At 61.3% G+C, this 57,671-nt stretch carries 47 protein-coding genes and 3 pseudogenes (1 of these 50 running past the window's edge); 29 read left to right on the forward strand and 21 right to left on the reverse strand.

The features are described from left to right. Positions 1 to 707, reverse strand: a 707-nt coding sequence (locus AC1D35_RS14210) for an SDR family NAD(P)-dependent oxidoreductase (protein ID WP_477938754.1), incomplete at its 3' end; no start/stop codon positions are given. A gap of 519 nt (positions 708 to 1,226) precedes the next feature. Continuing rightward, entirely contained in the window at positions 1,227 to 1,844 is a 618-nt protein-coding gene (locus tag AC1D35_RS14215; RefSeq protein WP_113307806.1) for a TetR/AcrR family transcriptional regulator, read from the reverse strand. A gap of 103 nt (positions 1,845 to 1,947) precedes the next feature. Between AC1D35_RS14215 and AC1D35_RS14220 the strand changes: the two genes are divergently transcribed. Genes AC1D35_RS14220 through AC1D35_RS14230 form a run of 3 tightly spaced genes read left to right on the forward strand, consistent with a single transcriptional unit; the run spans position 1,948 to position 7,145 of the window. Beyond that, positions 1,948 to 3,024 (forward strand): efflux RND transporter periplasmic adaptor subunit, encoded by a 1,077-nt coding sequence (locus tag AC1D35_RS14220; RefSeq protein WP_113307807.1) that lies wholly within the window; start codon positions 1,948 to 1,950, stop codon positions 3,022 to 3,024. Then, on the forward strand, positions 3,021 to 4,091 hold the full coding sequence (locus AC1D35_RS14225; protein WP_113307808.1) for an efflux RND transporter periplasmic adaptor subunit: 1,071 nt from the start codon (positions 3,021 to 3,023) through the stop codon (positions 4,089 to 4,091). The genes AC1D35_RS14220 and AC1D35_RS14225 overlap by 4 nt, the downstream gene beginning before the upstream one ends. 12 nt (positions 4,092 to 4,103) lie before the next feature. Beyond that, a complete protein-coding gene (locus tag AC1D35_RS14230; protein WP_113307809.1) occupies positions 4,104 to 7,145 on the forward strand; it encodes an efflux RND transporter permease subunit in 3,042 nt (1,013 codons plus the stop codon). An 84-nt stretch (positions 7,146 to 7,229) separates the two neighbouring features. On the opposite strand, the gene AC1D35_RS14235 is transcribed toward AC1D35_RS14230, so the two are convergent. Further along, the gene (locus tag AC1D35_RS14235) at positions 7,230 to 8,000 is read right to left on the reverse strand and encodes an alpha/beta hydrolase (protein WP_113307810.1); all 771 of its coding nucleotides are present in this window, start codon (positions 7,998 to 8,000) and stop codon (positions 7,230 to 7,232) included. Positions 8,001 to 8,168: 168 nt separating this feature from the next. Between AC1D35_RS14235 and AC1D35_RS14240 the strand changes: the two genes are divergently transcribed. Then, positions 8,169 to 9,194 carry an AraC family transcriptional regulator gene (locus tag AC1D35_RS14240; protein ID WP_113307811.1) on the forward strand — a complete coding sequence of 342 codons (1,026 nt, stop codon included), beginning with the start codon at positions 8,169 to 8,171 and terminating at the stop codon, positions 9,192 to 9,194. Between the two features lie 42 nt (positions 9,195 to 9,236). Here AC1D35_RS14240 and AC1D35_RS14245 read toward each other — a convergent pair whose 3' ends face one another. Both AC1D35_RS14245 and AC1D35_RS14250 read right to left on the reverse strand, forming a co-directional pair. Continuing rightward, positions 9,237 to 10,139, reverse strand: a complete 903-nt coding sequence (locus AC1D35_RS14245; RefSeq protein WP_113307812.1) for a dihydrodipicolinate synthase family protein — start codon at positions 10,137 to 10,139, stop codon at positions 9,237 to 9,239. Positions 10,140 to 10,153: 14 nt separating this feature from the next. Next, a complete protein-coding gene (locus tag AC1D35_RS14250) occupies positions 10,154 to 10,789 on the reverse strand; it encodes a LysE family translocator (RefSeq protein WP_113307821.1) in 636 nt (211 codons plus the stop codon). A 506-nt stretch (positions 10,790 to 11,295) separates the two neighbouring features. On the opposite strand from AC1D35_RS14250, the gene AC1D35_RS14255 reads away from it, so the two are divergent. Together AC1D35_RS14255 and AC1D35_RS14260 are read left to right on the forward strand one after the other, a co-directional pair. Continuing rightward, a complete protein-coding gene (locus tag AC1D35_RS14255; RefSeq protein ID WP_477938758.1) occupies positions 11,296 to 14,577 on the forward strand; it encodes an autotransporter domain-containing protein in 3,282 nt (1,093 codons plus the stop codon). 123 nt (positions 14,578 to 14,700) lie between these two features. Then, the gene (locus AC1D35_RS14260) at positions 14,701 to 15,531 is read left to right on the forward strand and encodes a DeoR/GlpR family DNA-binding transcription regulator (protein WP_113302024.1); all 831 of its coding nucleotides are present in this window, start codon (positions 14,701 to 14,703) and stop codon (positions 15,529 to 15,531) included. A 97-nt stretch (positions 15,532 to 15,628) separates the two neighbouring features. Here AC1D35_RS14260 and AC1D35_RS14265 read toward each other — a convergent pair whose 3' ends face one another. Then, the gene (locus tag AC1D35_RS14265; RefSeq protein ID WP_477852213.1) at positions 15,629 to 16,237 is read right to left on the reverse strand and encodes a LysE/ArgO family amino acid transporter; all 609 of its coding nucleotides are present in this window, start codon (positions 16,235 to 16,237) and stop codon (positions 15,629 to 15,631) included. 100 nt (positions 16,238 to 16,337) lie between these two features. On the opposite strand from AC1D35_RS14265, the gene AC1D35_RS14270 reads away from it, so the two are divergent. After that, complete coding sequence (locus tag AC1D35_RS14270) at positions 16,338 to 17,234, forward strand: LysR family transcriptional regulator ArgP (RefSeq protein WP_113307813.1); 897 nt, start codon at positions 16,338 to 16,340, stop codon at positions 17,232 to 17,234. Between the two features lie 278 nt (positions 17,235 to 17,512). Here the strand turns inward: AC1D35_RS14270 and AC1D35_RS14275 are convergent. Beyond that, a pseudogene (locus AC1D35_RS14275) lies at positions 17,513 to 17,581 on the reverse strand (GFA family protein); the annotation flags it as partial. Between the two features lie 356 nt (positions 17,582 to 17,937). On the opposite strand from AC1D35_RS14275, the gene AC1D35_RS14280 reads away from it, so the two are divergent. The 4 genes from AC1D35_RS14280 to AC1D35_RS14295 all read left to right on the forward strand — a co-directional run bounded on the left by AC1D35_RS14280 (position 17,938) and on the right by AC1D35_RS14295 (position 21,926). Further along, on the forward strand, positions 17,938 to 19,065 hold the full coding sequence (locus AC1D35_RS14280) for an alpha/beta hydrolase (protein ID WP_113307814.1): 1,128 nt from the start codon (positions 17,938 to 17,940) through the stop codon (positions 19,063 to 19,065). A gap of 100 nt (positions 19,066 to 19,165) precedes the next feature. Next, complete coding sequence (locus tag AC1D35_RS14285) at positions 19,166 to 20,041, forward strand: hypothetical protein (RefSeq protein WP_113307815.1); 876 nt, start codon at positions 19,166 to 19,168, stop codon at positions 20,039 to 20,041. A gap of 11 nt (positions 20,042 to 20,052) precedes the next feature. Next, positions 20,053 to 20,670 (forward strand): DUF2272 domain-containing protein, encoded by a 618-nt coding sequence (locus AC1D35_RS14290; RefSeq protein ID WP_113302018.1) that lies wholly within the window; start codon positions 20,053 to 20,055, stop codon positions 20,668 to 20,670. Between the two features lie 461 nt (positions 20,671 to 21,131). Next, on the forward strand, positions 21,132 to 21,926 hold the full coding sequence (locus tag AC1D35_RS14295; protein WP_113311395.1) for a metallophosphoesterase: 795 nt from the start codon (positions 21,132 to 21,134) through the stop codon (positions 21,924 to 21,926). Between the two features lie 31 nt (positions 21,927 to 21,957). Here AC1D35_RS14295 and AC1D35_RS14300 read toward each other — a convergent pair whose 3' ends face one another. The 7 genes and pseudogenes from AC1D35_RS14300 to AC1D35_RS14330 all read right to left on the reverse strand — a co-directional run bounded on the left by AC1D35_RS14300 (position 21,958) and on the right by AC1D35_RS14330 (position 28,388). After that, on the reverse strand, positions 21,958 to 22,866 hold the full coding sequence (locus AC1D35_RS14300; protein ID WP_113311324.1) for an AraC family transcriptional regulator: 909 nt from the start codon (positions 22,864 to 22,866) through the stop codon (positions 21,958 to 21,960). Positions 22,867 to 22,926: 60 nt separating this feature from the next. Then, positions 22,927 to 23,322 carry a hypothetical protein gene (locus AC1D35_RS14305; protein ID WP_113311325.1) on the reverse strand — a complete coding sequence of 132 codons (396 nt, stop codon included), beginning with the start codon at positions 23,320 to 23,322 and terminating at the stop codon, positions 22,927 to 22,929. 137 nt (positions 23,323 to 23,459) lie between these two features. Then, positions 23,460 to 24,191, reverse strand: a complete 732-nt coding sequence (locus tag AC1D35_RS14310) for a molybdate ABC transporter substrate-binding protein (protein WP_113311326.1) — start codon at positions 24,189 to 24,191, stop codon at positions 23,460 to 23,462. Further along, complete coding sequence (locus AC1D35_RS14315; RefSeq protein WP_477852173.1) at positions 24,191 to 24,976, reverse strand: ABC transporter ATP-binding protein; 786 nt, start codon at positions 24,974 to 24,976, stop codon at positions 24,191 to 24,193. Before AC1D35_RS14315 ends, AC1D35_RS14310 begins: the two co-directional genes overlap by 1 nt. Next, positions 24,966 to 26,000 (reverse strand): annotated as a pseudogene (locus AC1D35_RS14320) (FecCD family ABC transporter permease). Before AC1D35_RS14320 ends, AC1D35_RS14315 begins: the two are co-directional and overlap by 11 nt. Continuing rightward, positions 25,997 to 27,061, reverse strand: coding sequence for an ABC transporter substrate-binding protein (locus AC1D35_RS14325; RefSeq protein ID WP_477938762.1), 1,065 nt, complete (start codon positions 27,059 to 27,061; stop codon positions 25,997 to 25,999). The pseudogene AC1D35_RS14320 and the gene AC1D35_RS14325 overlap by 4 nt, the downstream one beginning before the upstream one ends. Positions 27,062 to 27,488: 427 nt before the next feature. Next, positions 27,489 to 28,388 (reverse strand): LysR family transcriptional regulator, encoded by a 900-nt coding sequence (locus tag AC1D35_RS14330; RefSeq protein ID WP_113311327.1) that lies wholly within the window; start codon positions 28,386 to 28,388, stop codon positions 27,489 to 27,491. A gap of 179 nt (positions 28,389 to 28,567) precedes the next feature. On the opposite strand from AC1D35_RS14330, the gene AC1D35_RS14335 reads away from it, so the two are divergent. Then, positions 28,568 to 29,902: an MFS transporter gene (locus AC1D35_RS14335; RefSeq protein ID WP_477938764.1), complete on the forward strand. Its 1,335-nt coding sequence runs from the start codon at positions 28,568 to 28,570 to the stop codon at positions 29,900 to 29,902. 145 nt (positions 29,903 to 30,047) lie between these two features. On the opposite strand, the gene AC1D35_RS14340 is transcribed toward AC1D35_RS14335, so the two are convergent. Further along, on the reverse strand, positions 30,048 to 31,007 hold the full coding sequence (locus AC1D35_RS14340) for a LysR family transcriptional regulator (protein ID WP_113311329.1): 960 nt from the start codon (positions 31,005 to 31,007) through the stop codon (positions 30,048 to 30,050). A gap of 104 nt (positions 31,008 to 31,111) precedes the next feature. On the opposite strand from AC1D35_RS14340, the gene AC1D35_RS14345 reads away from it, so the two are divergent. Continuing rightward, positions 31,112 to 31,636 (forward strand): nuclear transport factor 2 family protein, encoded by a 525-nt coding sequence (locus AC1D35_RS14345; RefSeq protein WP_113311330.1) that lies wholly within the window; start codon positions 31,112 to 31,114, stop codon positions 31,634 to 31,636. A gap of 72 nt (positions 31,637 to 31,708) precedes the next feature. Here the strand turns inward: AC1D35_RS14345 and AC1D35_RS14350 are convergent, their stop codons facing one another. Beyond that, positions 31,709 to 32,590, reverse strand: a complete 882-nt coding sequence (locus AC1D35_RS14350; RefSeq protein WP_477852176.1) for an alpha/beta fold hydrolase — start codon at positions 32,588 to 32,590, stop codon at positions 31,709 to 31,711. 89 nt (positions 32,591 to 32,679) lie between these two features. Between AC1D35_RS14350 and AC1D35_RS14355 the strand changes: the two genes are divergently transcribed. Then, positions 32,680 to 33,282, forward strand: coding sequence for a TetR/AcrR family transcriptional regulator (locus tag AC1D35_RS14355; RefSeq protein ID WP_113311332.1), 603 nt, complete (start codon positions 32,680 to 32,682; stop codon positions 33,280 to 33,282). Positions 33,283 to 33,533: 251 nt separating this feature from the next. Here AC1D35_RS14355 and AC1D35_RS14360 read toward each other — a convergent pair whose 3' ends face one another. Continuing rightward, positions 33,534 to 33,797 (reverse strand): hypothetical protein, encoded by a 264-nt coding sequence (locus tag AC1D35_RS14360; protein WP_113311333.1) that lies wholly within the window; start codon positions 33,795 to 33,797, stop codon positions 33,534 to 33,536. Further along, complete coding sequence (locus tag AC1D35_RS14365) at positions 33,760 to 34,998, reverse strand: alpha-D-ribose 1-methylphosphonate 5-triphosphate diphosphatase (RefSeq protein WP_477938767.1); 1,239 nt, start codon at positions 34,996 to 34,998, stop codon at positions 33,760 to 33,762. The genes AC1D35_RS14360 and AC1D35_RS14365 overlap by 38 nt, the downstream gene beginning before the upstream one ends. A gap of 317 nt (positions 34,999 to 35,315) precedes the next feature. On the opposite strand from AC1D35_RS14365, the gene AC1D35_RS14370 reads away from it, so the two are divergent. The 4 genes from AC1D35_RS14370 (at position 35,316) to AC1D35_RS14385 (ending at position 41,586) form a co-directional block, all read left to right on the forward strand. Further along, on the forward strand, positions 35,316 to 38,120 hold the full coding sequence (locus AC1D35_RS14370; protein ID WP_113311335.1) for a helix-turn-helix transcriptional regulator: 2,805 nt from the start codon (positions 35,316 to 35,318) through the stop codon (positions 38,118 to 38,120). 146 nt (positions 38,121 to 38,266) lie between these two features. Continuing rightward, positions 38,267 to 39,262 (forward strand): alpha/beta hydrolase, encoded by a 996-nt coding sequence (locus AC1D35_RS14375; protein ID WP_113311336.1) that lies wholly within the window; start codon positions 38,267 to 38,269, stop codon positions 39,260 to 39,262. Positions 39,263 to 39,478: 216 nt separating this feature from the next. Next, a complete protein-coding gene (locus AC1D35_RS14380; RefSeq protein ID WP_113311337.1) occupies positions 39,479 to 40,645 on the forward strand; it encodes an MFS transporter in 1,167 nt (388 codons plus the stop codon). 314 nt (positions 40,646 to 40,959) lie between these two features. Continuing rightward, positions 40,960 to 41,586: a LysE family translocator gene (locus AC1D35_RS14385; protein WP_113311338.1), complete on the forward strand. Its 627-nt coding sequence runs from the start codon at positions 40,960 to 40,962 to the stop codon at positions 41,584 to 41,586. Between the two features lie 130 nt (positions 41,587 to 41,716). Here the strand turns inward: AC1D35_RS14385 and AC1D35_RS14390 are convergent, their stop codons facing one another. Then, entirely contained in the window at positions 41,717 to 42,367 is a 651-nt protein-coding gene (locus AC1D35_RS14390) for a pyridoxamine 5'-phosphate oxidase family protein (protein WP_113311398.1), read from the reverse strand. A 276-nt stretch (positions 42,368 to 42,643) separates the two neighbouring features. Between AC1D35_RS14390 and AC1D35_RS14395 the strand changes: the two genes are divergently transcribed. The 6 genes and pseudogenes from AC1D35_RS14395 (at position 42,644) to AC1D35_RS14420 (ending at position 49,645) form a co-directional block, all read left to right on the forward strand. Continuing rightward, entirely contained in the window at positions 42,644 to 43,195 is a 552-nt protein-coding gene (locus AC1D35_RS14395) for a carboxymuconolactone decarboxylase family protein (protein ID WP_113311339.1), read from the forward strand. Positions 43,196 to 43,252: 57 nt separating this feature from the next. Beyond that, positions 43,253 to 44,089, forward strand: coding sequence for a helix-turn-helix transcriptional regulator (locus tag AC1D35_RS14400; protein ID WP_113311399.1), 837 nt, complete (start codon positions 43,253 to 43,255; stop codon positions 44,087 to 44,089). Positions 44,090 to 44,261: 172 nt separating this feature from the next. After that, entirely contained in the window at positions 44,262 to 45,152 is an 891-nt protein-coding gene (locus AC1D35_RS14405) for an alpha/beta fold hydrolase (protein ID WP_113311340.1), read from the forward strand. Between the two features lie 63 nt (positions 45,153 to 45,215). Then, positions 45,216 to 45,573: pseudogene (locus AC1D35_RS14410) on the forward strand (antibiotic biosynthesis monooxygenase). Between the two features lie 471 nt (positions 45,574 to 46,044). Beyond that, a complete protein-coding gene (locus AC1D35_RS14415) occupies positions 46,045 to 48,426 on the forward strand; it encodes an autotransporter outer membrane beta-barrel domain-containing protein (protein ID WP_162748614.1) in 2,382 nt (793 codons plus the stop codon). A 259-nt stretch (positions 48,427 to 48,685) separates the two neighbouring features. Beyond that, positions 48,686 to 49,645, forward strand: a complete 960-nt coding sequence (locus AC1D35_RS14420; protein WP_162748615.1) for a hypothetical protein — start codon at positions 48,686 to 48,688, stop codon at positions 49,643 to 49,645. An 80-nt stretch (positions 49,646 to 49,725) separates the two neighbouring features. Here AC1D35_RS14420 and pdxR read toward each other — a convergent pair whose 3' ends face one another. Then, positions 49,726 to 51,225 carry a MocR-like pyridoxine biosynthesis transcription factor PdxR gene (gene pdxR, locus AC1D35_RS14425; RefSeq protein WP_113311343.1) on the reverse strand — a complete coding sequence of 500 codons (1,500 nt, stop codon included), beginning with the start codon at positions 51,223 to 51,225 and terminating at the stop codon, positions 49,726 to 49,728. A 134-nt stretch (positions 51,226 to 51,359) separates the two neighbouring features. Between pdxR and AC1D35_RS14430 the strand changes: the two genes are divergently transcribed. The 5 genes from AC1D35_RS14430 (at position 51,360) to AC1D35_RS14450 (ending at position 57,081) form a co-directional block, all read left to right on the forward strand. Then, positions 51,360 to 51,980: a C39 family peptidase gene (locus AC1D35_RS14430; protein WP_113311344.1), complete on the forward strand. Its 621-nt coding sequence runs from the start codon at positions 51,360 to 51,362 to the stop codon at positions 51,978 to 51,980. A 25-nt stretch (positions 51,981 to 52,005) separates the two neighbouring features. Next, positions 52,006 to 53,073, forward strand: coding sequence for a D-alanine--D-alanine ligase family protein (locus AC1D35_RS14435; protein ID WP_113311345.1), 1,068 nt, complete (start codon positions 52,006 to 52,008; stop codon positions 53,071 to 53,073). 137 nt (positions 53,074 to 53,210) lie between these two features. Then, positions 53,211 to 54,617 carry a DUF1254 domain-containing protein gene (locus AC1D35_RS14440; protein WP_113311346.1) on the forward strand — a complete coding sequence of 469 codons (1,407 nt, stop codon included), beginning with the start codon at positions 53,211 to 53,213 and terminating at the stop codon, positions 54,615 to 54,617. 13 nt (positions 54,618 to 54,630) lie between these two features. Next, positions 54,631 to 55,662, forward strand: coding sequence for a DUF1254 domain-containing protein (locus AC1D35_RS14445; protein WP_113311347.1), 1,032 nt, complete (start codon positions 54,631 to 54,633; stop codon positions 55,660 to 55,662). Positions 55,663 to 55,815: 153 nt separating this feature from the next. After that, the gene (locus AC1D35_RS14450; protein WP_113311348.1) at positions 55,816 to 57,081 is read left to right on the forward strand and encodes a hypothetical protein; all 1,266 of its coding nucleotides are present in this window, start codon (positions 55,816 to 55,818) and stop codon (positions 57,079 to 57,081) included. A gap of 71 nt (positions 57,082 to 57,152) precedes the next feature. On the opposite strand, the gene AC1D35_RS14455 is transcribed toward AC1D35_RS14450, so the two are convergent. Further along, positions 57,153 to 57,671: the 3' portion of a TPR end-of-group domain-containing protein gene (locus AC1D35_RS14455; RefSeq protein ID WP_477938773.1), read on the reverse strand. It continues 1,305 nt past the right edge of the window; 519 of the gene's 1,824 nt are visible here — the last part of the coding sequence; its start codon lies off the right edge, out of view; the stop codon is at positions 57,153 to 57,155.

The following is a 57,671-nucleotide window of genomic DNA, read 5'->3' on the forward strand; positions in this document are numbered from 1 at the left end:
GCGTAGACCATGGCCTCGGCGAGAGCAGTCCTGCCGATCAGGTCGGCGACCATATCGCCAAAAGCCCACGGCGTCATGTCCGGCCAGGTGGCGGCCTGTTCGGCAAATGTCCGACCCGCCGCCGCAGCATAGGCACCGATGCCGGTATCGCCCACACCGGTTCCGGCAAACATCTGCCGGGGAACGATGACCCGGAAGCGCAGACCCAGACTGAGTTGCGCCGACAGGCCCTCGGCATATTTTGCAATGAACCACTGCGCGCGCTTGGCACCCGCATAACCGCCCGATAGCGGCGACCCTTGCACGGCGGCTCCGCTGGAGACCAGGACGACAAGCCCGCCCGGCGCCATCGGCAGGGTCAGAGCAGCCTGCACCCAATGCAGCGCTGCCTTGACGTCCACATTCCAGTTGGCCGTGAATGCCTCCCAGCCAATCCTGTCGATCCGTTCCATGGGCGGTTCCGCACCGGCATTCATGATGACGACATCAGGTCGCGTCTGCTCCATGATCCGCCACGCCGCGTCGACATCGGTTGCATCAGCCGATATGGCGGTGACGGTCGATTGCTCGCCTGACCCCTGCGCGGCATCAGCGTTTCGGGCGACGACGGTGACTTCGGCCGCGCGAGCCACGAATGCCTCGGCGAGCCCCCTCCCCAGGCCGCGGCTCCCGCCGACGACCACAATTCGCTTTCCTTCCAGATCCATCTCTCAGTCCTCATTCGGGTCGGGTTCCGACCGCTCGACGACGGTCGCAACAACGACGTTCCAACGAGGCGAAAAGAGTCATAGCCATTTGCGATTTGTGGGGGCCAGTGTCCAAAAGTCTGGCTCGACCGAAATTCGAGGGTGATCGATTGCGAATGGATTTCCGCGCCGGTCATGACGGCGGATTACAAATCGAAAGGTTTCACGATGGGAAGAGACGGGTGGCTGTGCGCTCGGCAAAGGCTTTTAGCCACCGTCAGCGTCGTGCGCGGTAAATGATATTTTGAAGCCGGTTCATTCTGTCAGAGATCAGCCCGGTCTCTACTGAACCAAAGACCCCTCCCCAACCCCTCCCCACAAGGGGGAGGGACTAAACCGGAGCACCGCCCCGCTTCTTCCGAAACATCAGAATTCTGGAAAGCCAGGGCGGCAGGTCAGCCCCTCCCCCTTGTGGGGAGGGGTTGGGGAGGGGTTTTTCACCCTGAAGATGCCGCATTGGCCCACCAGCCACGGTGCCGATCAGGCCAACAACCCGTGGAGGACGAGATCGATATGCGCTTTCACATAGGCGGTCTTGTCGAGAACTCGCCGCTCGTCGAAGAGCAGCTTGAAGAACAGGAAGGTGATGGCCGGCGCCACGACGGCATCGGAGAACGCAGCCGGTCCCGATCGGAACTCGCCGAGCCTTACGCCGTCATCGATAATGGACTGCAATTGCCCGTCGAGAGGATCGATGAATGTCTCGTGGTGCCTGTCGACGATCTGGGGGAAGCGCAAGCCTTCGGCGATGACGAACCGCATCATCTCGCGCAATCGGCGATCGCTGATCATGAGATCGTAGATCTGCTCGATCGTCTTCTGGAGCCGCTCCACGGCGGTGCCCTTCTGTTGATTTACCCTCGCCAGAAGACCTTCCAGGGGCACTGAAATGTGCCGGATCATCGCTTCGAAAAGCTGCTCCTTGGTCTCGAAGTAAACATAGACGGTTCCCTTCGTGACCCCGACCCTGCTGGCAATGTCTTCGACACGCGTCGCGACATAGCCGCGCTCGACGAACTCTTCGAACGCCGCATCCAGGATCTCTATGGGCCGGCGGGCCTTCTGCTCGGCACGCGTCAGTTTCTTCGTATCTAGCATGGCTCACCTTGAGCGTTTTTCGTGGTCAAGCGTCAAGAAATTTTCATTGACTGATGGGTTAGTCAATATTATTCGTCTGCCGAACCGATGCAAGAGGTAAATCATGAAAACTGTCCTTGTTGCCGCCTGGCTGGGCGTCAGCGCAGTCGCGCTCGCCTCATGCGATGAGCAAAGCGCGAGTGAGGCAAAGCCCAGAAATGTGGAGACTGTCGTGGCCAAGGTCACGCCAACAGTCGAAAGCAACGCCATCACCGGCGAGGTCAGCGCCCGCGTCGAAAGCGACCTTTCCTTCAGGGTCAGCGGGCGCATCGTCGAGCGTTTCGTCGATGTCGGATCGTCGGTGAAGGCGGGACAGGTGCTGGCGCGCATGGACGCCGAAGAGCAGAAGGCCGATCTCGGCGTCGCCACCGCGAACCTGCAGTCGGCAGTGGCTCAGCAGACGCAAGCCCAGCTGGCATTCGACCGGCAGCAGAACCTCTTCAGGACGCAGGTTGCGACCCGGGCGGCACTCGATCAGGCGCAGGAAGCGCTGCTGACCGCCCAGGGCAGCGTGAAACTCGCGCAGGCTCAGCTCGATACGGCACAGGACGCGCTCTCCTACACGGAACTGCGCGCCGATGCCGATGGCGTCATCACCGCCAGAAACGCCGAGGTTGGCCAGGTCGCGCAAGCGGCGCAACTCATCTTCACGCTTGCGCATGATGGACCGCGCGACGCCGTCTTCAACGTCTTCGAGTCCCTTTATCTCGGCCGAAACCTTGAAAACACGGTCGCCGTCAGCTCCCTCTCGGCGCCATCGCACAAGATAGAAGCTTCCGTGCGCGAAATCTCACCCACGATCGACCCGTCGACCGGAACGATCAGGGTCAAGGTGGGCCTCGAAGCGACGCCCGACATGCAGCTTGGCGCGCCTGTCGTCGGCTCCTTCCGCTCCAAGGCGCAGAACGCGATCGAATTGCCGTGGTCGGCAATGGCCTCCAAGAGCGGCCAGCCGGCCGTCTGGATCGTCGACCCCGCCTCCTCGAGCGTGTCGCTGCATCCGGTCGATGTCTCCGATTATGAGACCGGCCGTTTCGCGGTGCGCGCGGGTGTCTCCCCGGGAGACATCGTCGTCGTCGACGGCACGAAATTCCTGCGATCGGGCGAAGTCGTCGCATACGGCAAGGGAGCCGCAGAATGAAGATCCGTATTACAGCCGGCCTTGCGATCCTCGGGTCACTGCTGCTGGCTTCCTGCCAGAAGCAGGAGGAAGCGCATGAGCAGCCGCCGCGTCCCGTCCTTTCCGTCGTCGTCAAGCCGACCGCGGCCTCCGCACTGACCCTGCCGGGCACGGTCCAGGCCAGGATCGAGACCCAGCTTGCATTCCGCGTCCTCGGACGGGTCATAGCGCGCAAGGTCAGCGTCGGCGATGTCGTCAGGAAGGGCGATGTCATTGCTGCCATCGATCCGCTGGCGCTGGAGCTTGCGGTCAAGAGCTCGCAGTCCGAGCTTTCGAATGCCCAGGCGCAGTTGGCGAATGCCGCATCGTCAGAAGAACGCCAGCGCTCCCTGCTCGCGAGCCGATCGGGCAGTGAAGCAGCCTATGAAGAGGCCGAACTCGGGCGCAAGAGCGCCATAGCTGCGGTCGCCAAGGCGCAGGCCAATCTGGACAAGGCCGAAGAGCAGCTTGGATACACGCAGCTCAGGGCGGAATTCGACGGCGTCGTGACGGCGACTTCGGCCGAAGTGGGTCAGGTCGTGGCCGCCGGCCAGAGCATCGCCACCATCGCCCGCCCCGAACAGAGCGATGCAGTGATCGACATACCGGTCGCAAGCTTCGATGGTCTCAAGGTGGGATCGCCCTTCGAGGTCGCCCTCCAGCTGGACCCGACCATCCGCACGAGCGGCACGGTCAGGGAGATCGCGCCGGAAGCCGAGGCGACGACGCGCACGCGGCGCACGAAGATAACGCTCGTCGATCCGCCGCCAGCCTTTCGCCTGGGCTCGGTCGTCACGGCAACCGCAACCGTCCATGCTGAGCCGATGATCCTGCTCCCCTCCTCCTCCATCCTGACGAAGGATGGAAAGCCGAACGTTTGGGTGGTCGATACCGCCGCCGCCAAAGTTTCCATACGCCCGATCAGGATCGTTGGAGACATCGTCGAGGGAGGCTCCGTCCGCATCGCCGAGGGCGTCAGCCCGGGCGATCGCGTCGTCGTCGCCGGTGTTCACAAGCTTGTCGATGGCCAGGCCGTCAGAGTAGACTGAGGAATAATCCCCGTGAAAAAATTCAACCTGTCCGACTGGGCGCTCGAACATCGTTCGCTCGTCTGGTACTTCATGATCGTCTTCATTCTGGCCGGCGCCTTTTCCTATATCGGTCTCGGCCGCGAAGAAGATCCCAATTTCACCATCAAGACCATGATCATCCAGGTGCAATGGCCTGGCGCGTCTGCCGAGGAAGTGACGAAACAGGTCACCGACCGCGTCGAAAAGAAGCTCGAGGAACTGGAATCGCTCGATTTCACCCGCAGCGAGACGGTTGCCGGGCAGACGACGATCTTCGTGGAACTCCTGCCGACGACCAAGGCCAAAGATGTGAATGCCATCTGGGTGCGCGTGCGCAACATGATCGGCGACATCAAGGGAGATTTCCCGAGCGGCGTTATCGGGCCGTTCTTCAACGATCGCTTCGGCGATGTCTTCGGCAATATCTACGCCTTCACCAGCGACGGGCTGACACAGCGCCAGCTTCGCGATCTCGTCGAGGACGCGCGCGCAAAAGTGCTGACGGTTCAAAATGTCGGCAAGGTGGATGTTATCGGCGCGCAGGACGAGGCGATCTATCTCGAATTCTCCACGCGCAAGATCGCAGCACTCGGGCTTAACCAGCAATCGGTGATCGAGACACTGCAGGCGCAGAATGCCGTCACACAGTCGGGCTTCGTCGACGCCGGTCCCGAGCGCATCGCCTTGCGGGTGAGCGGCCAGTTCACCTCGGAGGAAAGCCTGAAATCGATCAATCTTCGTGTCAACGATCGCTTCTTTCCGCTGACCGATGTCGCGACGATCAAGCGCGGCTATGTCGATCCGCCCTCCTCGCTGTTCCGGTATAACGGCCAGCCGGCCATCGGGCTCGCCATCGGCATGAAATCAGGCGCAAACCTGCTTGAATTCGGCGAAGCGCTCGACAAGGAGATCGAGCAGGTCACGGCAGACCTTCCGATCGGCGTAGACGTCGAGCGCGTCTCCGATCAGCCTGCCGTCGTGGATGAGGCCGTGTCGGGCTTCACGCGTGCGCTGTTCGAGGCGATCGTCATCGTGCTTGCGATCAGCTTCATCAGCCTCGGTGTTCGCGCGGGGCTCGTGGTTGCCATCTCCATTCCGCTCGTGCTGGCGATCACCTTCCTCGTCATGGCCTACTCGGGTATTTCGATGCAGCGTATTTCGCTGGGCGCGCTGATCATCGCCCTCGGTCTTCTGGTCGATGACGCGATGATTGCCGTGGARATGATGGTGGCCCGCCTGGAGGTCGGCGATGACCTCCGAAAAGCGGCGACATATGTCTATACCTCGACCGCCTTCCCGATGCTGACAGGTACGCTGGTGACGGTCGCGGGCTTCATCCCCGTCGGCCTCAACTCTAGCGCCGCCGGCGAATTTACCTTCACCCTTTTCGTGGTCATCGCCGTCTCGCTGCTGGTGTCATGGGTCGTCGCGGTCCTGTTCACGCCGCTGCTCGGCGTGACCATCCTTCCGAAGACCATGAAATCGCATCATGACCAGAAAGGCCGTTTTGCACGGGCCTTTGCGTGGCTGCTCAGCGTGGCCATGCGCTGGCGCTGGATAACCATCGGCGCGACCGTGGCAACCTTCGCTCTTTCCATCGGCGGCATGAGCCTGGTGCAACAACAGTTCTTCCCCTCCTCCGACCGGCCCGAACTGATCGTCGACTGGAACCTGCCGCAGAACAGCTCGATTTCGGAAACGAACAAGCAGATGGCCAGGTTCGAAAGCGAGATGCTGGCCAACAACGGGGATATCGACCACTGGACGAGCTATGTCGGCCAGGGCGCTCCCCGCTTCATCCTGTCCTTCGATGTGCAGACGCCCGATGTCTCGTTCGGCCAGACCGTGATCGTCACCAAGGGGCTCGACGTCCGCGACAAGGTCAAGGAAGAGCTGCAGGCCTATCTGACGAAGACCTTCCCCGGCACCGACGCCTTCGTAAAGCTGCTCGACATCGGCCCGCCGGTCGGCAAGCCCGTGCAATATCGCGTCAGCGGGCCTGACATTCAGAAGGTCCGTGATCTCTCTCACCAGCTTGCCGGCATCGTCGGGCAGAATCCGCTGCTGTCCAACATGACCTTCGACTGGAACGAACCATCGCGCGTGGTCAAGGTCGATGTACTCCAGGACAAGGCACGTCAGCTGGGCGTCTCGTCGCAGGATATCGCAACGGCGCTCAACAGCATCGTCGAGGGATCGGCGGCCACGCAGATCCGCGACGACATCTACCTCGTCGATGTCATCGGCCGCGCCCAGACCTCGGAGCGAGGGTCGATCGAGACGCTGCAGAACCTTCAGCTTGCCGGCTCCAACGGCAACTCCGTGCCCTTGTCCGCGGTTGCGAAATTCCACTACGAGCTCGAGCAGCCGACGATATGGCGGCGCACGCGCACGCCGACCATCACCCTCAAGGCTGCGGTCATAGGACCGACGCAACCGGCGACGATCGTCACCGAACTGCAGCCGAAGGTCGACGAGTTCCGCAACGGCCTTCCGAGCGGCTACCGCGTCGTCGATGGCGGCTCGGTCGAGGAAAGCGCGAAAGCGCAGGGGCCGATCGTGGCGGTAGCGCCGCTGATGCTGTTCGTCATGGCGACGATCCTGATGATCCAGCTGCAGAGTTTCAGCAGGCTGTTTCTGGTGTTCGCCGTTGCCCCCACCGCGCTGATCGGCGTTGTTGCAGCGCTGCTCTTCAGTAATTCGCCCATGGGGTTCGTCGCCATCCTCGGTGTCCTGGCGCTGATCGGCATCCTGATCCGCAACTCGGTGATCCTCATCGTCCAGATCGAACACCTTCGAAGCGAGGGCATGCCACCCTGGCAAGCCGTCATCGAAGCGACGGAGCATCGAATGCGCCCGATCATGCTGACGGCGGCCGCAGCGACGCTCGCGCTGATCCCGATCTCCAGGGAGATATTCTGGGGGCCGATGGCCTACGCGATGATGGGCGGCATTGTCGTCGGCACGGTCCTGACGCTGCTCTTCCTGCCTGCTCTGTATGTTGCCTGGTTCCGAATACCCCGCGAAGCCTGACAACATCAGGCCCGTCCGGATCACTCCGGGCGGGCCACCTATCGGTTACCACGCGGAAACCGATAGCGTCGCATTGCGGTGGGCCTATTTCGCGCCCGCAGCGGATTCGATGACCGCCGCCACCTCTTCGGCGTGCGACGCCAGCGAGGCATGGCTGCCGTCGACGGTCGTGACCTTGGCCTTCATCCGTTCGGCAAAGAAGGTCTGAGCGTGCGGATCGAGGAGTTGATCCTGTGCACTGAGAACGTACCAGCTCGGCTTGACATGCCATGCGGCGATCTTGGTGACCTCGTCGAAGGCGGTGTGATTGAGCGGCATCTGATGGGTGGCCAGATACTCGCCGATATTCTTGGGCAAGTCGCCTGCCACGGCGCTTGGGAATACTGCCGGATCGATGGTCAGATAGCCCCTGCCGTCGGCCCGGATGGCCTTGACGCCGGCGGTCGCCGGTCCGCTTGCCGCCAGCGCCGAAACCGTTTCACCCTTGTCAGGCGCGAAGGCCGAGACATAGACCAGGGACGACACCTTGGCATTGATGCCGGCTTCGCCGATCACCACGCCAGCCCAGGAATGACCGACGAGAACGGTCGGTCCATCCTGCGCATCGAGTGCCGCATTCGTGGCGGCGACATCGTCGGCAAGCGAGGTCAGCGGATTCCTGACGGCGGTCACCTTGTAGCCTTTGGCCGTCAGAATGGCGGCGACGCCATTCCAGCTCGTCTCGTCGACGAAGGCGCCGTGAACCAGCACGATATTCTTGACGACGCCGGCGGGAAGCGTCGGCTGGGCGGAAGCCGGCGCAGCACCGAAAACAGCGGTGGACAGCATCAGGGCGGAGAAAATGAGGTTTTTCATTGGGGGCTCATTTGGTTGCATTTACTGCGGGGTTGATTTCAGTCCGGATAATCTGCAATATCCTGGCCATCGGCAGGCCTGTCAGAACCATCCGCTCATTTTTTCATAAGCATCTGTATGTTCAGGATTTTATTCGCTGAACACACCCAAAACATAGGATCTGAAGCGATGAGGCGCCATGACCCGAACCCCGCAAGTCATGCTCCATCGTCCGGAAATGCGAGCATGCTTGCGGCCCGGGTCGATCTCCTGTCGCAGATACTGACGCTGATCAGGCTTGAGGGAGAGCTGGTGTTCGCGGCGGAGCTGACACAACCTTGGGCGTTGCGCTTCGAGCCCGGATCGGCCTATTTTTTCGTCGTTCTCGAGGGCGAGCTGACAGTTCTGGCTGCCGACGGACCACCGATCCGCGCCGTGACCGGTGATCTGGTCATGCTGCTGCGCGGCGTGGGGCATATCCTGAGCGACGGCGGCGGTTCAGCCGCGGCGCCGGTGAGCCAACTGATGGGCGAGCAGTTCACGACCGAGCGGCTGAGCGTGCGCCACGGTGGCGATGGCGCCCGAACCAAACTTATCGCGGGCGCTTTTCATTTCGAGAACGAGTCCATGCCCTGGGTCGTCTCGTCGCTGCCGGCCGTGATCCACATCCCGAAGGCGGGAGGCCAGACGGCAAGCTGGGCGGAGGGTCTCGCTCATTTCATGATGGTCGAGGCGCAGGAGGTCCATCCCGGCTCGTCGATCATGATCTCGCGGCTCATCGACGTGCTGGTCATCCGGATCCTGCGCACCTGGGTGCAGACGGAAAAGGCCGGCGATACCGGCTGGCTGGGCGCGCTGGCCGATCCGCGCATCAGCCGCGCCCTGAAAGCCATCCACGACGAGCCATTCCGGCGCTGGAGCGTGGTCGAGCTTGCGCATGTGGCGGGCATGTCGCGCTCGAGCTTTGCCGAACGCTTCTCCGCGCTGGTCAAGGAAGCGCCGCTTTCCTATCAGAGCCGGTGGCGGCTGACCCTTGCGCTCAACCTGCTGCGCCAGGCCGATTCAAGGGTCAGCGACGTGGCGCGACAGGTCGGTTACGATTCCGACGCGGCATTCAGCAGGGCCTTCAAAGCACAGTTCGGCATTGCTCCAGTGCATGCCAGGCTGGCCACTCCGCCGGAGTTGCAACCGAGCCAGGTTCAGTCTGACAGCTAGGTTGAGGGCTCATCTTCCGGCTCCGTTACCGAGGTCCTGGCCCTAGCGGCCGACTGCGGCGCCGAGGTTTGCAAGCGCTTCACGCACCCGCTCACGCGCCTGCTCCGGAAGGCCGAGCACCGGGCGCGGCGGCGTAAACCGGCCGAGGCCGATGAGATCGGCAATCGTAAACATGACGCGGAAACTGCCGAATTCCTTGAACAGCGCCCAGAGCGGCGCGAAGGCATCGTCGATGCGTCTTGCCTCGCTCGCGTCGCCTACCTGAGCGGCCCTCGTCAGCTTCAGTGCCTCGGCGGGCAACAGTCCGCCGGCAACGCTATACCAGCCATCGGCGCCTGCAAGAAGCGCATCCGCTGCACCCCAGTCGCCACTATAACCGACCGCGAAATCATCGGGCGTCACCGAACGGAGACTTGCGATCTCGGCTGCGATATCGCCATTGGCAGGCAGCGGCATCTTCACCGCTTTGACGGTGCCGAGCTTGGCGAGCCGGGCGATCAGCTCGGTGCTGAAGGTGAATTTCGTCGTGCCCGGATTGTTGTAGATGCAGAGCGGCAGCTGCCCGACATCGGCCACGGCAGCGAAATGCTCGTAGACCTCATTGTCCGTCAGCGGCGTATAGGAGACCGGCGCCAGCAGCAGGCCATCCGCCCCGAGCGCCCGCGCATCATCGGCCAGCGCCTGCGCTTCATCCGTCCTGAGCGCCCCGACGCCGACGATGACGGGGATCTTGCCGCCGACGGCAGACATGGCCGTATCCACCGCGCGGCGTCGCTGGTCGCGCGACAGGAAGGCATAAGCGCCGGTGCTGCCGAGCAGCCCGATGGAATCGGCGCCGGCGGCCTGAATCCGGGTCAGCAGCGCGGCGAGCGCGCCGGTATCGGGGATGCCGGAGGCATCAGTCGGCGTGATCGGAAAGGCGGAAAGACCGTGGAAAAGCGGCATCGACAACGTCCCTTCTATGCGCGTGACAGCAGGAGTTTCATGCCCGCCGCACCGAAGACGAGCGCCAGCGTGCCCTCGATCCAGCGCCGCGCGTGGCGATACATGCGGATCATCGGCGCAGTGGAAAAGACCAGCGCATAGCCGCAGAAGATCGTGACGCTGAGAATGGCGCAGCCCGCAAGGATGATGGCGACGGTCGTCGGCGTCGCGCCGGGGCCGAGGCCGAGCGTCATGGTCGCGATCCAGCCGAGCAGGGCTTTCGGGTTGGTCAGATGCATGAGCAGGCCGCGGCGATAGAGGCTGAACCCAGAGGCCGGCCTGATGGCATCGATCGCCCTGCCCTGCTTCTCATCGGAGGTCATGGCCGATTTGCCGGCCTTGTAGGCAAGGAACAGCAGGTAGAGACCGCCGAAGACCTTCAGGATGATGAGCGCCTGGACATATTGGGCAAGAATGGCAGAAACCCCGGTCGCCGCCATCGAGCCCCAGAAGAGCGAGCCGCTGACGACACCTGCGGCGATCATCAGCGCCGACTGGCGACCCTGATGCATGGCCACGCCCATGATGCGCATGTTGCTGGGGCCTGGGCTGGCTGCGGCGATGATATAGGCGGTGAAGACAAGCGCGAGATGATGCGGATCGAATGACATTCTGATTTCCCTGAGAGGTATGCAGCCGCACATGCCGTTCAGGAGCTTGAACGCGATCAGCCACATCACGCAAGCGATGACGGCTTCGAGAATGCGCCGGGAAACCGGCCGTGAAAAGATGGTGCGAAGCCAGGTCGCACCATATCCCAACGAAAACTTGTCTCCGTGACATTACCCGGCATCGACAGGCGCGATCAGCGCCGGCCCGAAACCGCAATTGATTTTCGGAAAGATTGATGTGGAGATTCAAATCATTATGTCGATTTTTATGCGTCCGGATGGACGCGCAAATGGTGCTCCAGGCTCACACGATGGAATGGCGCCTTCCACCGGCCAACTCCAATTTTGCACCAAGCCACTAGCCTGCAAAATGATTGTCCGGCCCAAAATGTAAAAAAACTGACATTGAAGTATGAAAGATGACGTCCCGTTAATCGCCGCACGGTGTTGGGAGATTTTTCGGCTTCTCGCACTCGTGTGGAATTCTTATTTCAGCGGGGTGTGACGTGTTTATCCAAAATGCAATTTCGAGGCCTGTTACCAAGAGGCGTGAACTGACAGTTCGCCTGCTATCGGGTGCAGCCCTATCCATATTGGTTGCCGGTTCGGCTCATGCAGGCGATGGCACCCTTCGGCTGCTGTCGCTGAATATCTGGAACCAGTTCAAGCAGACGCCTGCACTGACCAGGGATTTCATGGTCGCGGGTAACTGGGACGTGCTGATGTTTCAGGAAGCCAACGGCAGCAGATACGTCTCCGACATTCCCGGCATGCTGCAGAATGCGGGGCTTGGAACCTATAGTGGCCAATTGATCGGTGACGTCGGCGTGATCTCGCGACTTCCCGGCACCTATGGCACCTATACCGCTCCGGGTCTCAGCTCCCAGGGACGCTACGTGAACTATCAGGTTCTCGACGGCGAGGCCGGACGGCCGGTGACGACAGTCGGAACGGTTCACTTCGATTACGCCGACAAGGCAGACCAGCGCGTCAAGGAAGCCAAGGCCCTGAACGCCTGGGCGAAGTCTTCAGCCAATCCGGTGATCGTGAGCGGCGATTTCAATGCCGGCGACGTATCGGAGCGCGGCCTGCATTCGAAGAGCCAGCAGGAATTGCTGCTGCGCATCTATACGAAAAACGCCAACTCCTTCTATTACAGCCTGCTCCAGCAATATGCCAAGGACAAGACGGCGCTGGACAAATTCATCGCCGACTGGAGCCCGAAGAACGACGCGGCGATCGATGCGGCGACCATTCCCTCCGGCCTTTTCGAGGACGAGACCTATCCCGTCGCCGGCAACACGCCGCAGACGATGAATGTCCTCAAGAAGCAGTTCATGCTTCTCCAGACCGACCGCGAAAGGGAGCAGTTCAAGCCCCACGAACTCAATGACGGCAGCGTAACCTGGCCGTCGGCGGGCGAGGACGATACGAACACCTGGGGCAGCTGGCACCGGGTGAAGATCGATCACTTCCTGGCCTCACGGCCGTTCGGCAAGTGGTACACGATCGCAGATGACCCCAACGATCCCTATCTGGGTGTCATCCGTGACGTCTATGTGACCAAGCCTGATGGCACCAAGGCGCCCCTGTCCGACCATGATCCGGTCGCCCATGAATTCAAATGGATCGGACCGAGCCTGCAGACCTATCAGCAGACGGTCAACGGTGCACAGGTCGACAAGACACGTCTCGTATGGGGCAAGGACGCCACGACCTTTGCCGGTAACGGCAAGGAATTCTACCTGTCGCGCAACAACATGCGCCGCGACGTCTATCTCGGCCAGGTTTCCGATGYGGACGGCAAGCCGATCCTGACCGGCCTCACCGAGGCCGAGAAGAAGACCTTGCTCGACTGCAAAAGCAAGGATCCGCGCTTTGCCCAGGCCATTATCGACTACTGCATCGACGATCACAGTTTCATCGGCGAGACATTGGTTACTGATGGCGGCACCGTTATCGTCGACGAGGACCTGGCTCTCGGCGGCACCGAGGCGAACCTGCGTCTCGATAATGGCGCGCTGCGCATCGCCGGCACGGGAATGAAGAAACTTGACAGGTCTGTGGTCCTGGAATCCGGCGGCGGCACGCTCGATGTCGCCAATACGGCCAATGCCGTTGTCGTGGACCGGGCAATCTCGGGCGCAGGCAGTCTGACCAAGACGGGCCAGGGCACGCTCAATCTGACGGCGACCAATACCTATACCGGTGACACCAGCGTCAAGGGCGGACGCCTTGCGGTCAACGGCTCCATCGCAACATCGGGCATGACCACCGTCTATGACGGCGGCGTACTCGGCGGCAACGGCACTGTCGGCAACCTTGCCGTCGCGAATGGCGGCAGGATTGCGCCTGGCAATTCGGTCGGGACGCTGCACGTCGCCGGCAATCTCAACCTTGCGTCGGGCTCCGTCTACGACGTCGAAATTGACGAAACCGGCAGGACCGATCAGATCATCGTCACCGGCCAGACGGTGATTGCCGCGGGTGCGGCCGTCAATATCGTGGCGGGCGCCACCTACAAGCCGCTCACGAACTACTCCATTCTCACTTCGAACGCCGGCATCACCGGCTCCTTCGATGCGATCACCTCGAACTTCGCCTTCCTGGACCCCGGTCTGACCTATGGAGGCAACAGCCTGACGATGCGGCTGGAACGCAACGCTACGGCCTTCGCCGACGTCGCGACGACGTCAAACCAGCGCGGTGCGGCCTACGGTATCGACAGCCTCGGCTTCGGCTCCACCGTCTACGATGCGATCATATCGCTCGATGCGGAAAGCGCCCGTACGTCTTTCGCCCAGCTGGGCGGGGAAATCCATGCATCGACCTACAGTGCGCTGCTCGACAACAGCGACATCGTCCGCGACGGTGCATTCGATCGCCTGCGGTCGAGAATGGGCGTCACCGATCGGGCCGTGACCGAAGCCGAAATCGGCGCGGACACCCCTGCCGGCCGTGAGCAGGCGCTCGGTATCTGGAACAAGAGCTACGGAGCCTGGACGAAAAAGGACAGCGACGGCAATGCCTATGGCGTGGACCATTCCGCGGGCGGAATCATCGTCGGCGCGGACGGAACGCTCGGCAACGATTGGCGGGTCGGCGTGTTCGGCGGATATGGCCGCACGGCCGTTTCCATCGATACGCTGGCGTCGAAAAGCGACACCGATCAGATCGATCTCGGCGTCTATGCCGGCACCAATCTCGGTCCGGTCGGCATTCGGTTCGGTGCTGCCCATACATGGAACAGTATCGATAGCGCCCGTTCGGTCTTCCTCCCGACCTTCAGCGAGCGGCTGACCGCCGACTACAACGCCTCGACATCGCAGGTCTTCGGCGAAATCAGCTACCAGCAGTCGATCGGAACCGTCATGCTGGAACCCTTCGCCAATCTCGCCTATGTGAATTTCCGCAACGACGCTTTCTCCGAACACGGAGGCGCAACGGCGCTTTCCGTCGAAGGCACGACCCAGCAGGCGATCTTCACGGAAATCGGTCTCAGAGCCGCAACGGAGTTCAACCTGCAGGAAACGGTTGGAAGACTGCAGGGCTCGGTCAGCCTGCGTCATGCCAATGGCGATACCAAGCCAGAGACGAAGATGGCCTTTTCGGGCGGCAGCTCGTTTGACGTAAACGGTGCGCCGCTTGCGGAAAATGTTGCCGTGGTCAACGCCGGCGTGAATTTCGATCTCGGCTCGAACGCCGCCCTGGCCGTCTCCTATACCGGCCAGTTTGGTTCCGGCGCCAGCCAGAACGGCATCAATGGCTATCTCGGCGTCAGGTTCTGACGCCTTGCCGCATTATTCTTCCTGAATTAGTTTTCATCAAATGAGTTTTCACCCCGCACGCCGCTTGATAAGCGTTGTGCGGGGTTTTGATATGCTGAACACCCCGGAAAGGCCGGCACCACGATGCATTTTGCAGACAATCACGATGATGGCGGCAAGAAGGAGCGCCGGCAGGATTTTCTCATCCGTTATCTTGAGCAATATCAGTATATCTCGCTCGACGACATCGTCTCGCTCTGTTCCGTGACGGCGCAGACCGCGCGTCGCGATATCATGGCGCTGGAACGGCAGGGCAAGCTGCGCCGAACACATGGCGGGGCTGTCATTTCGCTTCCGATCGAAACCGGCATCTATCATCAGCGTCGCGTCAACAATGCCGAGGCCAAGCGCCAGATTGCCAACAAGATAGCCGAGCTTCTCCCGGACAACTGCTCGGTTTTCATCGACACCGGAACGACTTGCGAAGCAATTGCCCGGGCGCTCACGGTGCGCCGGAACCTTCGTGTCGTGACCTATAGCCTGAGAGTGGCGACGACCCTCAGCGAAAACACGGATTTCACGATAGCCGTTCCCGGCGGCTTCATCCGCAATGTCGATGCGGCGGTCTTCAGCGAAAATGCGCAGAATTTCATCCGGGCATTCAAGTTCGATTATGTCATCATCTCCGTCAGTGGCGTCGATAATGACGGCGACATAGGCGACGACGACTACGCCGAAGTGTCGGCTGTTCGCGCCGCCATGGGTCAGGCGGCCCGCGTCATCCTGGCGGTAGACAGCACCAAATTCGAACGCCGTGCACTCGTTCGTCTCGGGTCGATCTCCGAGATGGACATTGTCGTCTCCGAAGCGAGGCCAACCGAAAGGTTGCTGTCACTGCTGGACGGCAGCAAGACTGTCTATCAGGTGGCGAATATGGACAGCAATTCTTCAGGCCTCGTCGCAAAATCGGCGTGACATCCTGACGACAGCTCCGTTGCAAAGCCCCCTGGATCGGGAGCGGGCCGGCTCTCCTCTGATCGGCCCATTTCCGCACCGGAGCGCCCCTGCCCCCTCACATGCCGTTCAGGAGCCTGAACGCGATCAGCCACATCACGCAGGCGATGATGGTTTCGAGAATGCGCCAGGAAACCGGCCGCGAAAAGATGGGGCGAAGCCAGGCAGCACCATATCCAAGCGAAAAAAAGAACAGGAAGGAGCCGGTCACGGCGCCTGCGGCGAACGCCGCCTGATGCCCGGCAAAACGCGTCGAGATCGTGCCGAGCAGGATCACCGTATCGAGATAGACATGCGGATTGAGCCAGGTGAGCGCAAGGCACATGGCCATGGTCTTGCCGAAGCTCGCCCCCGCCCCGTTCGAAACCTGCAGCACGCCCGGTGACCGCACCGCCGAATACAGGCTTTTTGCCCCATACCAGATGAGAAATGCCGCCCCGCCATACCGCATGACCGGATCGAGCCAGGGCATGAGATCCACCACCTGTTTCAGGCTGGTAACGCCGATGACGATGAGGATCGCATCGGAGAGAGCACAGGCGAGGCAGACGGCAAACACATATTCGTTTCGCAGCCCCTGCCGCAGGACGAAGGCATTCTGTGCGCCGATCGCCACGATCAGGCTGAGGCCGGCGGCCAAGCCGGTGAAATAGGTCGTAAGGTCCATGATATCAGAGGTTTCCGTCCCGTTGCTGAGACGCTTCATAGACGGATCACCCGGATTAGGCTAATTAATCATCCTTACGTCAATTAAGCGCAACTTACCCATGATCGATTATCCCGCCCTTCGCGTGCTGCTCGCCGTCGTCCAGACCGGCAGCTTCGAAAAGGCCGCCGCCGTGCTGAACGTCACGCCATCGGCCGTCTCCCAGCGCATCAAGCAGCTTGAAGAGCGCCTGGGTGCCGCCCTCGTCGTGCGCGGAACGCCGTGCACGGCAACGGAAAAGGGCGACTGGCTCTGCCGCCACATGGAAAATGTCGGCATGCTGGAAAGCGAATTGCTCGAACACCTGCCGGCACTCAGCGACCGAGACAGTCCCGAGCAACGCGTCACGCTGCAGATCGCCACCAGCGCCGACAGCCTCGGCACCTGGTTTCTGGAGGCGATGGCGGATTTCTCGAAAAGCTCGAACTACCTCCTGAACATTTCCATCGACGATCAGGACCACACGGCCGAATGGCTCGAACGCGGCCGTGTCATCGCCGCCGTCACAAGCATGGAAAAGCCGGTCTCCGGCTGCCGCCGCTACTCGCTCGGCGCGCTACGCTACCACGCGACCGCCAGCCCCGAATTCGTCCGCCGCTATTTCCCTGACGGCGTCACCCCGCAAGCGCTTGCCCGCGCCCCGTCCATCACCTTCAACCAGAAGGACCGCCTGCAGGCGGAATGGATCCGCCGCACGTTYGCGACAGATATCAACGCACCGACGCACTGGCTGCCGACCGCACAGGGCTTCCTCGATGCCAGCCTGCTCGACATGGGCTGGGGCATGATCCCGACCCACCTGACTGAGGACCACATCAAGGCCGGTCAGCTCGTCGAACTGATATCAGGCACGCCTCTCGATGTCGTGCTCTACTGGCAGATCAGCCGTCTTGCCGCAGACCGGCTTACGGCCCTGACGCAGAAAGTGATCGAGGTGGCGAGACGGTCGCTGGTGTGAGGGTGACGTGCGGGTGCAAACAGCTGCTGCTTTGCGCCAAAAGCGGAGGTGGATGACATATCCACCAACCAGTGCCGGGAACTCTGGGCGGTCGTGCTAATCCCCACGCTATCACTACCTCGAAGGGCCAGATCCCAAATTTACCGAGAAACTGTCGTCTTTACTTCGGGCCGGTGCAGCTGACTAAATCCATTGAATATCCGCATTTGTTACCGCCGTACGTACTGTAGCGAGATACGGTAGAGGTGGTACAATTTGCCGCTGCCCAGACCTTCAGGCGCGCTTGCGCGGTAGCGCACGGCACCGCACTGGCAGCCGCCGCTCACTTCCATCTCGATGCGTTTCATCTTTTCTCCTTCAAGAGGCGGGTTGGGCTTCATCTCTTCCAGGTTTTCGTCTTCTGATCGTACCGGCTGAGGAATACTCTCTCGGTGGATCGCCGAACGGCTCTTCGCATGGATCATGCCGGACCACATGAATTCTCGGACGAACTCCGGGATAACCCGATTCCTGTTGCAATCGCCACTAAATTGCATTAGCTAATTCTTGAGGAAATATTCAAAGAAAAATTGAATACTGCAAAATCCACATGGAAAGGCGCAATTAATACGCCAACCGTGGCGGGATTTACTGTCTGCTTGCTATTGCAATCATCGTGCAACGAGAGCCGCATCGGTCGCGCCATCCGGAGGCGAAGAGGATCATGATAAAGACGGTTTACTTCGCAACCAATCGTCAGCCGCTGCTCGATCCCACAGATCCGCAGCATCAGCGGATCATCGGCTTCGGTTCCGAACTCGGGCCGACCAGCGGCATCGATGTGCGCTACGGAAGCGCCAAGGTCGACGTCAATCTGTCGAAGAAGACGAACGTGCTCGTGCCGGGCTCGCTCGCCGTTGCCAGTCAGCAGCTTCTCTTCGCCGAGGGAGAGGCGCCGACGCTCGGCAGCGACACGATCTTCGACGCCATCCGCGCCTCGATGAAGACCGACAACAAGCCGACGATCGCCTTCATCCACGGCTTCAGCAACAGTTTCGTCGATTCCGTCGAGCGCGCCGGCTGGCTGAGCGCCTTCTACGGTCTCGACGTCAACATATTCGTTTTCTCCTGGCCGTCGATTGCCGCGCTCCTGCCCATACCCACACCGTTTGGCGATTACGCCCATGACCGAAGGACCGCGGAGGCATCGGGCATGGCGATCGCCAGAACCCTGCGTCGCCTGAGCGACTTCGTCGACAAGCTCAGTCAGGAAGAGCGCTGCGATCAGGCCATTCACCTGATCTGCCACAGCATGGGCAATTATGTCATGCGAAACGCGCTGCAGGCGCTGATGAAACTGCCCGAACCCGCCTCCCCGACACTCTCGGCCGTCAATGCCATGACCTCGCTTGACGGCGCACCATCATCCTCCCTGCGCCGCTATTTCGACAAGGTGATCCTGGCTGCCGCCGACGAGGATGCCGACGCCTTCGACGACCCCCAGAAATTCAAGTTCCTGCCGCGGATCTGCAGGTCGATCACCGTCTATTATTCGGAGAAGGACTGGATTTTGAGCACGCTCAGCAGCGGCACGAAATTCAACGGACCGCGCCTGGGCGCCGAAGGCCCCGACAATATGGGCACCATCAGCGACAAGGTGACGGCCGTCGATGTCAGCGCCATCCTCGCCCCATCGGAGCCGGAGAACCACCAATATTACCGCGTCTTTCCGCAGATGCGCGACGACATAAAGGCGGTCCTTACCGGCACGCCGCCCGAAAAGATCGCCAATCGCCAGGCGATCGGGCAAGCCAGGTGGCGGATCGTCAAGAGGGCTGGAAGAGGCGGGTAAGCAACAGCAGACCTGCCGCAACTTACGAAAATCCGAAATTGCAGAATTAAGGACGACGAAACATCCAATCTTCCACGTGTCTCGATCAGAGGGGGCGTCGATGGCAATCGAATTCGTAATCGAACGCAGTGACAGGACCTACAAGGCAAGAGCAGACGGCGCGGCAGCGTTTTTCATCGGGCTGTCGACCCATTTCCGGGACAGGAGCTCGGGCGAGGATTTCCACGGGCTTTTCAACGTTCCGACAAACGGGCTTCCGAAGCTGCTCTATTCCGCCGCGGATCAGAGACCGGCATTCGGATTCTGGGCTGATTTCATTGAGCCGACCTCGAAATGCGAGGGCGGCAACTACCTGACGCTCAATACCTATGATCGCGCCAAATTCACCTTCGGCTTCGGCCAATTTGCGGCGCATGTGCCGGACGGCGATTTTGTCGTCTACTTCCGCGACATGCTGGGGCGACCCGAGGCCAGGGATTATTTTCCGGACCTGATGGTCAAAGGCGGCCGGATCGTCAGGCTCTCGACAATCGGGGAAGCTCAGCTCGAAAACGCGAGCTCGACGAAGCCCCTGATGAATTACCTCAATCCGACGACCACGCATATCGAGGATGACGAAGTCGTCGCATCCGCCAAGTTCATACACTGGACCGCCAACCATGCGGCCGCCCAGGCATTGCAGGCCTTTCACATGATCGGGACATTCAAGGACAAGATGGCGGCTGCGGACCGAAATCTCGGGCTCGACGGGCGAGCCGCGGATCGATGCGCCATCATCTGTGACATTCTGCACCAGGGACGGGCAAAATATCCGGCGATCCGCCAGGCGCTTGGGACGGGTACGCGGGATGCCTTGCTGGCACTTGGCTCGATTGCCTATCCCGACCGCATCAAGACCTTGAAGACCGCTCTGGATAAAGCCGGAGCGGTCCTGACCGGCAAGCATTGGAGCGCATCGAAACAGGATTTTGTGTGAGGGAGAGCGCCATGTCGTTTAACGAGGAACTTGTCAAAGTCACGTCTGACGAATGGGAAAGATGGGGATTTTCCGCAGCCCCCCTTCACAGGCCGAAGGCAATCGCGGGGCTGGAGGGAAAGCAGCCCTTTGTGGGATTTGTGCATGACTACTGGGTGGTGGTGAACCGGCCTGAGCGCAACGGCCTGACAGACAAGCCATGGTCTGCCGCTTTCATCTCATTCTGCTTCAAGACGGCCAATGCCGGAGACGATTTTCCCTACAGCGAAGGCCACTACGGCTATTGCCAGAAGATCCTGAAGGGAATGAGAGCCGGAAATCCCAAAATCACGATCGAGAAACCGGCAGAGACCGATCTGAAGCTCGGAGACCTGATCTGGGCCGGCCGATCGGGCACGGGATGCGGCACACCACCGCAAAGCTTTGACGGCGCGCTGACGGCGCTTCGAAAGAGGGACGGCTTCTTCTGCAGCCATGCCGATATCGTCGTCGCGATCCGCCCCGGCGAAGTCGACGTCATCGGCGGTAACGTGTCGGACTCCGTGACCAAGACGACCTATGTCACCAACAATGGCAAGATCGCGGATCCGCGTCACGCCTGGGTCGGCGTTATCAGGAATACGCTCTGAGCTTTTGAAACGACGCATCACGCCTTCCGAAAATCGGCTCCGATTTCCGGGCCGATACTGTTGGCGAAGGCGACGAATGAGCCCGCTCACCTTCCCCATCTGGGTTTTGAACCTGGAGTCAGCATTCGGGCGCGGCTGGCAGGCGGAGCTTTATGCTCATCAAAAAACCCCTCCCCAACCCCTCCCCACAAGGGGGAGGGACTAACCCGAGGCGCCCGCATTGCTCCTTCCAAAACGTCGAAGAAGTGGAAAGCGAGTGCGGCAGTCTAAGCCCCTCCCCCTTGTGGGGAGGGGTTTGGGGCGGGGTCTTTCTCCCCAGCACAATCGCCCTCAAGAAACGACGCGAACCTGTTTCAGCCGTCGCGTCGGGTACATCCATTTTCGTCACGATCTGCACCTTCTCCGCCCACTTGGCGCAGCTCATAAACAATGCCATACCGAACGCCACGACGGAGCCATCGATGACCGGGACCGCTTCTCTTCACACATTTGCCATCGGCGATGTCCACGGGCGTGCCGACCTGCTGGAGGAGATGCTGTCAGGCATTGCCGGCAAGGCGCGTGACGAGACGATCGACTACCGGATCGTCTTCCTTGGCGACATCATGGACCGTGGGCCGGAGAGCCGCAAAGCGCTGGATCTCGTCATCGCGACGCTGCGCGACAGGCCGGGCTCGAAACTGATACGCGGCAATCACGACGCCCTCCCTCTTCAGATCCTCGACGAGATGGACCCGGCCGTTCAGGCAGATCTTGTGAACCACTGGCAAGACCTCGGAGGCAGCGAGGCGATGCTGTCCTACGGCCTGCCCCGTGGGGCAGCCATCACCGCAGACGAGATCCGCCGCAGGTTTGGAGACGAGCGCCTGCAATGCCTGCGCGCTGCGGAACGCTATGTCGAACTCGACCACCACATCCTCGTCCATGCCGGCCTGAAACCCGGCATTCCCCTGGCCGAGCAGGATGCGCACACGCTGACGTGGATTCGCGGCGAGTTCCTGAACGCCAGCGCCTCGTTCGGCAAGATCGTCGTCCACGGGCACACGATTACCGCAAGCGAACGCGTCGAGATTTTCCCGAACCGGATTGCCATCGATACCGGCGCCTTCGCGACGAATATCCTGTCCGCGCTTCACATCAGCCCTTCAGGTGATGTCGCGGTGCTGCAGGTAGCGGAAGTCCGCCCCGGTTCGTGCCATTTTCAGGAAGGCAGGCCCCTCAAGCGGTCTCATGATGATGCGGATATGCTTTTCTAGGATTGGGCAGAGCGAGACGGGGTGAACGGGGTCAATTCGGCTCTCGTCTGAACGGCACGAGATTGGACGCAGAACCCTTCGCAAGATCCGGGCCGGCAAGCTCGCCCGGTTCCGCGCGCCAATCCGCCGTGATTTCCAGCCTGCGCGGGCTCGCCGGCATCTGGTCGCTGAAATAGCGCGTCGGCGTTGTTCCGAGCATGCGGCGGAACATGGCGATGAAGGCGCTGACGCTTTCATAGCCGAGATCGCCGGCAATGACGGTCACGAGCTGCCCTGCCGCGAGCCGCTGCAGCGCGACGCCGATATGCAGTTGCTGACGCCAGCGCACGAAGGACATGCCCGTCTCCCGCTGGAACAGGCGGCTGAGCGTCCGGTTGCTTGCGCCGACCCGTGCACCCCATTCGTCTATGGTGAACCGCAACCCGGGCTCGGCGACCATCGCTTCGGCCAGCCGCTGCAGCCGGCGGTCAGTGGGCATCGGCAGATGAATCGGCTCGAGCGGTGCTGCCCTCAGCTCATCGAGAAGCACGCCAACCAGACGGTGAAGCCGCTCCGGCTCCATCTCCGGACTGTCGGGGCGCGGCTCCAGGCGAAAAATCAGTTCGCGCAGGAAGGGCTGGACAAAGAGAATGCCGCATTCGTCCTTCAGGCCGCCGGTCAATCTCGCGTCGACATAGAGATTGCCGATCTTGACATGGCCGCAGACGCGGCCGCTATGGGAGGTGCCGCCCGGGATCCACAGCGCGCAGTTCGGCGGCACCGTCCAGACACCGCCGGCCGCCCTCATCGTCAGCACGCCGCTCATCACGTAAAGCAGTTGCGCCTTGCCGTGGCGATGCGGCTCGGACTCGCCAACGAAGGTCGTCTCGGTGATGAAACTGAAGGCCGGGCGCGACACCTCGTCGATCACGGAGGGGTCAAATCTATCCTGAATATTCATTGCCGATCCTCACAGGCAAACTCAACCGACGGCGTATTGCTCTATCACAGAAGCCGGAGGTCAGAGTAACCACGCATCGTCCCTGCTGCCGATGAGGCTCCGTCCCTTCCGCTCCGCCTCCGCTTCGTTCGCCGCAAAGACGATCGCGAAGCCAAACGCCTTTCCGGCCGTGACAGCCGCGATCTTGATCGCTGGCGACATCGGCCTGCCGCCATCGATGACGATCATGCCGCGGCAATAGGCCCTCATCCGGTCCTTGATCTTCTTGAAAAACAGCGCCCGCTCCTTGCGCTTCTCCTGCGTCTCCTCCTCGTGATCGTCAGGCGCGTGATCCGTGACGAGCACGAACGGCCGCCGCTCCTCCAGCAGGGCCTCGATCTGATCATTGATGGAAGCCTCTTCATCGGCATTGGTGCGGATGAAGACGACGGGGAGACGGGAACGATCCAGAAGCACGGGCAGCGGCCTTTCGAAATGGAAGCAAGTGGGGCGAGACTAGCATTCCGGATGGGGGCCGGATTTCGCGAAGCTGCCAACAAATGTTCTGGATCGGCCAAGTTTTGCGAGGGAGTTCGGGATTGCATCTGCAAAATCTAGCCGACCCGCGAAAAGCCTGCTCCTTTCAATATCTCCTGTCCCTGATCGGATAGGAGAAAATCGCGCAGTTCTCTCGCATCGTTCGGAGCGCCCTTGCACAGCCCTAAACCATATTCGACCTTGGGAGAGAATTCCGCCGGGATTTCGACGACGCGGAAAGCCGGATCGGCCTCCAGCAGCCGGGCGTTGGAATAATAGCTCAGGAAAAGGTCAGCTTCGCCGTCAGCGATCAGATAACCGCCATCCTTGCCGGGCGGTGTCGGCGGCGAATTGCGGCCGCCGACCAGTTGCCGCGCGCGAGCTTTCAGCGCGACGCCCATGCCTGGATGCTTCGCCTCCACAAGGTCGAAAACTTCAAAAGCATAGTCCCCGGAAGGATCGTCGCCTGGCGTCGACGTGCCGATCTTCACCGCAGGATCTGACAGGATGTCGAGAAAATTCTCCGTCGCGAGGCCGAGATCGGCGCGTGCGATCACGCAAAGCCGATTGCGCGCGAAGCAGATAGGCTCTTCCGTGATGCCGAGAGAAGCGAGACGTCGCGGATGCGCCATATTGGCCGAAGCAAAAAGATGGAATGCTTCGCCCGCCTCGATCCGCTCGCGCAACAGGCCGGCAGGTCCAAGTGACAGCGAAATCCCGATACCCGTCATCTGCCCGAAAGCGCCAATGATGGCAGGAAATACATGCCGCATGCTGCCAGCGGAGAGCACCTTCACGGATTGGGTCATCAACGTTCGCCTTTTCGATCTCTTTGCCGGAAGAGCGGTACGAAAGCGGTTTCTTCACGCTCACCGCTGCCGAGGCGTGCTGACAGGATCGGAATGCCATAAAGGGCTTCCAGATGGGCTTCCGTCATCACCTTTTCGGTTGCGCCAAAGATGGTTCTCGTCTGTGGCAGCATGAGCAGCACCTTGTCAGCCACGGCGACTGCGTGGTTGGGCTGATGGGTGGTAAAGGCAATGGCGAGCTTTTCACGGTCGGCCAATTCGCTGAGCAGGGAGAGCACGACATCCTGATTTTTCAGGTCGAGTGCGGAAGCCGGCTCGTCGAGCAACAGAACCGCATTCTCACCCGCAAGCGCACGGGCAATCAGCACGAGTTGGCGCTCGCCGCCGGACAAAGCCTCGATATTGCGCGACGCGTAGTCGGCCATGCCGGTGGCGCTGAGTGCCTCCATCGCCTTTTCCACATCGCGCTTTCGCGGCGTCTGGAAAACCGGGATATGCCGGGCGCGGCCCATCAGCACCACATCCAGCACCGAATAGGGAAAGGAGCCGATGAATTCCTGTGGTACGAAGCCGGTGCCCCGATTGAGTTCCATCCGGCCGGAGGTTGGCTTCAGAAGTCCCGCCAGAACCCGCAGCAATGTCGATTTGCCGCGGCCGTTCGGCCCCAGGATAGCGGTGATCTCCCCTGCTCTCAGGTCGAAGTCGAGATTGCGCAACTGCCAGCGCTCGCCGTCATAGGACTGGCTGACGGCCTCGATGCGCAGCATGACCGGATCAGAATCCACGTGCGCCTCGCTGGGTCTGTTTCAACACCAGCGCGAAGACCGGCGTGCCGATCAGCGCGGTCAGGATACCGAGCGGGATTTCCGTGGCTGTGGCAGTGCGGGCGACGGTATCGATTATCAGCAGGTAGAGCGCGCCGATGATCAACGAGGCCGGCATCATCACCCGGTGATCGGGGCCGACCAGCATGCGCGCCATATGCGGCACGACCAGCCCGACCCAGCCGATAATGCCGCTGACCGCCACCTGCGCCGATACGATGCAGGAGACGAGGATCAGGATCAGCCAACGGAGCGGCTCGACATTGACGCCGAGGGCGCGGGCATCCTCATCGCCGATGGAGAGCAGATTGATGCGCCAGCGCAGGCCGAGCAGCAGCAAGCTGCAGATCAGAACGGGTGCGGCGATCAACCCGAACTTCTCCCAATTGCCGGTGGCGAAACTGCCGAGCAGCCAGAAGACCATGGCCGGCAGCTTGTCTTACGTATCGGCAAGATATTGGACGAGGCTCACCAGGGCGCCGAAGAAGCCGGTGACGACGACACCGGCCAGTACCAGCGCCAGGATATTCCGCCGCGCGACGATACCGTTCAGCGCATAGACCAGAACCAGTGCCGAAAGCCCGAAGACGAAGGCCGAGCCAAGCAGCCCGTAACGCGGAAAGCCGAAGAGGATGGCGAGCACACCACCGAAGGCAGCACCCGAGGAGACGCCCATTACCTGCGGCCCCACGAGCGGATTGCGGAACACACCTTGCATCGTGGCGCCGGAGAGTGCGAGACCCGCGCCGGTCAGAAGCGCCAGCAGGATGCGCGGCATGCGCACTGTGAAGACGACATTTGCCTCCGTCGGCGTTACCGGTACGTCCGGCGGGGAAATCGGCGCCCGAAGGATCTCGATTACCCGCGCGAACGGAATGTCGTAACGGCCTATGCCAAGGGAAGCGACCGCGACGAGCGCCAGAATGACCGACAGGATGGCGATGATCACGGATGGCGGGCGTCGCGGGAAGACGTCGTCACTCATTGCGCAGGGCGATAGTCGGTGCGGTAAAACTCCCTGTAATAGGCATCCGCTTCCTTCTGCATGTCGATATCCTTGAACCGCTCGGGATAAAGCTCCTTGGCCATCCAGAGCTCACCGAGCGACATGGCTTCCGGCATCGGATAACCCCATGCCTTGGCATATTCCGGCATCAGGTAGACCTTGCCGTCCTTGACGGCATCGATCGTCTGCCAGGAAGCACCCTTCCTGATCTCGTCGACGACGGCCGGATAACGCTCCTGGACGAAGATGACAGCCGGGTTCCATTTCAGGACGTCTTCCATCGACACCTGCTTGAAACCGGCGATCGAGTTCGCAACGTTGCGGGCGCCGGCGCGCTCCATCATCAGGCCGGTATATTTGCCGCGGCCATAGGTGGAGAGGTCCGGATTGGCCATGTAGGTGGCGACGCGCTTGTCTTCCGGGATGTCGGCGAGCCGGTCGGCAACGAGCTTGCGGGTCTTCTTGGTGACCGCGATCATCTCCTCGCCCTTTTCCTTGCGGTCAAGCACGTCGGCGATCAGCCGCACGCCGGTCGCGAAACCGGCGTCGATCGCAGCCGGCTCGTCCTTGACGCTCGGATTGAGCTTGACGGCTTCCGCCGGCGGCACGTCGAGCAGCGAGATGGCGACGACGGCAAGGCCGGCATCCTCGATCTGCTTGACCATGTCGGCCGGCGCGTAGTTGGTGACGAACACCACATCCGGCTTCAGCTTCAGCAACTCCTCGATATTGACCTTGGTGAGGCCACCCGGCATGGCAAGGTTCGGAAGCTGCGGTGCGAGACGCACATAATTGGCGCCGAGCTGCTTCTTCCACTCGYCGAGTACACCGACCACCTTGTCCATCGCATCCATCTGCACGGCGATGTTGAGCGTCTGGTGTTGCAGGATGACGACACGGCTGACGACATCCGGGATGTCCACCTCTCTGCCGATCTGGTCGGTAACCAGACGGTCGGCCCAGGCCGGGGCAGATAGCAATAAACCACTGATAGCAATGGCGATTTTCGCAACGAAAGCGAGACGGGCGATCATGGGCATAGGTTCTCCAGGATGAAGCCGACCGCTAGCATGATATTCGGCCGTATACAACGGCGTTATATTCGGATGAATATGTCGATCACGCGGGAACAAGCTGGCCGATGACCTGTTGATGGTCTGTCAATCGGCGGGCAAAGCGGCACGCGCCAAAGCGCGGGTCCGGTTATTGTCGCGAAGAAGCTTACCGGCAGACCGCAGTTGCGCTTTAGCTCTCGACGAACGCCCCGCCCCTGGGATGACGGAGGAAAGGTGGAGCCCGATCAAACCCCTCCCCACAAGGGCGGGAGGGACTCCTCGTGGCACCCGCCTCACTCCTCCAGAAACGTCAAAGATGTGGAAAGTGGGAGAGGCAGGTTAAGCCCCTCCCCCTCGTGGGGCGGGGTCTTGTTTCTTCGGCGCCGCGACTCTTCAACGATCGAACGCACACTCAGTTCATTGACTTGAACGTTTCAAAGATCAGCGCTCTCAGCCAACGATGAACGGGATCTGCATCCATCCGCGGGTGCCACGCCTGGACGATGTCGAAACCCGGCACGGCGACCGGCAGGTCAAACGTCCTGATCTGGCTTGTTGCGGCGGATTTGCGATAAGAATTCGGAATCGCGCCGATCAAATCGGATGCCGCCGCAACCGCGATCACTGCTGGAAAGCTTGGAACGATCAGTCTGACATCGCGGTAGACGCCGAGTTCGGCGAGCGCCCTGTCGACCGGACCGGCAAAATCCGCGTGCGGTGAGAAGAGTACGTGGCCCCAGGCGGCATAGCTCTCGACCGTGATCGGATCTGCATCGAAAATCGGGTGTCCTGTCCGTGCAAGACCCACATACCGGTCTTGAAAAAGGGTCTGGCAACGTAGTTCCCCGCTCTCCGTCGGCAGGACGCCGATATCCAGATCCACGGCCGCGTCTCTCAAGGATTGAACGTCCTTGTCCGATCGCGGCGCAAACCGAAGCCTTATGCCTGGTGCCGCGTTCGCCACAGCAGCGCTCAGGCCCGCGGCAAAAATAAGCACGAACGCCTCATTGGCACGGATGGTGAAATCGCGGCGCACCTCGCGGATTTCCACTGTTGACGGCGGACTGAGCACCGCTTTCACAGCTTCTTTCAACGAATGCACGTCTTCGGCAATCGCCAGGGCATGGGGCGTTGCGACCATGCCGCGCCCGGCCGGCACAAGGATCGGATCGCCGAGCGCAGCCCTCAAGCGTGACAGCGTCCGGCTCATGGCTGACGTACTGAGGCCAAGCCGGCGCGCAGCGGCCGATACGCTTTTCTCGCGCAGCAGCGCATCCAGAGCCACAAGGAGGTTGAGGTCGAGATCGGACATGACTCAGTTTACTCATGCAAGGCGTTTTATGCAACAGTCGTTTGACTTCGTTGCGTCTGGCGCTCGCAATCGGCAAGGCTTAACTAGTAGGCCATCCGATAACGATTGGGAGTTTCTCAATGTCCCTCGCCTCCACCGCATCGATTTCTCAGGATGGCCCGGCATCGCCTCGACAATACATGGCCATCACACTCATCCTTCTCTCAGCTGTTCTTGTCGTTCTGGACGGCGCCATTGCCAACGTCGCCTTGCCCTCGATCGCGCTCTCGCTGCACGTGGAAGCGGGCAGCACCGTATGGGTCGTCTCAGCCTATCAGCTGGCCGTGCTGGTCGCCCTTCTTCCGTGTGGCGCGCTCGGGGAAATCTACGGCGCGCGGCGGGTCTTCCTGATCGGCGTCGCGCTGTTTACCGCGGCTTCGGCTGCCTGCGCCTTCGCGGGCGACCTTTCCCTGCTGATCCTTGCCCGTTTCGCGCAGGGCCTCGGCGCGGGCGCGATCATGGCACTTGCCATGATGAACCTGCGCTCGGCCCTGCCGCAGCACATGCTCGGTCCGATCATCGGCGTCAATGCCATGGTCATCGCGATTTCTTCCGCTGCCGGTCCAGGCATTGCCGGCGCCATCCTATCCGTCACGACCTGGCCCTGGCTTTTTGCGGTCAATATACCGCTCGRCATCATCGTGCTGCTCAGCGGCGGCCTGCTGGGCAAGATCCAGGGCACGAAGCGAAAGCTGAACGTCAAGGCCTTGCTGGCCAACACATCGATGTTCATCCTCTTCTTCTGCGGCACCGACCGGATAGCGACTGCGCCGGCAAGCGGCACGCTCCTCATTGCCGCCTCGGTAGCTTGCCTTGTCATCCTGCTGCGCCTGGAACGCAAAAGCGATGCTCCGATCATTCCGACGGATCTCCTGGCGGCACCCGCATTCCGCGTGGCGGTCATGGCCTCGGTATCCTGCTTCTGCGGCCAGATGCTGAGCTACATCGCGCTGCCCTTCTATCTCCAGAACAGGCTGCACATGACTCCGGTTCTGGCCGGTCTCTACATGATGCCCTGGCCGGTTGCGACCGCGATCATCGCGCCATTTTCGGGACGTCTTGCAAACCGCGTCAAGACCGCATGGCTTTGCGCGACAGGCGGCGCGCTGCTGGCTGCCGGCCTCCTTGTGGCGGCTCTCTGCCCGCCCGATCCGAGAGGCATCGCGTTTCTGGTCGGCACGGTGATTGCCGGCCTGGGTTTCGGCCTGTTCCAGACGCCGAACAACCGCATTCTGCTTCTCTCGGCTCCGAAAGCCAGAAGCGGCGCGGCAGGTGCGATGCAAGGCACTGCACGGCTTCTCGGCCAGACCCTGGGCGGAATCTCCATGTCGCTCATCTTCGCGACATTGCCGCTCTCTGCCGCGCTCGAATTTGCGGTCRTCCTTTCGGCTGGCTGCGCGGCAATTGCCAGCCTGGTCAGCCTGAGCCGCGCCCGCTACGAACTGACGGGACAATCTGGAGCGAGCAGTCGATGAGCATTCTGTTCGCCAGGAGCCGAAAGCATTCCTTCGTTCCCAAAGCAATTCCAGCAAAAGTGTGTAGCGGTTTTGCGTCCGGAATTGCGTGAAAACAAAGAGATAGAGCATTTCCGTGATTCGGAGATAACCGGAAATGCTTTAGTCAGGCCGATCCCGCAGAACCCTCGCATGCCGACCGCAGCATCCCGAACAGCCAGCTCAGGCCGGCATCCATCATCGCGGCGCGCGGGGCGACCGCGCTCAGCTTGAAACGCGGCAGCGGCAATGGAGCATCCACCGTCACCAGGCCGAAGCGCGGGGCGTAGAGTGCGGCGAAGCGGCGGGGGACGGCGACCAGCATGTCGCTGTCGCCGGCGATGGCGAGCGCGAACATGAAGTTCGGCACCGTCAGCGCCATCCGCCTGTTCAAGCCCCGCTGTTCAAGCGCCGTGTCGACGAAACCGTGCGGGTCACCACCAAGCGAAACGACCAGATGCCGCATCCCGACATAGCGCTCGAGCGTCGCCTCCCGCGCGAAGGCATGGCCGGCGCGCATGGCAATGACGAAATCCTCTTCGTAGAGCGTGAGACTATGAAAGCGCGCCGGAATATCATCGGCAGGCACCACTGCGATATCCATGGCGCGGGCTTCCAGATCGGCAAACGCATTGCGCCAGGCCCGCGCAGGCGAACTCTCGCCCTGTTCCGGCAGCAGCTGGCGTATGCTGATATCGACCCCGGGTGCCGTCCTTTCCAATCCGGCAAGCAGCGCGGACAGGAAGACCGCGGAAACGCCATCCGGCGCCCCCAGCGTGAAACGGCGGCTCGACCTTGCCGGATCGAAGGGCTCGGCCGTCGAAATCACGCTTCGCACCCGGGCAAGGATATCGGCGACAGGTGCTGCCAGCTCAACCGCGCGCGCGGTCGCCACCACGCCTCTGGGCGTCCTCACGAAGAGCGGATCGTTGAGCATGCGCCGCAGGCGTCCAAGCCCGTGGCTGACGGCTGATGGTGAGATGTTCAGCCGGTCGGCGGCGCGGCCGACATGGCCCTCCTCGATGACGGCTTCGAAAAGCACGAGGAGATTGAGATCGGCCCGCGAAAGATCAGTTTCATTCAGCATATCGCTGAAATCATATCATTGGCTTCAGCATCGGGAAACGGGCATGTCTGAAGCACGGGTTTTGCAACCGCGTTTCCGAACCCAGCCTTGCAGAGGAACATGCCATGTCGCCGTCTCGCCGATCCCTCCTCGTTGCCGGCCCGGCCGGTCTCGCCTCCCTTGCCGCCGGTGCAGGCGGCAGCCGGGCGGCTCTGCAGGCGCCTGATCTCGCCCTGATATCGGAGAAAGCCAATGCCGCGCTGATGCGCGGTGATGTCGCCACCTACCGGACGCTGGTGCCGCGCACGCAGGATTTCACCCTCATGTCACCCTTCGGTGGCACGCCATCGCGCGAGGCCGACATCACCGAGAAGACCTGGGATGGCATGAGCCGCTTCTTCAGGAACGGCACGCTGAAACAGGATCTTATCCAGACCTATGCCGGCACCGACATGATCGTGCTTGTCGTCGTCGAGCGCGCCAATGTCGAAGTCGGCGGCCTGCCCGCACAGGATTGGGCACTGCGTGTAACGCTCGTCTATCAGCGCGAGGGCGGAGAGTGGCGGCTTGCGCACCGCCACGCCGACCCACTCCGCCATGCCATCACCCTGCAGCAATCGGCAGCACTCGGGCGCGGCGCTGCAGCCTGACGATTGCTTTGCGCCGGGGGCGGACAAGACACAAAGGGAGCGAGGCACCCTGCCCGCCCCCTCTCCCCAAGTTCAGTTGCCGGCAACCGCGTCCCTGAACTCTGCCAGATCACGGTTGAAGCGCGGCGCTTCTTCCAGGAAGGGCGCATGCCCCGATTTCGCGTAGATCTTGGTTTCGACTGCCGGATTGAGCGACCGGGCGCGTGCGATGCTCGGCTCCACATTCACCAGATCGTCCTTGCCGCCATAGAGCAGCAGCACCGGCACGCGCACCTTGGGCAGGGCTTGGGCGGCGGAAACGGTCATCGACGGGACGGTCCGCGTCATGACCCAAGAGGCCATCGCGGCATTGGACAGCAAGCGCTCGAAGGTTGCCGTGTCGGGTTTCGTCGCAAAACACAGAGCCAGGAAGGTCTTCACCGCATCGAGATGCACCTTCAGATCATCCGAAGCCATGCCTGCATAGACATCGGGATGGGATGTGATCAGCGCGGCATTGAGTTCGATGACGCCATCGACATAGACGATCCCGCCAATGCCGTCGTCTCCATAGGTGGCAAGATAGTTTGAGATAACGACGCCGCCGAGCGACCAGCCGACGAGAACAGGCTCTTTCGCACCCGTCGCCTTCAGGACCGCCGAGAGATCGTCCGCCCAGCGGCGCCCGTCGCGATAAGCTTCGGCATCATCAGGCTTGCCCGACAGGCCATGGCCGCGCATGTCGTAGCTGATCAGCCGATAGTTCCGCAGTTTGGGGCTGGCGACCTGCATGTCCCAGTTCAGATGGCTGCCGAGCAGGCCGTGGATGAAAACGATCGCCGGACCGGCGGGATCGCCCGATTCCTGAACCGCGATCTCGACGCCGTCAGGCGCCTTCACCGTGTAGTCCTTCTCCGCCGCCATCGCCATGGAAGACAGGCCCAGCAGCAGGACCACGACTAAAATTCCGCGCATTATTTTCACCATGCTAAAATCCTTATTTTTAGTGATCACTACAAACTAGCGGCTTGCCTTTTGCTGTCAAGCAGTCTTTAGTGATCACTATGGATAAGGTTGTGAAAACACGCCGCAACGGCCCGCGAAGCTTCGACAGGGATCAGGCGATCGATATCGCCATGCGCCTCTTCTGGAGGCATGGATACGAAGGTGTCTCGCTGAATGACCTGACGGCCGCAATCGGCGTCGCGCCCCCAAGTCTCTATGCGGCTTTCGGCAGCAAGGCGGGGCTCTACCGCGAGGCGCTCGATCGCTATTTCGGGCTGCGGGGGGCGTTGTGGCATATCAGAACGACCACGACCCTTCAGGAGACGATCGAGACGCTGCTGCACAAGGCGATCGATGCCGTTACCGACCCCGCGGGAGAGCGCGGCTGCATGATATCAAGCGGCATGATCCAGTGCGGGCCTGACCATGCGGACCTGGCGCGCGAGATGGCAGAGCAGCGAAACACGATGCGGGAGACGATCGCAGAGACGCTGGGGCAGTGGCTGGACCAGGAACGCGCAGTTTCCCTTGCCCGCTATCTTGTGGCCGTCATGCAGGGATTGTCCGTCCAGGCACGTGACGGCGCCTCGCGGCAGGAACTGCAACAGGTCTCGGACGAAGTCATCGCCGGTGTGCAGGCCAGAGGCTTCAGCGAGATTTAGCGAGGCTTCCTGATCAAGTCGTTGGTGCCGTCAAAAACCCCTCCCCAACCCCTCCCCACAAGGGGGAGGGACTACCTTGGAGCACCGGCTCGCTTTTCCCGAAACGTCGAAAATTTGCAAGACGGGTGCGGCAGTTTAAGCCCCTCCCCCTTGTGGGGAGGGGTTTGGAGCGGGGTCTTCAGTCGTGAGGACGGAAGCCTACCTCTCCACAAACTCCCCGCCCCCGAACACCTCCGCAAGTATCGGCGGCCTCATTCCTTCTCCGCATCCTTGTCGCCATCAGACGCTTTCGGTTTGTTGGGCGAGCGCAGATTATCGAAGCCCATATAATGGTCGACGTCAGACGTATTCCATCTGCCGCCCAGATAGATGATCGCGATGGCTACGGCGAAGATGAACATGACATAGAGCGTTTCCATACCTGCGATGTAGCGCGCACGGCCGGTTTGGACAGCGTCCGGCGATATGCCGCCGCTGTCAGGCCATTGCCAGCTGGCCAGCGGGCGCTGCGCCATAAGCTTGCCGGCCGCCGACCCAGGTGCGCCGCACGGCGGGTGCCGCACCCTCGGGCCAATCGACCAGCACGAGGTCCGCCCGCTTGCCGACTTCGATGACGCCGCGATCGGCAAGCCCCGAGGCACGCGCCGGATTATCAGAGACGAGTGGCCAGAGCGCATGGAGCGGCGCCACGCCATCGGCCTTGAGCCTTGCAAGGCCGAGCAGCATCGCCGGATAGTAATAGTCCGAGGCGAGAATATCGCAGAGCCCTTCGCGGATCATGTCGGCCGCGCCAATCGAGGCGAGATGGCTGCCGCCGCGCGTGGCGTTCGGTGCGCCGAAGACGATGAAGTCACCGGCATCGCGGGCGGCCCGCGCAACCCGCCGGTTCATAGGGAATTCGCAGATCCGCGCGCCGCGCTGGCGGAAGAAATCGCGCGTCTCGATCTGGCTGTCGTCATGCGACAGCATCGGCGCGCCGGCGGCCTTTCCGAGTGCTGCCACTTCCTCGATCGCGTCAGGCACCTGCGGCCGGCGCTCCCACATGTTGCGCACTAGCGCCACCATATCCGCCACCGGGATCTTCGCCCGCTTGGCGCGTTCCGCCATCTTCTCGGCGAAGGCAGGCGTTTCGGGATCCACTGTCGGGAAGGCCGGATCGAGGTCGAAGGGCCGCTCCTGCAGCGGGATCGACGGATGCAGCATCACCATCGACGTGTGATCGTTAAAGGCAATCGACGGCAGGCGCGGACCGGCCAGCGCCTCGCGGATGAGATCGACCGCTTCGAAGCAGAAGGTTTCCCAGCGAAGCTGCACGCGATTGTCCACGGTCAGCCGCGGCGTGAGCGCATCGAGCGCACGCACGATGGCATAACCGGTTTCGACCGAGCGAAGCCCCGGCTCCCAGCTGAGCGTCAGCGCATGATAGGCCGTCGCGATGCCGTTAGCGGCAAGCTGGCGGTCGGTTTCGAGCAGCGCGGCAGGAACAGGCAGCATGGTGCCGGGCCGCGGCATGACCTGCCGCTCGAAGGCATCGCCATGAATGTCCACGAAAGCCGGACCGAGCAGATGGCCGCGTCCGTCAACGACATCAGCTCCGTCGCGCTGACCGTCGATACCGGTGATCCGGCCGTCTTCGATACGCACGGAAGCGCGCTCCAGRCGGTCTCCGAAAACCACGGTTGCGCCCTCGATGATCACTGYCGGATTGTTCTGCATGGGTCTCATTCCAGGAAAAAGAAGGCGCGGCAACTGAGTCCCTCGACAGGCTGCGCGCCGATCGCCGCTTCTAACCAGCGGATATGACAAATTTGCGAACGTCGCTGTACATCGGCGTTATTTGATCGCATGCGGCAGCGCTCATTCCTCCTGGCCGCAATCCGGGTTCCTCGTCCCGGGTGGAAGCTGCTTTACGGATATGCCCGTGAATGGCACGCTCAATGATAAGGCGACGCTTCGGCAGTTGCTGAACCATAGCCAGGAATTCGATCCCTCTGCATTCCTCCGCGCGGATCAGAGCAAGCAGCGGTAAGTTGATGGCCAAGCAGTCGGACAAGATCGGGTCGCCGCGGCGCAGACAGCGCAAGGGTGCCCCCGTCTCCCGGTCTGAATTCCTGCAAGGCCGGGACCGCGACATTGCCCTGATCGACAAGATGATCGCGCGGATCGACCAGGGCGGATCGACGCTCGTGATCAGCGGCGAGCCAGGGATTGGAAAATCCGCACTCCTCGAGCAGGCCAGGCATCGGGCGCGCGAGCGCGATCTGACGGTCTTGAGCATGACCGGCGTTCTGGCTGAGGTTCATCTGCCCTTCGCAGCGCTCGAGCAGGCGCTTCGCCCGCTGATGAAGGAGGCCGTCAACCTGGTTCCCCGTCAGCGATCTGCCTTGTTCTCCGCTTTCGGCATGCATGATGACACGGGCGCACCCGACATCTTTCTGGTGGCGCTCGCGGCACTGTCCCTTCTGACGGAAAGTGCGGCGCTGAAGCCCATCCTGCTCATTGCCGACGATGCCCAATGGCTGGACGAGGCGACCTATGAGGTGCTGGCCTTCATCTCACGCAGGCTGAGTTCGGATCCTATCGTTCTGTTCGCGGCCATGCGCGATGGCTTCGACCGCCTGTTCGACGATCCCTCCCACCTGCGGCTTCGGCTTTCGGGGCTTGGCGAAGCCGACGCCGGGCACCTGCTGGACGCCCATGCGCCTGATCTTTCGGCCGATCTGCGCAGCCGCTTCCTCGAGGAGGCCGCGGGCAATCCCCTCGCACTGCTGGAACTGCCGCGCGACAGGCGAGCGGCTGATATCAAGGATACGACATGGCTTCCGCTGACGGAACGCCTGGAACGCGCCTTCTCGTCCCGTCTGACCGATCTTCCCGCTGCAACCCGGATGCTGCTGTTCGTGGCGGCGGAAAACGACGGGACATCGCTCCACGAAGTCCTGCGCGCCGGAAAAGCCGTGTTGGGCGAAGAGGTGGATGTCAGCGCCCTGACGCCGGCCATTGCCGCCAGGCTGATCGACCTTGACGAAACGGAGGTGCAGTTCCGGCATCCGCTGGTGCGTTCGGCGATGCACCAGGCGGCAGATCTGACGACGCGGCACCGGATCCATGCCGCCCTTGCCGAGATCGTTCATCAAGAGCTGGACCGGCATTTATGGCATCGTGCGGCAGCGACGATCGGACCGGATGAAGAACTGGCGGGCGAATATGATGCCATGGCCGGCCGGGCCTTGCGCAAAGGTGCCGTCGCCATGGCAATCGAGGTTCTCGAAAAAGCGGCGGCACTGAGCAGCACGCCGAGAGCCAGCAGCGACCGTTTCCTGCGCGCCGCCGAGCTTGCCGCCGATCTCGGCCAGCCGGACCTGCTGGAGCGTCTGCTGCGCCAGGCCAATGTCAGCGAGCCTGATCCTGTCGCATCGGCGCGGATCGGTTGGTGCCGCGAGATGGGCCAGCCTCCGATGGTCAACGATCCCGGAAAAATCCCCAGTCTGGTTGGCCTCGCCGCTGAGGCCAATGCTGCCGGCGCCACGGATCTCGCAAGCAACCTGCTCTGGCGCGCCGCGCAGCGCTGCTGGTGGAGCAATGCGGACGGGGATCTTCGCAAAAGCATCCTGATGGCGGCAAACAGGCTAGAATTGCCCGATACCGATCCATGCCTGATCGCGATATCCGCTTACGTTGAGCCGCTTCATCTTGGGGGCGAAATATCGGGCAAGCTCCAGCAGCTTGCCGGCACGAGCGGTGGCAATCCGGTCGCGGCGCGCATTCTCGGCAGTGCGGCCAATGTCATCGGCGCCTTCGACCTCGGCGTCAGTTTCCTCACTTATTCGGCTGCCGCACTGCGCGATCAGGCGCGGCTCAGCGACCTCGCGCGCGTGCTCTTTGCTCAAGCCTGGGCAGAAATGGAAGTCGGCGACTGGACGGGCGCGATGCGGGAGGCCGAAGAATCTGTTCGCTTCGCCGAAGAAACGGGAGGAACGCTTTGGATTGCCGCGGCCACGATCGTCAAGGCGAGGCTTGCGGGCATGATGGGCAATCTGGACCAGTCACAGGTCTATGCGGCCCAGGCAGAACGCCTGGTCGTCTCTGTCGGCGCGAGTTTCCTGCTGGCAATGCTGCAGATCGCGCGCGGCACGGCCGCCATCGGCGCAGGCCGGCATTGGGAGGCCTATGAGCATCTGCGGCGTCTTTTTATCCCTGCCGACCCGGCTTTCAACTCCGGCCTGCAATTCTTCGGTCTCGCTGATTTCGTGGAGGCCGCAGTCTTCTCCGGACATGCCGAAACCGCCGAGGAGGTGATCGAGGAGATGCAGCGTGTCGCCGGTCCGTCGCCAGTGCCGTGGGTCGAAACGATGCTCTCCTATGGCAAGGCACTGCTCGCAACACCCGAGGAGGCCGAGCGGTTCTATCTGCAGGGTCTCGGGCCGGGCGCAAGCAAGTGGCCTTTCCTGAGAGGACGTCTTCTGCTGGCCTATGGCATATGGCTGCGCCGCCAGCGTCGGTCCGCCGATGCGAGAGCGCCGTTGCGCGAGGCCCGCGACATCTTCGATGCGCTGAGCGCCCTGCCCTGGAGCGAGCGTGCGCGCGAGGAACTGCGCGCTTCGGGAGAAACGAGCCGCAGGCGAACCGAATATGTCTGGGAGATGCTGACCCCACAGGAGCTGCATATCGCCCAGCTTGCTGCCGAGGGTCTGTCGAACAAGGAAATCGGCGGCAGGCTTTATCTGTCGCATCGCACCGTCGGCTACCACCTTCATCGCATCTTTGCGAAGACCGGCGTCACGTCGCGCTCGGGGCTGCGTCCCATTCTGACTGACGCCGTAACTCCTGAAAGCTGACCACCGACCTGTCACCGGACTGGTCATTTGACAGAAGCGGAAGCTTCCGGTCGGGGGCTACCAATAGGGCGCGTGCAACCTTCCCGGAGAGAAAGACCGTGAAACTCTTGCCCCTACTCGCAACCCTCAGCCTCGGAGTAACTCTCATGATTCAGCCCGCTCAAGCGGCGCCGGACGCTGCCACCGACCCGCGGATCGACCCCCAGGTCCGTGCCTTCCTCACCGAAATCAACAAGGATCCAAGCCCGTTCTGGGAACTGCCGCAGCCCAAGCCCCAGGAGATCCTGACCGGGCTTCAGAACATGACGCCGGTCGACATGTCGGGTGTGACCACGACCGAGCAGACCATCACTGAGGATGGGCTGAGCGTGAAGATCTACATCATGAAGCCCGAGCACATCACCGGCAAACCCGGCGTGCTGCTCTTCATTCACGGCGGCGTCTGGATCGTCGGCAATTTTGAAAACCATCAGCGCCTTCTGCGCGATCTCGTTGTTGGTTCCGGCCAGGTTGGCGTCTTCGTCGAATATACGTCCCTGCCTGAAGCACGTTTTCCCACGCAGCTCGATCAATCCTATGCCGTGCTGAAATGGGTGGCGGCTCACGCTGAAGAGTTCGGTGCGGATGGAAGCCGGATCGCGGTTGCCGGCAATTCGGTCGGCGGCAACATGGCCGCAGCGCTGACAATCATGGCCAAGGACCGCAACGGCCCGAAGATCAGCTTCCAGGCTCTTCTGATCCCCGCAACCGATGCCAGCGTCGACACGGGCTCCTATCACGAATATGGCGAGCAGCGCTTCCTGGCGCGCGCATTCATGAAATACGGCTGGGATCTCTACGCGCCCGACGCCAAGACCCGCGACAACCCCTATGTATCGCCGCTGCGCGCCAGCATTGATCAGCTCAAGGGCCTGCCGCCGGCTCTCGTCATCACTGCCGAGAACGATCCGCTGCGCGACGAGGGCGAGGCCTATGCCCGCAAACTGAAGGAAGCCGGCGTGACCGTGGCTGCGGCCCGCTACAACGGCACGATCCATGACTTCGTGCTGTTGAACGCGATCCGCAATGTACCTTCCACGGAAGCCGCGATCGAACAGATCAGCGACAATCTGCGCCGCTATCTCGAACCCGCAACGCATTGATCGATGCGGCGACGCGGCGGCCATCAGCGCGCCGCGTCTGTGATACCCATCGATCCGTGCCTGTCCCAAAGTGAGGGTCGCCGGTGGATCACCTCTCTGCCCGCTCTGCGCCATACGCGGCCCCGCTGAAACACCTCAAAAAGATCAAACATTTGAATAGCAGAAATCAACGGGACGCAATTGGTCGCAAGATCCGGCTCTGATACCAAGAGACCGATGACCACACGCTCGAAACCCTCAGTCCTGTTCATCCTGATCGCCGGCGGAACCGTTCTGGGCATTGCCGGCACCGATCTGGTGCTTCCGGCCATCCCGAGCCTGCCGGGGCAGCTCGGGGGAAGCATCGAGGCCGCACAGCTCGTGCTGGCGGCTTACGCGTTCGGCACGCTGGTCGGGCTGCTGACCTTCGGCGAACTCGGTGCGCGGCATGATCCACGCAAGCTGCTGATCTGGTCGCTTGCCCTGTTCGGGATTGCTTCGCTCTTAGCGGCTGAATCACCGTCGATCGAATGGCTGATTGCGCTGCGCTTTGCTCAAGGTGCCTTCGGCTCCGGCCCGGCTGTCTTTGCGCCGGGTTTTATCCATGGCCTCTATCCGCCCGACAAGGCGGCCGCCGCCATGGGGCGGCTCGGTTCCGTCGAGTCCCTGGCGCCGGCGCTCGCCCCCATCGCCGGAGCCTGGCTGCTGGAATTTGGCGGCTGGGAGATTTCCTTCGTCCTGCTGGCAGCGCTCTCTGCGCTGGTCGCCGCAGCCGTTTTCTGGCAGCGCGCCCATTTCCCGCGTCGACAGCAGATGGAAGACCACCACAGCTACTTCGCCATTCTGAAGAACCGCGAATTTCTGAGCTATGCGTCGAGCCAGGCTCTGAGCCTGGGCGCCCTCCTCGTTTTCGTCTTCGGCCTGCCGGCCGTCCTGACCGGCCCGCTCGACAGGGGGATCGAGGACTTCGTCATGCTGCAGGTCTGCGGCATCGCCATCTTCATTCTGGCCGCGAATTCGTCTGCATGGCTCGCGGCAAAATTCGGCACCCTGCGGACGATCCGCGCGGGCACGGCCATCATGCCCTGCGCCTTTCTGGCAATCCTGGCCTATGCACTCACAGGCGCCAGCAGCCTCTCGGCACTCGTCCCGCTTTGGGCGGTCGTGAATTTCGGCTTCGGCATTCGCGGGCCGATCGGCTTTCATCGGGCAATATCGGCTGCCCGCGGCGATCATTCGCGCGCCGCCGCAATCGTCATCGCAGCGATCCTCGGCATAGCGGCACTCGGAACGACGGCCGTCGCTCCCTACATCTCCGTCGGTCTCTCGCCGCTGGCGATCGCCGGTGCCGCGATCTCGGCCCTCGCGCTACTGTCGCTGGCGCCGCTGCGAGCCCTCGTTTGAAGCCCCACCGCCAGGCGGTAGTGACGCCGGACCTGAACCAGTGGACGGCGCCATATCGGTCGTTGCCGATCAGACAAGGGGTCATTACGGAACGACGTGATGGGCGGACACCTTACAGGCTAACTTTGACTCTGGCCGACACCATGTCGGCGTCACGACGCGGAGGCTCGGGCGACGCGGCGGCCAAGAGTGCGCCGTGTCGCTGGCTCATGCCCGGTGCGGAACTGTTTTAGATAACACTGTGTCCACACCGGTATCGGTAGTTTCGCCAGATCCCGCGTGGTATTGGGCGTTAGCCCCAGGAGTTCCCGATATTGCTCTCACTTGAGACCGTCATCACGTTTGCTGCCGCAGCAACTATCCTATGCTGGGTACCAGGTCCGGATAATTTGTTCGTGTTGATGCAATCGGCGATCTACGGCCGGGGTGTCGGGCTGTCCGTGACCGCAGGGCTGTGCATAGGCCTTGTCTTTCACACGGTCGCTGTGTCCTTGGGTGTCGCGGCAATTTTCCAGACGTCGCAATTTGCCTTCGATGCACTGAAGTTCATCGGTGCGGGTTATCTTGTATACCTGGCCTACAAGGCCTTCCGGGCAGTGCCGGACGAACTCGAGGCTGGAACCGCGAAAGTGAAGCCGATGTGGCAAATGATGGCGCGCGGCGTCGTCATGAATGTCACGAACCCGAAAGTCGCGATCTTCTTCCTTGCATTTCTGCCCCAGTTTACCTCTGCCGCCAACGGCAGCATCGTTTTTCAGATGCTCCAGCTTGGCGGCATCTTCATCATCTGCGCCTTCACGTCTTTCGCCGTCATCTCGCTGCTTGCCGGGTCGATAAGCACCTGGTTGAAGCGCTCTGACCGAAGCCAGGTCATTCTGAACCGCGTTGCCGGCCTCGTATTCGTCGGGCTGGCCGCAAAGCTCGCAACAGCGCATCGTTAAAGCAGCCGTTTCTCGATCGTTTGCGAGAAAGCGTACTCGGTCCTCGCGCTGTGAGATCAACTTCCGACATGACGCTCGATCGGCTCGGCCAGGTCGATCCAATGCGGGCGCGGGGCCAAGGGCTTCGCCGTCAGTAGAGCGACGTCCTGTAGGCGTCTTCGAGTGCGTCATCTATTTTGCGCATTTCGATATCATCGGCCGGAGCGCCAGTCGTCTGATCCAGGATTATCTTTGAAAGCGAGGGCATCTCGCTGCGATCCTGAAAGTGCTCCGGGTCCCATAGATGAGAGCGCCTGAATGCCTTGGCGCAATGCAGGAAGACCTCGCCCACCCTGACCAATATCGCGAGCTTGGGCAAACGATCGCCGACACCCATATCCCCAAGGATTTCAGGGTCGGTCACGAGCCTTGCTTCGCCATTCACGCGAAGCGTGTCGTCAAATCCCGGAATGATGAAGAGCAGTCCAACGCTGGGATTGGTGAGAATATTGGCCAGCGTATCGAGGCGATTGTTGCCCGGTCGGTCCGGGATCGCCAATGTGTGCGGATCAAGGATTTTCACGAAGCCGACCGGATCGCCGCGCGGGCTGACATCTGCTTTGCCATCCTGGTTCTGGGTGCCGATGCACAGGAATGGCGATCGCCTGATGAACTCCTGTGCGTGCCTGTCGAGTACGCCCAGACACTTCTGAGCGGCCAGAGCATGCGTCGGTTGAAACAGCTCCCGAAGAGCCTGTTCATCCCTCACGACAAATCTTGGATCGACACTGAACTCCGTCATTGCATTCGCCTCCCACAGCATCATGGCCGGACGATCGCGCCATGCTGATGTACGTACCTCAAATCTGTACTGTTCGTCAAGTCACGTTGACCCTGCGAGCGAAGTGCTTCGTCAATGCGAGGTCTCTGCCCTTCCGTCCGTCCGGTCTCTCGGTCCCCGCTTGCCCGCGGCTACTACCTCCCTGGTAATTGATGCAATACCGAGTTTTTCAGATGGTCCGGGTCAGGCGCGGTCACCACCCGCGATCCTCAGCCCGAATATCTGAAAGGTCATGCAATGCCCCATTTTCCGATCCATAGCCTCGAGACGGCGCCACAGGCGTCGCAATCCGCCCTGCGCGGCCTGAATGATGCTTTCGGCCTTGTCCCCAATATCGCAGGCGCCATGTCGACTTCGCCCGTGCTCATCAATTGCCTGGCAGCGCTTTTCCAGAACGTGCATGGCGGCAGCTTTAGCGAGCCGCAGATCCAGGTATTGCTGCTGACCAACGCCGTGACGAATGCCTGCGAGTGGGCTGTCGGCTTTCATTCGTTTCTGGCCATCCGGCAGGGCATTCCGGCTGTCGATGTCGAAGCGATCAGAAGCGGCGGGTTGCCGGGCGAACCGAAGGCGGCAGCGCTTTCAAAGCTCGCCCGCACACTGATCGAGAGCCGCGGACGACTGCCGGAAGCCGATGCCGACGCGTTTCTTCAGGCGGGCTTCGGCGAGGACGAGCTTCTGGAGGTGATCGCCGTTGTCGCCGCTTCGACGATCACCAATTATACCGGCAGCGTCACCCGCCCTGCCCTGGAGCCGCCGTTTGATGCCTACGCCTGGATAAAGCCCTGATATAGAATGGGCTCGGCCGCTCCGGCGGCCAGCCTCTCCCACGATCCAGCGGACCCCATGACCAGAGCCTTTCATGCCCCACGGCCTTCCCATCCGACGACATCAGGCGCGCTGTTGCGCCAATGGCGAGAAATCCGGGGCAAGCCGCAGCTGGAACTCGCGCTGGATACGGGCATCTCGCAAAAGCATGTGAGCTTCGTCGAAACCGGAAGATCGACACCGAGCCGGCAGATGATCATCGATATCGCCGACGCCCTGCAGATCCCCCTGCGCGAGCGCAATGCCATCTTTCTTGCCGCGGGATACGCGCCGGTCTACCGCGACGAACCGCTCGACGCCCCTTCCATGCAGAGCATCGATCGCGCGGTCGGGCGAATGTTGCGGCAGCATGAGCCATTTCCGGCGATCGTCATGGATCGGTATTGGAATGTGATCGGCACGAACAGATCGGCCCCCGCCTTCTTCAATCGCTTCATCGATCTTTCGCTGCGACCGAAGCCTCGCAATCTTCTGCATCTGATGTTCGATCCCGAGGGGTTGCAGCCCTTCCTGATGCACTGGGAGGAAACGGCGCGCAGTCTTCTTTCACGGGTCCGAAGGGAAGCGATCGGTCATGTTTCCGACGAAGGCACGCAGATGCTCATAACGGAGCTCATGGCCTATCCCGATGTCCCGCAGGACCTGCATTCCGGATCGGCCTCGGATGCCCTGCCCATGATCCCCCTCAGGTTTCGGACGGAACGCCATAGCCTCAGCCTCTTCTCGATGATCACAACGGTCGGAACGCCGCAGACGGTAGCCGCCGAGGAAATGCGCATCGAAACGATGTTTCCGGCCGACGAAGAGAGCGAAAGCATCTACCTGGACTTCATGAGCCGAAATGGCGCTGGCTGAGCCGACAGACGCCGCGGCTTCACGAGATTGATCCAACGGCAGCGATGGCGGGTTTTTAACGCCATCCGCCAGGATCGACCTTTGTCGCAGCCTCGAATTTGGGTAGTCTCAGTTCCGCAAGCGTAAGAGAAATCTTTGTTATTCTTGTCTGTTTCGAGACTAGGAGGCCAGAATGCGCACCGTCTCTGCCGGAACCTTGGATATTGCCTATATCGATACTGGTCCGCCGGACGGGACACCGGTTATTCTATTGCATGGTTTCCCGTACGATGTTCATGCCTATCATGAGACAACGGAAATCCTGACGGGCCACGGCCATCGTTGCATCGTACCATTTCTGCGCGGCTTCGGAGGGACAAGATTTCGGTCAGAGAGAACGCCGCGTTCGGGTGAACAAGCCGCGTTAGGTGCGGACCTGCTTTCACTCATGGACGCCCTTTCGATCGAAAAAGCCTTGCTCGGTGGCTATGATTGGGGAGGCAGAGCGGCGTGCATAGTGGCCGCACTTTGGCCGGCACGGGTATTAGGCTTAGTGAGTTGTGGGACTGGTTATAACATCCAGAACATCGCCGAAGCCGGAAAGCCAGTACCTCCCGAAGAGGAGGCTCGCTATTGGTATCAATATTACTTTCATTCAGAGCGTGGCCGCCGGGCTCTTGAACAGAATCGCGCTGATGTTTGCGGGTTCATCTGGAAAACTTGGTCGCCTACATGGTCGTTCAGCCAGGCAACCTTCGAGCAAACAGCCGCTTCCTTCGATAATCCCGATTTTGTGGACATTGTGATCCATTCATACCGCCATCGCTTCGGTGGTATCCCCGGTGATCCGGAAGTCGAAGCAATAGAAGGTCTCTTGGCCAGACAGCCGGACATTACGGTTCCGACGATTGTTCTCCAGGGTGCGGACGATGGCGTCGACCCACCCACCTCGATCGATCGCGATGAGCCGCATTTTAAAGCTAGCTACGAACGGCGCATCGTTCCTGGCGTCGGACACAACTTACCGCAAGAGGCACCGAAAGCGTTTGCGCAGGCCATCCTCGACTTATCCCGGAGTTCCTGAGTTGTTCAACGCAATCTGCCAAAAGCGACCGCGTGGCAACATCCGCCCGGCCAGCTTCAAGAACTGTATCCCACCAAAACGATCGTCGCCTTTGCGGGCGCTCCCGCTCCCACCACCTTCATCGTCAACATCATCATGCCCATCCCGGAAAGCAGCAAGAAGCCTTCGAGATCATCCAGGACGTAGTGCATTACGTCGCCGAACGGAAGGAAGGTTTCCTCTGGAGCAGCCTGGCGAAGAGCAGCGACGGCCTGACGGTCGTCAACATCGAGGCGATCCAGGAAGCCGGCAATGTCGGCGAGTTCTTTTCCGATACTGTTTCGCCGAAAAGTTCAAGCGGCTGGACACGGTCTCCAGCAGCGAATTCCATGCCTATACGGCCGCGGATCTCGTGCTCCCGAAGCGCGAAACGGCCGGGTGAGCATAATGACCGGGTAGAGCGGAATGCGCCCGGCCGACAGAAATCCGGCGGAGGAACCTTCCCTTTACCGGCGCTGACCACACTCGCCCCTCCGGTTTGCCACAACCTTTACGAGAGCGCTTCCGGCGCGCTGCAGAGCCGGCTTGCCCATGTCCCGACCGCGACTACCCGGAAGTTACCAAAGCCATAACATATTGATTTATAAAACTGTCGCATTTGAAGATCCTGTTGCCGCCCTGCAACAAGCTGTCGCTTTTGGAACAGCAAGCCTTGCATGTGATCCGCTGATCGCTTGCGGGATAGGCCGAAGCAGCGCAGAAAAACACATCCTTTAAGCGTGTGAACATATTCGAATCAATTCATCGAGGAGCAGACATGGGCGGCGGCGCTGCGGGCATAGTTGGAAAACGAAATCTTCTGGCTGGCGTTAGCATCGCGGCCTTGGCCATTGCCTGCTGTCTGCCGGCTCCCGTGTCAGCGGGGGAATACACCGCCACCACCAGAGGGGAGCTGGACGATCAGATCAGAGCCGCGAATGCCGATGGCGCCGCAAGTTCTATCATCAGGCTGACCGGCGACGTAGGCGTCGGAGTCGCACCAAGCCTCGCTGCGGCAACCAAGCCGATCACGATCGATACGCAGGGCTTTGTTCTCTCGGGCGCGGATGGTACCGGCGCAACCCCTGGCACCACGGTGACCCTGCTGGGGAGCGGCGGTGGAACCTATACATTGATGGGGACTTTCAAGGGCGGCAACGCGGCTGCGGGCGTCGGCGGTCAAGGCTTGCGACTAACGTTTGGGGCAACGGCAACCAACAACGGCGTGATCCAGGGAGGAAACAGCCTGGGCAGCACCGGCGGGTCCGGTCTCGAGCTCGGAGGACCCGGCGCCGCGCCGACTTTGGTCAACAACGGAACGATCCGCGGCGGAAGCGGAACTGTCGGTGGCTCAGGGATTCTCTACCGCGCGGGCACCCTTACCAACACGGGAACAATCGAGGGCGGAACGGGCGCGGCCGCCGTCGTCGGCAACTCGGCCAGCACAAATCTCTCCATCATCAATAGCGGCACAATCCGGGCTGGCGCGGGCCAGGCAAATGCTATCACGCGCTCAGCTGCGGCGACGACGGGCACAGTCACGCTTGAGCTCCGGGCCGGGTCAGTGATCGAAGGTAACGTCGTTGCTGGTGTCACGCCCACCACTGATACGCTGCGCCTCGGCGGCTCGGGCACGGACAGCTTTAACGTCTCCGCGATCGGTGCGGCCGCCCAATACCAGAACTTCGACATCTTCGAGAAAACCGGCACCGGCACCTGGCTGCTGACGGGCGTCGCCACCACCGCGACGGACTGGACGATCTATGACGGCACGCTGCTGATCGGCGACCACAGCGCCGCTTCGAGCGTCATCGGCGATATCACCAACTTCGGCACRCTGGGCGGCAGCGGCACCATCTTCGGCGACGTGACGAACTCGGGCACGGTCTCCCCCGGCAATTCGATCGGAACGCTGACGATATCGGGCAACTATATCGGCAATGGCGGCACGCTCGCGATCGAAAGCGTGCTCGGCGGCGATGCCTCGCCGACCGACCGCCTCGTCGTCACCGGCAACACCTCGGGCACGACCAGTGTCAAGGTGACCAATCTCGGTGGCGGTGGGGCGCAAACCGTCGAGGGCATCAAGATCGTCGATGTCGGCGGCACCTCGGCCGGCAGTTTTTCGCTRCTCGGCGACTATGTTTTTCGGGGAGATCAGGCCGTCGTCGGCGGTGCATACGCCTATCGGCTCTATCAGAACGGTGTCGCGACCCCTGGAGACGGCGACTGGTATCTTCGCTCGACACGCATTGATCCCTCCGGCGAAGTGATCGGCCCCATCTATCAGCCCGGGGTTCCGCTTTACGAAGCCTATCCGCAACTCCTGCTCGCTCTCAACGGGCTTTCCACGCTGCAGCAGCGCATCGGCGACCGCTACCGGTCGGAAGATGGCAAAGCATCATCGGCCAAAGGTCCTGACAATGTCTGGCTGCGCGCCGAAGGAATGCATGCGAGCCTCGAGCCTGACAGCAGCACGACCATCGACAGCTATGATTACGATCTGTTCAAGCTGGAGGGCGGCCTGGACGGCGAACTCTATCAGGACCAAAGCGGCCGGCTGATCGGCGGCCTGACAGTCCATTACGGCACCATCTCCGGCGATATCGACTCCCTCTACGGCAATGGCGATATCGACACGACAGGATTCGGGCTTGGCGCGGCACTGACCTGGTATGGCGACAACGGCTTCTATGTCGACGCGCAGAGCCAGGCCACCTGGTATGACACCGACCTCAAATCCGATCTCGTCGACGGCGCCATGGAGAGCGGCAACAACGGCTTCGGCTACGCGCTGAGTCTGGAGACCGGACGGCGCTTTGCAGCCTCCGGGCCATGGTCGATCACGCCGCAGGCCCAGCTCATCTATTCCTCCGTCGACTTCGACACGTTCAATGATCGCTTCGGCGCGCGGGTATCGCTCGATGACGGCGACAGCCTGGTCGGCCGGCTCGGCGTGGCGCTGGACCGTGAGGAGACGTTGCAGCGGGCCGACGGCCAGACGGCACTGGCGAAGGTCTATGGCATCGCCAACCTCTACGGCGAGTTCCTGGACGGGACCGCCGTCGATATCTCCGGTACCGGTTTCGAGACCAGGAACGACCCCGTCTGGGCCGGCCTGACGCTGGGCGGCTCCTACACCTGGAACGACGAACGCTACTCGCTCTACGGCGAAGTCTCCGCAAAATCCTCGCTGAAGGATTTTGGCGACAGCCATGCCCTCAGCGGCACCGCGGGCCTGCGGGTGAAGTGGTAAAGGGGAAGCGTAGAACGCCGAATGGTAACGACGGCTCAGGCCGACAGGGCGTCTACCGCCTCTTCCACAAGGCGCCGAGTGCGGTCATCGCAGGCGAGATAAATTGGTCCACAAGCACATCGGAATCCTGCGAAGAGACAGGTGAAAGCCTATCAGGAAAATATACTTGGCGCCCGCCCGGCAACGGCGATATTATCCTCTCCATCGCCTCGCTTCTCTTGCGGCGTCATGCCGAGGTGCAGACTGCGTAGGGTGGACCATGCCTATTGGACGACTGCGTATAAAGCGATCAATAATAGGAATGCTTCGCCAACGGCGGAATGCCCTTCTTGCGCTGAAGTCTAAAGACTCGCTGATCTTGCATTCACTTTTATCCGTTGGAGTAGGTCTTCTGGCGTGCATCGCCGTCACCAAAGGTGCCCACAGATATTTTCAAAAATTAAATTACATTGTTTCTTCAATTGAATCTATTTCAGAAAATATTTCCAATAAATATATTTACTATTATGAATCACTATTTGATGCTGGAGTAAATTCTAATATAATTGCGATTGAAGTTTTTTATGTTGCCTTGGCGTTTTTAGTATTTATATCAACGAAATTATTAAATCTATTAATTGCAGCAATAATATCGATAATAATTATATTTCCAATTTCAGTTGCAGGAGTATTATTGACTGGAAGAAAAAGTATTGTGGTAATTTCTCCCGTCGGAATTTCGATTGCCGCCTTTATTGCAAGCACACCCTGGATCGCCCCTGATCTATTCTGGTCTGTTTTGGGAAGCATCAAAAAGTTGCTGCAAAATCCCATTGTGATTGCGTGTGCCGTTGCGCTCGGAGTTTGGCGTACCGTTTCAGCCGCACGTTCTCATAGGTACGATCCTGATCCAGTTACGGAAGGCGCCAAGGAAGCGTGGAAATTCGCCACGGGAAGTGCAGAGGAAGAAATCGTCAATATGCTGAAGAAAAATTGCTCGGACGCGATAAATTTTCCACCGAGTTTTCGCCATTGGGCAAAATTATGGGTGGCGCTTGGAGTGATAACAGCGATCGACTATTTTTTTACACCGGCCAGAAATGACTTTGAAATAATCAAGCACGTGGCTCTATTCGTAGTAATCCTATTGGTAGAGTTCTTAATTGCGCTTGAGGCATTATCATTTATTGTTCATACGCGACGAAACAGAATTAAAAAGCAAAAGGAAAACATAAGCTAGCTGGTGCGCATCGCGGCCGAAAGAGAACTCACAGTTGGCCTCCACCTTGCTCCATACGCGATCCTTGACGCCCCCGCACCTTAATCCTCCACAAAAGCCCCGCCCCTGAAAACCTCAGCAAGTACCCGCGTCCCCATATCCGCCTCCTCCTCGGAAAGGCCGGAAAAACCGAGCAGCAACCGCGACCGATCCGTGGAGACCACATTCATCCGCGACAGCGGCATCACCACCACGCCCCTCTTCAGCGCCGCAGCCGAGACGGCGGTATCATCGTCCCATCCGCCCGTGCTCCTGACCGTCAGATTGATCCCCTGATCCGGCAGCAGCACCGCCACATGCTCCGCCAGCCGCTCCCCCAGAAACCCGGCCAGCATATCGCGCGACGCCCGCAGCCGCTCCCTCAGTCGCCGMAGATGCGCCGGGAAATAGCCCTCCTCCAGGAAATCGGCGATCACCCGCTGCTGGAAGCTTGGCGGGCAGCGGTCGACGGCGGGGCGCACGGCGCGGAAGGCGGGCACGAGGTCGGCAGGGATGACGAGATAGCCGATGCGCAGGCTCGGCAGCAGCGCCTTGCTGAAAGTGCCGGTGTAGAGAACGCGCCCCGTCTTATCGAGGCCGTGCAGCGAGGCGATCGGATGGCCCTGGTAGCGGAATTCGCTGTCGTAATCGTCCTCGATGATCCAGCAATCGTTCTCCTCAGCATAAGAGAGAAGCCCGAGACGGCGCGAGAGCGAGAGAACGGAACCGACCGGATACTGGTTGGAGGGTGTTACATAGAAGGCGGCGGGCGGCGGAATGGTACCGTCCAACAGCCGTGCCATGTCGATGCCATCAGCGTCGACCGGCAGGCCGACGATATCGATGCCGTTCAGCGCCAGGCATTGCCGGGCGGGAGGATAACACGGGTCCTCGACGATGGCCGTATCGCCCGGCGTCATCAGCACGCGGAAGGCAAGGTCGAGCGCCTGCTGTGTTCCCGCGGTGATGAAGATCTGCTCCGGGCTGCAGCGCACCCCGCGCGAGACGGCGAGATGCGCGCTGATGGCCGCCCTGAGCTCCCTTTCGCCCTGGATATCGCCATAGCCTTCAAAGGCATAGTTCATGTGTCTGACGGCAATGCGGTTCAGAAGCCGCGCCGTGCGTTCGTCATGGGCGATGCGGCCGGTGACGAATGGCAGCGCCTTCTGCGGCTCCAGGCTCGGCCCGCGCGTGAGGATCGCGGTCGCAGCGGCCGACACGCCGCGGCGGATCGCCTGCGCGCTGCCTGCGCCCAAGGGATCGATGCGCGCCGCACCCTCGGGAATGGACGAGGCGATATAGGTGCCCGAGCCATGGCGGGCGACGGCAAAACCCTCTGACATCAGGATCTCATAGGCCTCGGCAATGACGCCGCGCGAGATCGCCCATTCCGCCGAGGCAAGCCGTGTCGAGGGAAGCCGCTGCCCGCCGGTCAACCGCCGCTCGGTTATGGCGTTGCGCAGCGAGAGATAAAGCTGGCGCGGCAATGGCGCTGATGACGACGGATCGATCGTAGGCCGGAAGGAAGCCGATGGCCCTTCGCGTCTTCTCGTCAGCGTCATCAAACTTCCCCAATGGTTTATTCAAGTGGCTCACGCGCAATGAGCAAAGTGGATCTTCATATTAACACGAACATGCATTTAGATTGAGCCACTTTCAAGCAGGATTCGTAATCGCAGTGCCTGACGGAGACGACATGAACCCAGTGAAAACAGACGTGCCCTATTTCAGCCAGTGGGAAACGCCCGAGATGACCCTGCCCGTGCTGACGGATGGGGCGACAGCGCTTCACCGTGATCCGCTCTGGAAGAATTCCGGCGCCGAGACGATTGAGGAATATGCGCGCTGGGCGGTGAATGTCTGTGGCATGGCCTGTCTGAAGATGATCCTGGCCGCCCGCGGCGAGGCGCATCCGATCCTGTCTCTGGCGCGCGCCTGCACCAGCTACGGCGGCTATGTGATCAACGAGGCGGACGCCTCGATCAAGGGGCTGATCTATGCGCCCTTCGTGACCTTCGTGCGCGAGCGCTTCGGGCTTTCAGCCGATGTGAGGACACAGGTGCCGGCGGAAAGCATTCCCGAAATCCTCTCGGGACATCGCTTCTTCATCGCCTCCGTCAGCAGCACGATCCGCTGGCCGGAGCGCGAGCCGCCGGGCAAGGGTGGCCATCTGGTGCTGGTGACGGCGGCTGATGAAGCCAGCGTCCGCTTCCACAATCCCTCCGGCCATGACCGCGCCAGCCAGGCCGATGTCATCCTGCCGCTTCCTACCTTCGACCGCTTCTTCGCCAACAGAGGCATCGCGGTCGCCTTCTGAAATTGTTTTTCGCCAGGAGATTTTGATGAGCCCTTCCCCACCCAGGCTACGCATCGCCGTGCTTTTCGGCGGACGTTCCAGCGAGCACGACATCTCCATCATGTCGGCGACCAACGTGATGCGCGCACTCGACCCGGAACGATATGACGCCCTGCCGGTCTTCGTCACCCGCGATGGACGCTGGCTGCAAAGCCGCGTCAGCAATGGCGAACTCGACGGGCCCGAAGTCGGCACCGAACTCTGCCTCGTGCCCGGCGGGCGCGGACGCCTGCTGGCGATCGCACCGGATGGAAAAGCCGCCGAAGCCGGCAGGATCGATATCGTCTTCCCGGTGCTGCATGGGTTGCATGGGGAGGATGGCGCGGTCCAGGGGCTCTGCCAGGTGGCGCGCGTGCCGCTTGCCGGCTGCGGCATCCTGGGCTCGGCAACGGCGCTCGACAAGGATATCGCCAAGCAGCTCCTGAAGGCCGCCGGCCTGCCGGTCGCCCGCTCGGTGACGCTCGATGAGGCGGCGCCACCTGCACTGGAAACGCTGGAAGGCGCGCTCGGCCTGCCGCTCTTCATCAAGCCGGCCCGCCAGGGCTCCTCGGTCGGTGTGCGCAAGGTCTCCGGCAGCCAGGAATTCGGCCCCGCCCTCAGTGAAGCTTTCAGCCACGACCACAAGCTCATCGCCGAGGAATTCATCGCCGGGCGCGAGATCGAATGCAGCGTGCTGGAGGATGTAAACGGCGGCCTCTTCGTCTCCCGCCCCGGCGAGATCGCGCCGGCCGAAAGCCACGGCTTCTACAGCTACAACGCCAAATATATCGACGAGAATGGCGCAGCCCTCAAAGTCCCGGCAGAACTGCCCGCCGATGTCGAAGCCAGGATCCGCGACATGGCCGCCCGCGCCTTCCGCGCGCTCGGCTGTGACGGCATGGCCCGCGTCGATTTCTTCCTGATGGAAGACATGCGCTTCGTCGTCAACGAGGTGAACACCATTCCGGGTTTTACCGATATCAGCATGTATTCCAAGGCAATGGCGGCGAGTGGGGTCGCCTATGCGGAGGTGATCGACCGGCTGGTGGAGCATGGGCTGGCGCGCGGGGCGTGAGAGAACGTCGAGAATCTGGAAAGCACGTGCTCCGCGCTTACGGTCCGATTTACACCAGCATTTACCGTTACGTACTTCCGCCGGCGGTTTCAGCCGTGGCACCTTTCGGCCCTGGAAATCTGGGCCGGAGGTGACGCATGTTGCGCCTGGTATTTGCATTGACGATCGGCCTGCTGTCGGCGGGTGTGGCTGCCGCGCAGGATCATTCCGCGGCGCAGGAGGTGGAAGAGCGCCTCGCGCGCAGCCGGGCGACGGAAGCGGTGATCTGGGGCATGCCGGCGGTCAACACCCTGCTCATGTACGATCAGATGATCGCGGCCGGCGGCAAGACCGGCGAGATCATCTACTGGGGCCGGCCGCTCGACTGGCACAATCAGACGCTGACGCCCAATCCAGATACGCTCTATTTCATGGGCTTCTATGATCTCGGCAAGAGCGGCCCCGTCGTGGTGGAAATTCCGCCAGCCGGCGACGACGGCTCGCTCAACGCCAATTTCGTGACCCTGTGGCAGACCTCGCTGGAAGATGCCGGCCTGCTCGGCATCGACAAGGGCGCCGGCGTCAAGTTCGTGATCACCCCGCCCGGCTTCAAGGGCAAGCTGCCCAAGGGCGTCCAGCGGCTCGCGGCCGAAACGAATACCGGCTATTTCCTGATGCGCTCCAACCTCAGGAGCCATGGCGAGGCGGATGTCGAGAAATCGATCGCCTATGGCAAGCGCGTCAGGTTCTATCCCCTGTCCGCGATAAAGGCGCCACCGCAGACCGTCTACCGCGACGTCAAGGACGCCGATTTCGTTTCAACCATCAAATACGACCCGAGCTTCTTCACGCTGCTCGACCGTGTCGTCCAGAGCGGGCCATGGCTGCCGCGCGACCGGGCGATGATCGACCAGCTGCGCTCGATCGGCATCGAAAGGGGCAAGCCTTACGCGCCCGATGCCGCAGCGAGCAAAGCCCAGGAGGAAGGCATTGCCGATGCCAGGGCCTGGCTCGAGGCGCGCTACGAGGCCGGCTTTCCGGCCTTTTTCGAAGGCACGCACTGGACCATGCCGGCCCTGGCCGATGCCGTTCAGGGTCAGGCCACCACTTATGCCGAACCGGATAAATATGCCGTGGATGCGCGCGGCATCGCCTATACCTACGCCTATATCGCGATCAAGCGGCTTGGCGTCGGCCAGTTCTACCTGATCAACATCAAGGACAAGACCGGCAAGAGCTATGACGGCGCCCGCGCCTACAAGCTGCATGTGCCGGCCGATGTGCCGGTAAAGCAATATTGGTCTGTCACCGTCTACGACCGTGAGACGCACGCGCTTTTGAAGGGTGCCGATCGCGCCAGCCGCGCCTCCAATGCAGCCGATGTCAAGAAGAATGCCGACGGGTCGGTGGACATCTATTTCGGGCCGAAGGCGCCGGAGGGCATGGAAACGAACTGGGTGCCGACCATTCCAGGCCGCCAGTTCGAACTGATGTTTCGCCTCTATGCGCCAACGCAGCGCCTGTTCGACAAGGCCTGGACGCTGGCGGATGTGGAGCCGATGTAAGGAGATCAAAGTTATGACCGCGAAGAAGACAATTCTCACCGCCGCGTCGGTGGCTCTGCTCCTCATGACGGGGGCAGCATCCGCCGCCGATGCCATCAAGGTCACGCCGGATAATTTCGCGCGCGCCGAAACCGACATGTACATGGCGGTCTCGGCCGGGGAAGCCGGGCTCGGAAAGCTTTTCCACCGCCGCGAGCCCTTCGATGTGAAACATCAGACGGTCATTCGCGGCAACCGCGATACGCTCTATTCCAGCGCCGTCTTCGATCTCAATGCCGGGCCGGTGACGATATCAATGCCGGATGCCGGCAAACGCTTCATGTCGCTGATGGTCATCGACGAGGATCACTATGTGGTCGATGTCTCGCATGGCGCCGGCAGCCACACGCTCACCAGGGATGGCGTCGGCACGCGTTATGTCTTGGTCGCCGCGCGCACGCTGATAGACCCGACCAGAGCAGGCGATGCCGACGAGGTGCACAGGCTGCAGGATGCCATCAAGATCGATCAGCCCGGCGGGCCGGGTACGCTGGACATGCCCGTCTGGGACAAGACGAGCCAGGATGCCGTGCGCAATGCGCTGCTGGCGCTCAATGCGTCCATGGGCAGTTTCAACAAGGCCTTCGGCAAGAAGAGCGAAGTCGATCCCGTTCATCACCTCATCGGCACGGCCGCCGGCTGGGGCGGCAATCCCGACAGCGAAGCGACCTATCTGAGCGTCACGCCCGAGAGAAACGACGGCAAAATCCTCTACAGGCTGCATGTTCCCGGTGACGTGCCGGTCGACGGTTTCTGGTCGATCAGCCGCTACGACGCGGCAGGTTATTTCGTCGAGAACCCGTTCAACGCCTATTCGGTCAACAATATCACCGCCGCCAAGGGCGCGGATGGTTCCGTCGACATCCAGTTCGGAGGCTGCGACGGCAAGCTTGCCAACTGCCTGCCGATCGAGGCCGGCTGGAACTACACGGTCCGCCTTTACCGGCCGCAACAGGCCATACTGGACGGAAGCTGGAAATTCCCGGCTCCGCAACCGGTGGATTGAACGGCAGCGATGCCGCTGCCTCGAAAGACCTCTCCTCAATCCCTAACCTGTGGATGTGATTATTGTGACAATTCCCAACTTTAACGAGCCGACTGGGGAATTGTTAATGCCAGGCCGTTAACACCCGCCACCATCGCAATGATGGATGAGAGCATGCGGCCAAATATTGATTGCAAATCTCCAGGTTCGAAGCTGGGTTATACGACGCTTGGAATATTGGGACTCGCCTTCCTCACGACCGGACCATCGCCGCTTCGGGCGCAGGATACAGCCCCTGCGCCAATCGCTGTCAACGCCGGAACCGTCGGCGAACGCGTGCAGGCTTCAACCGAGGCGCTGGTGCGGATGTTCGATTTCGGCGCGGATTTAAGCCCGAAAACGCTCATCAAGACCTTGCCTGGCGACTGGGCGATATTGCCGCCGGATCACGGCTTGCCCGCAAGCAAACTGAAGACGTGGTGCAAGTTCAACGGCATCAATCTCAAGCAACCCGATCCACGCTATCCGATCTTTGACGGTTCGAGGGGCCGGGAGGGCAGCTCAAGGCGATTTGAATTGCGCCTGTCTGTTGGTGCAGCCATCTTTTGGATCTCCAATGTTCAGGATGAGATGCATGTGCTGGGCTATGACAATCCCGAAGCCAATGAAGTGGCACGCATGCGGCGCAATCTGGTCATGCAAAACAGCGTTCAGCAAGGCGAGGTGTTTCCGGTAAACGATGATGTGGTCGGTTTTATCAATCCAGCCACTTCCACTACGCCAACTTTCCTTGTGCGATGCCCGGGTGAGCCCGAGGATACAGCAAGGACCGCGCAGAATATCCAAACCGTGAAGACGATCGCGGAGACGATAGCGCAACGGGCTGCATTCCTGTCATATTCCCCGGATGGGTCCGTTCCCTTCGTCAGCAAGATGCAGGGCAACTGGACATTGGTCGATGAACCCGCCCGCCCCGAGGTGCGAAACAAAACACTCGCTGACCTGTGCCATATCCGCCGCATCGAGATGCGGCCGGACCATCAGCCTCTGCCAATCCTGACCGCGCATGTCGCCGACACGTCTTCCGAGCAGGATCGCCCGGCGCCGGCGTCACAGGATGAGTTCGAATTGCGCCTCGCCGGCGACGGTGAACTGTTGCGGGTGGCCCTGCATGATCCGCTGGTCGAGGTGAAACAGGATCCCGAACGCTTTCGCGTTCCACCCGCTGAGAAAGACAACCTGGTTGCCAAACGCCTCCAACAGGCAGCCGTTGCGCGCTACCGCCAGGCGACATTGTCCTTCGTAATGCCGGTGACGCTTGTTTCGATCGACGACGACACGTTTATTGAAACGCCGAAGAACCCATGGAGCCAGGCTCCCAGCTACGGCACTGGGCCTGCGGCCTTCAAACGCTATTGGATGAGATGCCCTGAAAACTGACCTGCTGCAATCGTCGCCGTGCCCGCCGGAGATCCGGCAAGCGGCGACGACAGGACGGGCGGGGTCTTCGGTCATTTCGCAGTCGGCGAAACCTGATCCCGAAGATGCGCCCTCGCCGCGAGCATGATCTCGGAAAAACGCGGCAGCGGGCGCAGGCTGTCCAGGTCATTGTCGTTTTCCATCCAGACCAGCAGTTCCGAGCTCATCTTCGGCGCCATGCGTTCCAGCACATCGAGAGCGGCTTGCGCATCGCCGCTGATCGCCCAGGCACAGACGAGGTTTGACTGGAGCTGGATATTGTCAGGCTCCAGCAGGCTGGCACGCGAGGCCCATTCGCGGGCTCGCTCGTGATCGCCGAGCAGCGCCAGGATGCCGGCTCCATGCCCGATCGCACCGCTATGGTCGGGCTCGGCCGCCACGATACGCTCGATGCGCACCAGCGCGCGGCGGCAGGCATCCAGCGCTGCCGGCTCGTCGCCCTTGCCCTGGTAGCACTGGATGACCATGGCGGCGGCATTGTAGTCTCCGGGGGCGAGTGCTGCGGCCCGCTCGAAATGGCCTAGGGCATCGTCGAACCGGTGCTGCATGAC

This window comes from Rhizobium sp. P1_E6, assembly GCF_056405875.1.

What these genes read in the sequence shown, in the direction of transcription:
- AC1D35_RS14330 (WP_113311327.1), bottom strand. Translation starts at nt 28,388, where the DNA reads ATGTCCGATCTCGACCTCAACCTCCTTGTGGCTCTGGATGCGCTGCTG.
- AC1D35_RS14225 (WP_113307808.1), top strand. Translation starts at nt 3,021, where the DNA reads ATGAAGATCCGTATTACAGCCGGCCTTGCGATCCTCGGGTCACTGCTG.
- AC1D35_RS14375 (WP_113311336.1), top strand. Translation starts at nt 38,267, where the DNA reads ATGATTCAGCCCGCTCAAGCGGCGCCGGACGCTGCCACCGACCCGCGG.
- AC1D35_RS14295 (WP_113311395.1), top strand. Translation starts at nt 21,132, where the DNA reads ATGACCGGGACCGCTTCTCTTCACACATTTGCCATCGGCGATGTCCAC.
- AC1D35_RS14430 (WP_113311344.1), top strand. Translation starts at nt 51,360, where the DNA reads ATGAACCCAGTGAAAACAGACGTGCCCTATTTCAGCCAGTGGGAAACG.
- AC1D35_RS14265 (WP_477852213.1), bottom strand. Translation starts at nt 16,237, where the DNA reads ATGGACCTTACGACCTATTTCACCGGCTTGGCCGCCGGCCTCAGCCTG.
- AC1D35_RS14250 (WP_113307821.1), bottom strand. Translation starts at nt 10,789, where the DNA reads ATGTCATTCGATCCGCATCATCTCGCGCTTGTCTTCACCGCCTATATC.
- AC1D35_RS14445 (WP_113311347.1), top strand. Translation starts at nt 54,631, where the DNA reads ATGACCGCGAAGAAGACAATTCTCACCGCCGCGTCGGTGGCTCTGCTC.
- AC1D35_RS14285 (WP_113307815.1), top strand. Translation starts at nt 19,166, where the DNA reads ATGGCAATCGAATTCGTAATCGAACGCAGTGACAGGACCTACAAGGCA.
- AC1D35_RS14260 (WP_113302024.1), top strand. Translation starts at nt 14,701, where the DNA reads ATGCATTTTGCAGACAATCACGATGATGGCGGCAAGAAGGAGCGCCGG.
- AC1D35_RS14440 (WP_113311346.1), top strand. Translation starts at nt 53,211, where the DNA reads ATGTTGCGCCTGGTATTTGCATTGACGATCGGCCTGCTGTCGGCGGGT.
- AC1D35_RS14405 (WP_113311340.1), top strand. Translation starts at nt 44,262, where the DNA reads ATGCGCACCGTCTCTGCCGGAACCTTGGATATTGCCTATATCGATACT.
- AC1D35_RS14360 (WP_113311333.1), bottom strand. Translation starts at nt 33,797, where the DNA reads ATGGCGCAGCGCCCGCTGGCCAGCTGGCAATGGCCTGACAGCGGCGGC.
- AC1D35_RS14215 (WP_113307806.1), bottom strand. Translation starts at nt 1,844, where the DNA reads ATGCTAGATACGAAGAAACTGACGCGTGCCGAGCAGAAGGCCCGCCGG.
- AC1D35_RS14240 (WP_113307811.1), top strand. Translation starts at nt 8,169, where the DNA reads ATGAGGCGCCATGACCCGAACCCCGCAAGTCATGCTCCATCGTCCGGA.
- AC1D35_RS14300 (WP_113311324.1), bottom strand. Translation starts at nt 22,866, where the DNA reads ATGAATATTCAGGATAGATTTGACCCCTCCGTGATCGACGAGGTGTCG.
- AC1D35_RS14390 (WP_113311398.1), bottom strand. Translation starts at nt 42,367, where the DNA reads ATGACGGAGTTCAGTGTCGATCCAAGATTTGTCGTGAGGGATGAACAG.
- AC1D35_RS14420 (WP_162748615.1), top strand. Translation starts at nt 48,686, where the DNA reads ATGCCTATTGGACGACTGCGTATAAAGCGATCAATAATAGGAATGCTT.
- AC1D35_RS14290 (WP_113302018.1), top strand. Translation starts at nt 20,053, where the DNA reads ATGTCGTTTAACGAGGAACTTGTCAAAGTCACGTCTGACGAATGGGAA.
- AC1D35_RS14235 (WP_113307810.1), bottom strand. Translation starts at nt 8,000, where the DNA reads ATGAAAAACCTCATTTTCTCCGCCCTGATGCTGTCCACCGCTGTTTTC.
- AC1D35_RS14220 (WP_113307807.1), top strand. Translation starts at nt 1,948, where the DNA reads ATGAAAACTGTCCTTGTTGCCGCCTGGCTGGGCGTCAGCGCAGTCGCG.
- AC1D35_RS14450 (WP_113311348.1), top strand. Translation starts at nt 55,816, where the DNA reads ATGCGGCCAAATATTGATTGCAAATCTCCAGGTTCGAAGCTGGGTTAT.
- AC1D35_RS14400 (WP_113311399.1), top strand. Translation starts at nt 43,253, where the DNA reads ATGACCAGAGCCTTTCATGCCCCACGGCCTTCCCATCCGACGACATCA.
- AC1D35_RS14310 (WP_113311326.1), bottom strand. Translation starts at nt 24,191, where the DNA reads ATGACCCAATCCGTGAAGGTGCTCTCCGCTGGCAGCATGCGGCATGTA.
- AC1D35_RS14345 (WP_113311330.1), top strand. Translation starts at nt 31,112, where the DNA reads ATGTCGCCGTCTCGCCGATCCCTCCTCGTTGCCGGCCCGGCCGGTCTC.
- AC1D35_RS14370 (WP_113311335.1), top strand. Translation starts at nt 35,316, where the DNA reads ATGGCCAAGCAGTCGGACAAGATCGGGTCGCCGCGGCGCAGACAGCGC.
- AC1D35_RS14245 (WP_113307812.1), bottom strand. Translation starts at nt 10,139, where the DNA reads ATGCCGCTTTTCCACGGTCTTTCCGCCTTTCCGATCACGCCGACTGAT.
- AC1D35_RS14280 (WP_113307814.1), top strand. Translation starts at nt 17,938, where the DNA reads ATGATAAAGACGGTTTACTTCGCAACCAATCGTCAGCCGCTGCTCGAT.
- AC1D35_RS14435 (WP_113311345.1), top strand. Translation starts at nt 52,006, where the DNA reads ATGAGCCCTTCCCCACCCAGGCTACGCATCGCCGTGCTTTTCGGCGGA.
- AC1D35_RS14380 (WP_113311337.1), top strand. Translation starts at nt 39,479, where the DNA reads ATGACCACACGCTCGAAACCCTCAGTCCTGTTCATCCTGATCGCCGGC.
- AC1D35_RS14340 (WP_113311329.1), bottom strand. Translation starts at nt 31,007, where the DNA reads ATGCTGAATGAAACTGATCTTTCGCGGGCCGATCTCAATCTCCTCGTG.
- AC1D35_RS14395 (WP_113311339.1), top strand. Translation starts at nt 42,644, where the DNA reads ATGCCCCATTTTCCGATCCATAGCCTCGAGACGGCGCCACAGGCGTCG.
- AC1D35_RS14350 (WP_477852176.1), bottom strand. Translation starts at nt 32,590, where the DNA reads ATGCGCGGAATTTTAGTCGTGGTCCTGCTGCTGGGCCTGTCTTCCATG.
- AC1D35_RS14355 (WP_113311332.1), top strand. Translation starts at nt 32,680, where the DNA reads ATGGATAAGGTTGTGAAAACACGCCGCAACGGCCCGCGAAGCTTCGAC.